The following is a 46,574-nucleotide window of genomic DNA, read 5'->3' on the forward strand; positions in this document are numbered from 1 at the left end:
CTACTCAGCAAAAGCCGCCAGAACCGCCCCCTCAGGGCTACGCCTGCGGCCCAAACCACCAGCCCTCGCCAACTGCGCAACAGTCCCTCAAGGGGAGAAGGTAGGTCGGTGCGCAACTGCAGGCTCTTACTGCCCCCTCCACCGCCTACGGCGGTCCCCCTCCCCCGCCACGCGGGGGAGGATCACTGAGAGGCCGGTGCCCGCGCGCGAAGGCACCCTGCCCACATTCCCATTCCCCCTCACAAAAGGAGATCGGCCATGGCTGATCGTAACGCCTATAGCCAGCCGCAGGTTGGCAACCAGGGCTTTGCCCGGACCATGAAGTGCCTTGGCGCCGATGTGGCGCTCGTCGCCGGCGACCTTGCCCTCAACAAGACCGTCGGCCTGTTCGTGGTGCCGCGCGGCTTCGTGCTCACCGGCATTTCGGTGGTGGTGCCCGACCTCGACAGCAACGGCTCACCGCTCCTCACCTTCGCCATTGGCGATGGCGGCGACGATGACCGGTTCATCGCCACCGGCGCCACCACCGGCCAGGCCGGCGGCACCAACACTACGCTGGCGGCGACGGGCCTGAACTACGAGTTCACCGCCGATACCGAGATCGTCTGGAAGACCGTCGCCGCGGCGGCCACGGCGGTCGCCGGCACCATCCAGCCGCGCTTTTTCGGCTACATGAAGTAGGCCCTGATATGGCGAAGGTCACCTACCACGCGCCCGAGGGCGACAGCGAAGTGGTGAGCCTTGCGGGGCTGCGCTTCTTCGATGGCGAGCCGCGCGAGCTCGACGATGCCGAGCACGTCGCCCTGCTCGGAAAGCTCATCCACAACCCACATTTCGGGGTCGAGGGCACGCTCACCGTGCTCGACGAAACCGACCCGCCGGCAATCGGGCTCAGGGCCATCCACAATGGCGGCGGGCGGTTCATCATCGTCCGTGGCGACAAGGACCAGAAGGTCAAGGACGGCCTCAACAAGGCCGAAGCCCACGCCTTCAACGCGCTGTCGGAGGCCGAGAAGCGGGCGTTTGTGGGTTAGGGCGCGGCCGGCGGCGAAAACTGGTTGGCCTCGCCCCTGCCCCACCCACCGGCTGTCATCCCTGCGAAAGCAGGGACCCAACTCGCCGCCCGCGCCAGCTGATGCTTGGGTCCCAGCTTTCGCTGGGATGACACCGAGTGTGGGGTGATTGCAGTGCGTCAGTTCGACTGCAGCGCAATCCCCCATCTCGCCGGCTGACTCGCACTTATCCCCTCCCACCCAGGAGCCCCCATGCCCAAAACCCGTCACGACCTCGTCAACCGTGCGCTGGCCGAACTCGGCGTCGTCGGCGCCGGACAGACCGCTGCCGCCGAGGATTTCGATGAGATTGACAACGCGGTTGCCCCTGTCATGAGCGACCTCGCTACCCGGGATATCTGGGTGTGGGGCGACCCCGATGCCTATGACGACGATGCCTTCGACCACCTCGCGGTGCTGCTCGCCAATGCCCGGGCCCGCGCCTTCGGCGTGGCGCCCGACGAGCAGAAGCGCTTCCTCGCCGAACAGCGGCTGCGTGGCCTGAAGCCCACGATCCTCTCCGGCCGCACCCAGGAAATCGAGTATTTCTGATGCCCCGATCCCCTGGCCTGCCGGCCAGGGGCCATGCCCGATGCGCTAGGCGCCTTTGGCGGCGCGCGTCTCCGTTAGTGAACGCATCCGGCCCGCGGAGTCCCCCTAGCAGCGCCACCACTCCATCGTCGCGTGGGCCAAGGCCGGCGCTACCGCCGGTTTCTCCTCCATAACCAACAGCTACGAGGTGCAATGATGGCTTGGGTACCGTTCGATCCAAAGCAGCCCCCAACGTATTCGGAAGATCCGCTGCTCGCGATCTATCTGGCCAGGGCGCAGGACGCCAACGCCAACCGTCCCGAGACTTACGGCGAAAGCTACCTTGCGCAGGGCATGTCCGGGGTGAACGGGGGCATCGGAAAGCTCCTCGGAGGGCCGGTCGATCTCGGTGCAGGCCTGATCAACCTAGGCATCGGTGGGCTGAACCTGATGCTTACGCCCGAGCAGACCCTGGCGGACCAGATCGCCGGCATACGACGGGAGCCGCCCCTCAAACCGATCGTGGACCCGGTAGGCGGCTCGCAGATGTTCAACCGCTTCATGGCCGATGTCGGCGCGATCACGCCGGAAACCGATGACCCCAGCAAGCAGTTTGTGCGCCGCGCTGGCGAGGAAATTGGCGCTTCGATCGTCCCGACGATGGCCACGATGAGCCGTGCGGCACGCCCCCTTGCCGCTGCGGCCAAGGAACTCACCCTCGCAGCCGGCGCGGGCATCGGCGCCGCTACTGCGGATCAGCTGGCCCCGAACAACCCTTGGGCCGAGCTTGTAGGACAGATATTGGGGACTGTTTCTGCAGCGGGCGCCACCAGGCTCGGCAAGAAACTCGTCACCCCATTTCCAGTTCGGGACCCCACTCAGCTCGGCGCGATGGAGATGTTGCGACGTGAGGGCATCGACCTTTCCGCGGGTCAGCAAACCGGACACAAGGGCCTGCAGAACATTGAAAGTGAATTGGCCGGTGCCCAGGTGGCGCAGCTCAGCGAGCAGCAGGCAGAGCAGTTCACCCAGGCCGTGCTCAAGCGGGCCGGCATTAACGCCAGTCGCGCAACCAAAGAGGTGCTGAAGGCTGGTTATGAGCGCCTGGGCACCGCATTTGGCGACATCGGCTCGCGCAATGACATCCTGCTGGCAGACGGAAAACTTGGCAAGAAGCTGGGCGAAGCATACCAGACGTATGCCAAGAGTACCGCTGAGGCCGATCGTCTGCCGGCGATCGATGACTTCATCATCGAAGCCGTCACGGCGATGAAATCGAAAGGTGGAGGTCACGTGATTGATGGAAGTGCCTACGCTAGCCTCAGGACCCGGGTTGGCCTGCTGGCGCATGAGACGGCCGACCGCGCACAGAAATCCGCGCTCCTGGACATCCAGCGGGCCCTGGACGACGCTATGGAGAGCAACCTTTCCAAGGGAGATATCGACGCGTTTCGGTGGGCTCGCGCTGCGGATCGCGACTTCAGCATTATTGAGAAGGCGGCATTGCAGGACCCGTCCGGCGGGCTGATCTCACCAGAGGCGTTGCAGAAAGCCGCCGTGGCCGGACAGGGAGATCTCGCAAAGCTCGCCGACAGCGGCAAGGCCTTGATGACACCCCTGCCGTCCGGCTCAGCACCTAACGTGCGAAATCTGCTCGCAACGGTGCCGGCTGTCGCTGGCGGCACTCTTGGCTACTACATGGGCGATGCGAATGGAGCGGTGAACGGAGCGGCGATCGGAGCGTTGGGCGGAGTTGCCGCGCCCTATGCCGCCGGTCGGGCAATCCTGTCGAAACCGGGACGACGGTACCTCGCTAACCAAGTGCTCAATGGATCACCTTCCGGGTCCAACGGTTTCGGACCGCTCGGTGCCATGCTAGCCGCGCAGACCAGCCAGATCAGTCCGTCGCGCGACCCACTGGGCGAGTTGAGTGTGTTAATGCATCAAGCCGGGGTCAATTGAGGTTGCCGTCCGCGGCGAGAATACGGGCGTTCCATGACCGGTCGCCGCTACATCGATCGCTCAAAGATGAGTTTCACCAGCGACTGCAATGGACGGACGACGAAGTGGTAAAAGAGTCCGCTGGCAACTATGCCGAAGAACACCCCGACCGCCACGTTCAGCGCGATCGGGTTGGTGATTCCAAACACGCCGAGTATGGAATAGAAAAACTCCTGAAGTTGCACTGTATCGCTCCCGTCGTTGCATCGCCAACGATACGGGTGCGTCTTCGGGGCAGCAATGCCTCGCGCTCGTCGTCCCACTGGATGGTGGAGCGCTCTGGTTCGGTAAGTCCTTCAACAACGCGCTGGGGAACAGCGAAACCGCTTCCCATCTTCCCGGTCAACCCGACGTTTCCCCGCGCAATCTAGCGACCTCTATCGAGCCTGTTCACCGCGATCCCGCGAACAGCGGCGAAAACTGCAGCCAGCATGCGGCCCGAAGCTGTGAGTACTCGTATCGCTGCGACGCAGATGAACCGGCCAACACCGGCCTATATCGACCAGTTGATCGCGGCGCGGGCTCTCGCCAACCGCAAGAGCCTTCTCCCGCCGGGCGGCGTCGCGGCAGCGCGGACAGCTACCCCCTCACGTTACGAAGCCACATTGCGAGGGACACGCCCAAGCCGCCGCCAACCAGCGCACCCGCAATCACCCGACCCTCAGCCGAGAACCCATCTCTGAACAGGTAGAGGGTCATCGCAAACCGCAAGCCTCGCGGCCACGATCCGCGACGTGGCGCAATCCAATGGGCTGATCTCACGTAAAGGCCGGCTGGACGCCTCGCGTACGCCCATCGTGCAGATCATCAAGTCCTTCGACGACCTCGCGGGCCGAAAGATGAGCGTCATGCAGATAAAGGCACTGCGGACCAGGCTCACCGACATTGCGAAAAGCAGCGACCCCGCCGAACGCCACATCGCCACCCAGATGCTCGAAGAGTTCGACACGTTCACGGACGCGCTGGCCGAGACTCTGAAGACGGGCAACGCACATAGTCACAGTGCCGCGAAGGGCGAGCGCATCGAAACCGCGATTGAAACTGCGGCCGAAAAGGCCAACGAGCCTGGTGGCACCGCCTTCGCGGACGCCTTGCGCATCCAATTCAGGGCCCTGCAGCACCAGATCAAAAGAGGCGAGCTTAGGGGGCTAACCGAGGCCGAGATCGATGCCATCAATAAGGTTGCCGACGGCACGCCCATCGCAAATGTACTGCGCGGCATTGGGCGGATTGCTCCTCCCGGTGCAGTCCCTGCCATGGCCCTTGGCATGGTTGCAGACGAACCCACGCTTGCCGGGTCGACTGCCATCGCGCTGGGCGCGGCGGGGATCGGCAGTCGCGTCACCGCAAATACCTTGACCAAGAACGCCGCTGAATCGGCAGCGTTGATCGCAAGGAACGGCGGCGTGGCCGTACCGCGCAAGCAACTCACTGCAGAGGAGTTGGCTCTGATCGCATGGCTGCGGCGCGGAGCAAGTCTCGAAGCAGGGCAATCGCCATTGGAGGCACCAGCGTCGTAGGCCTCGATGCGATCCGTCAGAGGCTCGCGTCCCGGGGCCCTGGACCGATTTACCCACGCCACCCCGTCCGGCGGAATAGCATGCTCCAGCCGGAGGGTCGTGTCTTTGGACTTGATCGAGTTACTAGGGCCACCATGGCAAGTGCCACCAATCAGGCCACGCCTTGCCAAGGGCGAAAAATGCGGCCCAGGCGATGACGATCAGAACCCATCGAATGTACCGCAACTCAAAGAGCACCTCCCGATTGTTCTGCCTCATGACCAAGCGCGTCTTGTCGCCCTCGGACATGCGATCAAAGATCTCTTGTTGGCGCATAAGCTTGTCTGTGCGGGACATCGTGAGAACATATCCATGTCGAAGCGATCGGCAATATGGCCACAGGTCCTCAGCGCCGCAAGATGCTTGCGGTCCCCCTACTGCCAGGCCGAGCAGCTTCGACCATCGGCACGGCGGCCAACGACTTCAAGGTCCTGACGACGCGTTCAAGGGCCGGTCCGCCGAAGTCGGTCTCGATCCGTCGACAACGGAGAGCATGCTGTGGTCGCTAATGAAGTCAGATTACGGCGAAGCGGCCTTGCAGGCATCAGATCACCGCGAAGAAGCGGACGACACACCAAATGAACACGACCATCGATACGGCGACGAACACTGCGGCCCGCATGCGGCCAGAAGCCGTCAATGCTCGTATTGCCGCGGCGCTGATGAATCGGCCATCACCGGCCTACGTCGACCAGTTGATCGCGGCGCGGGCGCTTGCCAGTCGCCAGGGCCTACCGGCGCCGGGCGTCGCGGCGGCATTGTCGCAGCCTCAATGGCCTGAAATCAGCGGGCAGTGATCACCAGTCGAGGTGCTTCAGACTCATAGTGAACGTTCCGCCGGCCATGAACCCGAACGCGACAATCACCAAGTAGACCTGCCACTCCAAGATGTCGGTCAGAAACCCGAAATAGAACAGCGCCAAGGCCGCAAGCGCCACAATCGACATGATGCGGTTCAGCCCGCGATCAGGTCGCATGCGGTACTTCCCGTCCTCACCGCGGACCCTGTAGTCGGTCGTGTCAAGGTTGATGTCGGTAGGTCGCTTGCTTGCCATGGGCACGATTCCTATCCCTGCCTGGCTCGCGCGTGGCGTCGGCATCGGCGACAGGTCGTTCTCCATGGCACCGCCACCTCGACGCGGTGGGCCACCGATGCCGACGGCACGCTGAGCGCTGAACGAAACCACTGGCCCTTGCCGAAGCGCGCAGCATGCCGCCCCTGACTCACCCAACCCGCCCCCAATCGAGTATTTCCGATGCCCCCGATCACCTGGCCTACCGGCACCGCGCCGGGCGTGAACCCCACCGAAACCGGCGGCCGGCTGATCAATGCCATCGCCGAGCGGGCCCCAGCGGGCTCGCGCAGCGAGATCGTCTGGCGCCGCGTCGCCGGGCTGATCGCCCGCTTCACCACCACGCAGACCGCCGTTCGCGGCGCGCTGCTGGTGGGCTCGGTGCTCTATGTGGTTTCCGGCAACCGGGTCTATTCGATCACCTCGAGCTATGGGGTGACCGAGCTCACCGGCACAGTGGGCGGCGCCGGCCCCGTCACCATGGCGCGCAACATGAAGGCGCCGGTGCCCGATGTGCTGATTGCTCACTCCGGCGGTATGTCCTCCATCAACATCTCCGGCGCCTCGGTGGCGGTGTTCAGCGATGGCGACCTGCCCTCGGTCAACTCGATCTGCTGGGTCGACGGCTATTTCATCGTCACCGCCGAGAACGGGCTCGCCTACCAGTCGGGGCTCAACGACACGGGTTTCGCCTCGGTCGACCGGACCACCGCCGAGGCCGACCCCGACGGGCTCTATCGCGCCATCGCCTCGGGCAGTGACCTGATCCTGATGGGCACCGCGTCACTGGAATTCTACGCCAATGCCGGCAACCCCACCGGCTTCGCCTTCAACCGCTCCGTGGTGGTGCCGATCGGGCTGAAGGCTCCCTATGCGGTGGCCGGGTTCGAGCCGGGCTTTGCCGATACGGTGATCTTCGTTGCCAACGACAACACGGTGCGCCGGCTGCAGGGCTATGACCCCGCGCCGATTTCGGGGCCCGACCTCAACCGGCTGATCGAGGCGGTGGCCAACCCCGCCGAGCTGATCGCCTGGGTCTACCAGGCGGCCGGGCACGCCTATTGGGTGCTGAGCGGGCCGGGTTGGACCTGGGTCTACGACGTCTCGACCGGCAGCTGGCACGAGCGGCAGAGCTATGGCTTTGGCGATTGGCGCTGCCGCTTTGGCGTTGCCGCCTGGAGCAAGTGGTTCACCTTCGACCTCGAGAGCGGCAAGGCGTTCGAGCTGAACTCGGCGGCGCGGCGCGATGGCGCGAACCCGCTGGTCTGGACGCTGCGCTCTAACCAGGCGCATCGCTTCCCTGGCCGCGCCGTGATCCATAAAGCGAGCTTCGATTTCGAAACCGGCATCGGCATCGACGCCGGCATTTCGCCGATCGAAACCGACCCGGTAGTGCGGATCCGCTGGTCCGACGATGGCGGCCGCAACTGGGGCAACCCCTTGACCCGGAAGCTCGGCACCCAGGGCGAAGACCTGTCCATCGACATCAACAATGCCGGGCTGACCGGCCGCAAGGGCCGGATCTGGGAGATGACCATCTCCGACCCCATCGAGATCGCGTTCTTCGGCGGCGCCATGGATATCGAGGAGCGCGCCGCATGAGCACGCCGGACAGTCTCAGGCCGATCCCGCATCCGAGCGCTCGGCTGGTCGACGCCGACGGGGCGATCGCCAAGCCCTGGTATGACTGGCTGAACCAGCTGGCGACAAAACTTGCCGAGCTGACCCCGCTCGAAGCCAGCGCGACTTACGATCCGCCGCTGCTCGCCGATGGCGCCGGCACCACCACCGACGTGACAGTGCCCGGTGCGGCGCTGGGCGATTTCGCCACCGCGGCGTTCTCGCTGACCACCGCAGGCATCGTCATCACCGCCTGGGTGAGCGCCCCGAACACCGTTTCCGTCCGCTTCCAGAACGAAACCGGCACGCCGCTCGACTATGGCAGCGGCAAGCTCACCGCCCGCGTTTACAAATAGGAGCCTCACATGGCTGACATTTTCGAAACCATCGGCGACTGGCTGGGGCTCAACAAGGGCAAGGCCACGCAGAAGGCCGCCGAACAGAACCGCGGCGTCATCGACCAGCTGGGCAATACCGGCCGGCCGATCATCGAGGGGATCCAGGGGGTTACCGGGGACTACCTCGATCTCGGCAAGCTCGGCGCCGGCCGTTACGCCGATGCCATGGGCCTCAACGGCGCCGACGGCTACGCGCGGGCCGAGGAGGCGTTCCGCGCCGGGCCGGGCTACCAGTTCGCGCTCGACCAGGGGCTCGATGCGGTGGCGCGCAAAGGCTCGGCCATGGGCCGGCTCGACAGTGGCAATACCGATCTCGACCTGATGCGCTACGCCACCGGCTATGCCGACCAGGCCTGGGGCAACTGGATGAACGGGCTCTCGGGCTACAACAACATGTACGGCCAGGGCGTCGCCAACGACGTCACCGCCCGCGGCCTCGGCCTCGATTTCGAGAGCGGCCTCGCCACCAATTACATGGGCGCCAACAACCAGGTCGCCGCCGGCAAGGAAGCCGGCCAGGGCGCCATGCTCGATGCGCTGGGCGCCGTCGCCGGCATCGCCGGCCGCGCCTTCGGCGGCGGATCGTTCGGCGGCTATGGCGGCTTCGGCGGCAACTCCGTCAACCCCACCACGAAAATGCCCGCAAGCTTCTGAGGAGCCCGAAGATGGCGCTGAACTACCCCAGCTATGTCATTCCGCAGCCCTCGCAGACCAAGCCCACCGACCTGCTCGACCTGTGGGACCAGGGCGTCGCCCAGGGCAAAGCCGATCGCTACGAGCGCGAGGCGCCGCAGCAGTTCGCGAATGCCGCGGCCCCACTGTCGGAGTTCGGCCTCACCATACCGCCTGATCAGTTGCGCGCCCTGTTCGCCAATCCGCAGACGCGGCCGTTCGCGTTGCAGCAGGTGCAGGAGGCGACACAGCGTCGGGCCGATGCCTATGCGTCGCCGGGTCAGCTCGGAGGGACGCCCATGACGCCGCGGCCCACCGCATCGACCTCTCCCTACGCACCCCACCCCCTGCCGCGCGAAGCCCGGCCCGGCATTGGCACGATCGAAGGTGGCTACCGCTATACCGGCGGCGATCCATCCAATTCTGACAACTGGGAGAAACTCTGATGGCTGGTCCTTGGGAGAACTACGGGCCCCATGTCGCAGAGCCAGCGGTGCCACCGGCGGGATTGAAGACTGGCACGCAGGGCTACCTTGATTGGGCGATCGAACAGTCGAAGGCGGGCAGGACCCTGCCGAAGCTGTCACTAGAGGAGATGTTGCCTGCAGGCGCAACGCTCGTGCCAGGGTGGGAGACCCCGGGTGCGGGGGAGCTGCTCAGCGTTGGTCCGTTGGCTATTCCGCCGGGCATCACGGACATGATCCGCTCGCTCTATCCTTTCGAACGGAACACGAAGACAGGCGAGTACAGGCCGGCCATACCCAAGATAGTCCCCGGAATGATCGAGGGGATCGTCGACGCAGTTACGCTACCCCGCGACGTAGCGGACGGAATGTATGGCGATCTCGGCACGCCTTACTCCTATTCGCCCGAGTTGGCGGGGCGCGTCTTCAACCTCGCAACGTTGGGCGTCACAGGCCCAATGCCGAAGCTCGGTCCCGGCCGGCTGCCGCGTCTACGGCAGGAAGCCGCGACCCTGGAAGCCGACGGCTTCGGCATTCCTTTGACGTCGGGGCAAGCATCAGGCGACCTGCACCAGTTGCGGTCCGAGCAGCTGCTACGACAAGCCGATGCTTCACAGCCTCTAATGCGGACGTTCGACGATCGTCAGACTGAGGCGATCGGCGCCGCGACAGGCACAATAGGCAAGGAGTTTGGCGGTGCCGCCGATGATCTGTCTGGCACGGTTACCATTGGGTTGCAGAACAAGACCAAGTTGGCGAAAGAAGATGCCGACGCCTTCTTCGAGGTCGCGCAGGATGGCAAGCTTAAGGTCCGACTCGCCGCAGTGAAGGCGCTACCTGGCTTCGTCAAGCAACGCCTCTCGGGCGTGGTGGTTGACGATACCCTTACGCCCGCAGCGGCCACTGCGCTCCGGGAGATCGAGGGCGCGACGCTTGTCCCCTCTGGCCGTCGTTCCCCCCTGTCGTGGTCAGAACTCGAGAAGGTTCGGCGGAAGCTGGCTGGGCTTTCGGGAACCGGCCCTGATGATATCACCGCCACTCGTGGCGTGAAGCAGGCCTTTGACGACTGGCTGAGCGACGCGCTCGACCAACAACTGTTCAGTGGCGACGAGGCGGCGCTGGAGGCGCTCAACGCCGCCAGGGCGGAGTCGGTTCGGTATCTCAGCATCACCAATCCCAAGGGTGGTGATGCTGCCGGGGCAACAATCGCCAAGATGCAGCAAGGCAACGCATCAGCCGAGCAGGTCGCGAACTGGCTCTACGGCGCCGACATGGTATCACCGAACCTCGCCGCCACGGACGTGGCCAGACGCCTGAAGGCGGTGCTCGGACCCGCCAGCGAGGAATGGAAATCCGTTCGCGCCTCTGCTTGGAACAAGCTGGTTCATGACCCTGCGACCGGCGAAGCGAGAGTCCCAGCGGTGCTAACGAAGCGCCTCGACGACTTCCTCGCGAACAAGGACTCTTCTTTGGCGAGCACCCTCTTCAGCGAGGAAGAGCGCAACCGGATGAAGGCACTTTCGGCGGTCTTGAAACGAACAGTTCTACCACTCGAGGCGCGGAACCCCTCTCGCTCGTTTTTTGGGCTTGGCGACACGGTCAGAGATGTGACGGCGGCCGTCATCAGCGGCCTCGTGGGAGCCAAGTTCGGGGGTGAGATAGCAGGTATTGCGCCAGAGGTGCCGGGTATATTGGCCGCAGCAGCGGTGCCGATCTTTAGCAGGGTGACTCGCGAGGCCGAGGCGCGAGCAGCGATCGCCAACAAACTGCCCCCCAAGCCGATGTCGGACGCCCTGCTTCATGCCCCTAGCCTTGCAGCCAGAGTCGCTGCAATTACAGCCGAGCGCGAAAATGACATGGATCTTCGCAGACTCGCGCAACAGATGGTGCAGGGCGTGGCGCAACCCCAGGTCGACAACGATCTCGCCAGAGCGCTAGGCTCTATCGGGGTAAGGTACGATCCTCATGCGTCTTCGGAAGTTGATCGCGCGACACATCCTCAGCCGTTCCTGCCACCTTGGATGCGCCTAACTCAGCCGGAACCTGACCCCCTGTTTCAGTTGCACGCTTGATGCGGGTTCCGTCCAGGGCTTCGTGCAGGACGATCAGGACGATGCAAGGGGCCAGCACCACCCCCCAGGCAACCCACTGCGGGACGGGTGGGAAGAATGACAGCACCCCTGCCGCCAGGAACGGGGCCAGGATGCCGAGCGGAACAGCGAGCTTCACCAGCCAACTCATGTCACGCAAGCGATAGGTGGCCTTGCGGCGATATTGGTGTGGTTCAAGGTCGAGATCAGGCATCAGGTCACCGTGAAAGCAGCCTACAGTAGGGTCGAGCTTGGCGACATCAAGCATAGACACGTATGGCCAATATCGCGACCGCAACGATGAGAACCACCAACAGGGCAACGATCCAGCGGAGCGTCCGCTTCACCTCGAGTATGCCCAGGCTGTTCAGGACACTCATGCGCATCGCCGTCACGTGGATCCGTTCATCGTCGGGCGGCGTGGCATTGAACGTCTCCCAGTCCTGCTCCTTTGGCCCGAGGTCAGACATCAGCTGATTTCCCGTATCTTGAGACGATCACCATGGCCTGCGCCCCTTGCCGCCGCCCAACGACCGCTCGAACAAGCGGTCGCCAAGCCAGTTCTTCACGCTCCCCGCAGCCCAGCCCCAGAAGAAGGCCACGAAGGCAGCCGATACTGGGGACTGAAGCAGCGTATTGTCGGATCTGGGCATGTTGAGCGCCGGGCCGAGAAACACCAGCAGGCCCACCACGCCGCCGGCGACGGCTCCCCATAGCAGCGGGTTTGTTCGCTTCGTCCCTGGCTTTGGTTGCTGATCTGGATCTGTCATCTTCCCCCTCGCCTGAGCCCCTGGCTCGTTACAATCGTAAAGGCCGTCGGCCAGCCGCGCGAGGCTCGCTGTGAGTGACGCGGCTATCGCTACAGGCGAAACACAACGGCCAGCAGGAACAGGACCAGGCGCATGGCGATGCCAAGCGCCGTCGCGATGAGGGCACCGACGACCACCCCAACGCCGACACTTATGGCGAGCGGGTCACTGATGCCAAGCCATGCGAATACGGCGTGCAGCCAGTCCTGGAGATTCAGGTCCGCGGGCCCAACAGCCCATTTGAACAAGCCGTAGCCACATCCCACGAGGATTGCGAGCAACAGCACAATCGCCGGTCCACGCGACCACCAAGAAGCCGCGCTGTCGTGGCTCAAATCAGACATCGTGCCCTCCCCCTGAGCTAACTCCCCGCACATTCAATGCACGGGGGCCTGAGACGCGTCCATCCCCCTCCCCGGAGACTTCCCCATGGCAGCCATCTGGCCTGGCTCGCGCGTGCCCAATTTCGGCATTGGCGACCGACTCTCTTTCTACGACACCGCCACCTCGACGCCGCAGGTGGTCTATGCCGATGGCGCGCTGAGCGTGGCGCATGATCAGCCGATCCTCGCTGATGCGCGCGGCATGTTCCCGGTGATCTACCTTAGCCCGGCGCCGGGCAGCTATCGCCAGAAGCTCACCGACGCCAATGGCGTCCTGATCTTCGACGACGACGACATCGACGTGCCGCAATCGGCCGATTACGAGCCGCCCGACCCCGGCGTCACCGACCCGACGCTGCTGGTCACCACCGGCATGCGCATCGGCTATTATGGCACCGCGGCGCCCACCGGCTGGGTACGCTGCAACGGCCGCAGCCTCGGCTCTGCCAGCTCGGGCGCCACCGAGCGCGCTAATGCCGATGCCCAGGCGCTGTTCCTCCACCTGTGGACCGCCGACGCCACGCTCGCCGTCAGCGGCGGACGTGGGGCATCCGCCGCCGGCGACTGGGCTGCCAACAAGACCATCGCGCTGCCCGACTATCGCGACCGCATCGCCATCGGGCTTGGCGCCATGGGCAATGCCGATATCAACCTGATCCCCGATGCGACGGTGGATGGTGGGGAAACCAACACCACTCTGGGCGCCACGGTTGGCACCGCGGCGCAGACGCTGACGGCAGCGCAGATCCCGGCCCATCAGCACAACGCCGGCACGCTGCTGATGCCCAACCACGGCCACCCCGCCAAGATATCTGCCAGAAACGACAGCGGACCGGTTCAGACCACATACGGTGGCATGGGGCTCATCGGGCTTGGTACCGCCAGCTACCCGGCCTACACCGGCGCGATCGGCGACACGGCGGGCCAGCAGATCGGCGGTTCCGGCACCGCGGGGATCACCGGCGCTACTGCCGACAGCACGGGCGGCGGCGCCTCGCACCCCAACGTCCAGCCCTCGCTGTTCGAACTCGTCATCATCAAACTCTGAGGCCCGGCATGTACGAGTTGCAGTTCTTTGCCACCGACGATGCCGATTGGGCGCAGCGGGTGGATTTGATCGACGACGCCACCAACCTGCCACTCGCCACGGCGGGCGTGCTGTTCGAGCTCGAGGTGAGCGAGAGCGGCGCCCGCCGGCTGTTCGCCACCACCGCCGACAACAGCATCGAGATCCCCGAGCCGGGCACCATCCAGTGGCGCTTCAGCGTGCCGCAACTGGCGGCGCTCGATATCCGCAACACGTATCGGGTGGGCTGCCGGATGACCAATGGCACCGGCACGACACAGCTCTTCACCGGCACGCTGGCCTTCGTCGGGGGCGGGTTCGGCAGATGAGCGACACCATCACCCCACGGCTCAGGATCAAGGCGCAGCCCGAATTCGCGGTGCGCGCCAAGGCCGTCCCGCCGCCAAAAGTGCGGCTGCGCGTCACCCCGGCGCTGCTACCGATGGAGATCGAGCTCAGAAACACCGGCATGATGGTGCAGTGGCGCTATCTGGGGCAGGACTGGCAGGACCTGATCGCCATCGACGACCTCGACACCACTGTCACGGTCGGCAGCGTCACCACCCTGCCACCAGGCTCGCCCGCCACGGTCGCCAATGTCGGCACCGTCAAGGATATGGTGCTCAACTTCGGCATCCCCCAGGGTATTCAGGGAATCCAGGGCGAGGCCGCCACCATCGCCGTTGGCACCGTAACGACGGTGAACGCGGGGGTTCCGGCCGCTGTCGAGAACATCGGCACGCCCAACGACGCCGTCTTCGATTTCGACATTCCGCAGGGCTCGGCCGCCACGGTAGCGGTCGGGACGGTCACGACCTTAGCGCCTGGCGCGCCGGCCACGGTGGTGAACGTAGGGACCTCCGGCGCCGCGGTGCTGAATTTCGGGATCCCACAGGGCATGCCGGGCAACGTGACCGGACCCGCTGGCGCTGTTGACAACCGTGTCGCCGTGTTCGACGGCACCACCGGCCATCTGATCAAGGACAGCGGTGCTTTGCTCGGCACGGTCGCATCGAGGAATACCGGCACGGCGGCCGGCAACGTTCCCCTGCTCGACGGGTCGGGGCTGCTCGATACCGCCGTACTCCCGGCAATCGCGGTCACTGATGTGTTCATCGTCGCCTCTCAGGCGGCGATGCTCGCGCTCACCGCCCAAAAGGGCGACATCGCGATCCGAAGCGACTTGAACAAGTCGTTTGCGCTCGCGACGAACAGTCCATCAACCCTGGCGGATTGGAAAGAGCTGCTAACCCCCACCGACGCCGTGCTTTCGGTGGCGGGGCTGACTGGCGCCATTTCGGCAGCAGCGCTGAAGACGGCTTTGGCCCTGTCAAACGTCGACAACACCAGCGACGCGACGAAGTTCGCCGCTACTGCTGGGCGCGTTGCAGGTATTCGCGGCGTAGCAGGCACAAGCGATACCTTTGTTGCTGGCGATGCCGGGGGGTTTGTTTACTCGAACAGTACGTCGCCAACGACGTTCACCATCCCGCCCAATTCGTCGGTCGCGTTCCCCGTCGGGACGACGGTGATCAACGTCGGACAGGGCAACACCGGGGAACTATCAATCGCGCCAGGTGCAGGCGTTACGCTCATCTCGGTGAGTAGCAAGCGGAAGCTCAGCAACCTCTATTCAGCTGCTTCAATCATCAAAACCGGCACGGACGTTTGGTGGCTGTTCGGAGATCTGAAGGCATGACCTCGCTCGATCTCCCTCCCAAGCTTTGGCTGCCGGAACGCCCGGCGATCATCCGGCCTGTCGCTGAAATCGACAAGTATTTTCCGGTTGCGATTGGTCACACTGAGCGCCGCGCCGTCGCTTCAGAGTTGGTCAAGTCTGGCCGACTTGAACTTGGTGCAATTCCATTCGGTATGTTTTCGGTCGGGGCGCTGCCGTTCGCCTTGAGTTACGGCAGCTTTGGGTCTGTCAACCCGGGCGGCGGTACTAGCTTCACCGTTTCCTCGCTCGCCATCGGCGCCGCGCCCGTAGCTCCCAATAGACGCTATGTCTATGCGGCGATCGGGTTGGCCTCCTCGGGCACCTTTACGGTATCGACGGTAACGATCGGCGGAAATGCCGCGTCGCTGTTCGCCGGCCTGAATGCAAGTTCATTTGTTCAGGCTCAAATATGGGTCGCAGAAGTCCCTATCGCCACAACTGCCAGTGTGCAGGTCACCACCAGCGCAAACACATTGTGCTGCGGCGTAGCTACTTATCCCGCACTCAATCCGGCAACGCCGAATGTACCTGACGCAATCACGACAAGCACATCGACCGGTTCGCCGCTCGGCCTGGATGTGAATATCGTTGCTGGTGGCGCCGCCATCGGGGCAGTTCAAGTTCGCGATACGTCCGCAACATCCGGCGGCGCATGGTCGGGATTGACCGAAACCGTCGATTCGGACATTCGAAGCACGGAATATTTTACTGTCGCGGGCGGAGGTTCGGCGGGGTCGCCGGCACCTATAACTGTCACACGAACCGGAGCTGGAACTGACAGCCGGGCCGTTTCTGCCTCAGTTCACTGAATGAACCCGTCAACGCCAAAGGTCGCCCTGCGGCTCTTCATACTCATTATCGATCACCTCACCCGCAAACCAGCCGAGGCCGACTAGGTAGACGACCGCGAAGACCAGGCTACAGTACGTGCCGGCAACACCAAAAGAGGACGGTCGCCGCCCCGACTACAGCGATCGGGAGTCAGTATGAAGACAGCAAACTTGGTTGTTGTGACGAAGTAGGCGCTGAGTGGAAGGTCAAAACCGATCTTTCGCATATGGCATCTCCGCAATGCCGAAACTGTCGCACATAGTTCTCTGCTTGTCGCCACCGTAGCCGGCAGCAACCTGCTGTCTGAGCGCGTCAATTTCCCGCTGCCATCCCCCGAGAAGACCGGAGATTTCCATCTCGTCTGATAATCGCCAAGACAAATCTGCTAACTATCGGAGCTAGTGGCTTGAGCGAACACCACTAAGTACGCTAGCCGCCACGGTCAGGAGGGTTCCAGCGTGTCAAATTCCAGAAGCTTACGCGTCGTCACGGGGGCCAGTGCAAATCACGGCAAGTCGCTTCTACAACTGCTGAGGTCGCTAAAGCGCTGGGAGAGAAACACTGCCGTTGCGGTTTACGACCTCGGGCTCGAAGATCATCACGTCGAAGCCGTGAGGCAGCTAGGTTTCGAACCGATCGTGTTTCCCTTCTCAGACTACCCGCCGCATTTCGACATCAGCGTCAATGCCGGCGCGTATGCTTGGAAGGTGGCAATCATAAAGCTGGAGATGGACAAGGGGGGTGCGCCGCTACTTTGGCTGGACGCCGGGAACCTCGTGCGATTTCCGCTGCTGTGGGTTCGTTACGGCCTTCGCCGGGACGGTTTCTTTTGCCCTAAGACATGGTTCACCGTGACGAGGTACACCCATCCCGGTATGTATGAAGCGCTGGGCATCCCAGTCGGGTGGGCCGGTGAGCGGAAGCAACTGAACGCTGCGATTGTCGGCGTAAACCACACATTCCCATCGACACGGGCGCTCGTGGACGAGTGGCTCGCTAGAGCGATGGAAGAGTCGATCATTGCGCCCCCAGGGTCTAGCCGCGACAATCATCGGTGGGACCAGTCGCTGCTTACCCTTCTCGCCTATCGTGCAGACATCCTTGAGAAGCCCAGCCGCACTGAACCCGGCATTCTGACCCACCAGGATATCCCCGAAGGTTCAGCCTAGAACCTCTGGCGGTCGTTTGACCGCCTGTACGCCCGTCCGCCTGCCCCTCGCCGGAGATTTCCCATCAACCCAACCTTCCCGTGCGAGGCGGCGACGCTGCACGACGCTGTCGCCAGCCTCGAGGCCTACCGGTAGGGCCAGGCGGCCAGCGAAACCGTCATCGGCTATCGCAACAAAAGCCCAGTGCACTGCCCAAGCCCATCACCGGCACAACGCTCAAAGAACTGCTGGTCGAGCAGAAGCGCTGAGTCCGCTACGCCAGTGATTACCAGATCAGCTCGAGCGCCTCGACCAGATCACGCAGGGTGCTTGCCCTGCTGGAATCGCGCGAGGGCGCTCTGGCGCCCTGCCTGGCAGAGCTGATTGGCGAGCCATCTGTCTCGCGGCCGCGGCAGTTCGGCAGCTGGCGGCCGGCGAAACTCTCCCGGACGTCGATCACGCCGGCTGACCGCCGATCGATGCTCGCTCGCATGATCTTCACCGCTGCCGCGCCCCCCTGAACGCCCCGCAAGCTCGTGCGGTGCGAACTACCTCGTCAACATCGGAGAACCCCATGAACCCCAACGTCCCCCGCGGGGCGGCGATGCTGCTCGACTTCGTCGCCGGCCTCGAGATCAACCGGCCGGGCCGGGCCGGCTATGAGACCATCATCGGCTACCGGAACGAGAAGCCCGGCGCGCTGCCCAAGCCCATCACCGGGATGACGCTCGACGAGCTGCTGGTCGAGCAGAAGCGCTGGGTCCGCAATCTCAAGGCGCCGAGCGGCGCGGCCGGGCGCTACCAGATCATCCGGCCGACCCTCCTCAGCCTCATCGCCGAGCTGGGCGTGCCGCTCTCGGCGACGTTCACGCCCGAGCTGCAGGACCGCTTCGGCCTCGCCCTGCTGCAGCGGCGCGGCTGGAGCCAGTTCGCCGCCGCCACCTTGTCGCTGCGCGATTTCGGCAACCGCCTAGCGCGCGAATGGGCGAGCTTTCCCGTGCTCAGCCGGCAGCAGGGCGCCCATCGCACGGTGGAGCGCGGCGAAAGCTATTATGCCGGCGACGGCATCAACGCCTCGCTGACCAAAGCCACCAACGCCGAAGCCGTGCTGGCCGAAGTGCTGAACGAGCTTTCCCGCGCGCCGGCGCCGGCTAAGCCCACGCCGGTCCCGCTCCCAACCGACCCCGCGCCCACCCCAGAACCAACCCCGCCCCGCAAGGGCTGGGGCCCGCTGGGGTGGTCCATCCTCGGGCTCGCCATCGCCGTGAGCCTGGTGGTCGCTGCCTTCACCCTCCCGCTCCCCTTCTGAGGACACTTGAAATGACCGCGTTTCTCTCTTCCGCCGCCCTCGGCTGGTTCCTGCGCCGCATCCTCGATTGGGGCGGCTGGCTCGGCGCCGCCTTGCTCGCCGTGATCAACTTCTACAACGCGCTGCCGCCCGAGCTGCAGGTGGTGATCACCAAGATCGTCGCCGGCAACTGGCAGGAGATCACCCTTGGGGCCGTGCCCGGGCTCGTGGCGCTGCTCTGGAGCCAGATCCAGTCCTATCGCGCTACGGTCAGGCCGCAGGTGGTGATCGATGGCCAGCAGCTGCCGATCAACAGAATGCCGCACCGCGAAGCCACCGGCGTCGAGGAGCTGAGCCGCACTGCGCTGGAGAAGCGCGGCGAGACCCTGGTCGAGAGGCTGCTGAAGCTCAAGCTGGGGAGGCCGTGATGCCCACTCCCCGCTTCGATCTCACCATCAACCTCGGCCACGTCATCACCTTCGGCGGCCTGCTGGTCACCATGGCCGTCGGCTGGGCCACCTTCGATGGCCGGCTGCGGGCGGTGGAGCGGACGCTGGAGACAGCGACGGCAACGCTGGTCGAGCAGGTTCGCCAGGGTGCGCAGCTGGCGGCGGTGTCCGATCGGGTCACCAAGCTCGAGCGGGTGGCGGAAGCCGACCGATGAACCCGGCGCGCCAGGCCCTCAGGTCAGCCCCGATGCCGTCTCCCGGGTCACCCACTGGTCGCTGCTCCAGTCGCGCACCGTCACCGAAATGCGGCCATTGTCGACGTCGATCAGGTTGTAGCCATTGGGCTCGCCCCGCAGCCGGGTCGAGATCGTCGACGACGCCTGCGCCACGAGGATCGGGGCGCTGGCGGCCTGGCGCAGGCCCTGCGGCGCCCCTTCGGCCACGCTGCCCGGCCGCTCGTGCTTGCGCACATAGGACAGGTGAAAGTGCCCCGAGAGGACCAGCCGCACCCCCAGCTCCGAGAAGGTCTCGAGCGCCTGGTCCGCTCGCTTCACCAGCCGCATCGGTTTTTCGCCCGCCGTTTCGGGCTGCATCAGCGGGTGGTGCGCCACCACCACCCTGAGGGCGTCGGGCGAGGCCTTGTCGAAGCGCGCCGCGAGGCGGCGAAGCTGCCCGCGGTTGATCGCGCCATGCGCCCAGTTCAGCCCGGCGCGCAATCGCCGTGAGGTTTTGAGCCCGGCAATGGCGACACCGCCGAGTTCCACAAACGGTTCGAGCTCGGTGTCGATATAGCGCCGGTAGAGGCCATAGGGGTCGAGGAAGCGGCGCATGAGGTTGACGGCCGGCACGTCATGATTGCCGGGCACGGCAAACACCGGCGCCGTGAGCGTATCGAGAAACGCCCGGGCAGCGCGAAACTCGCTCTCGGAGCCAAGCTGGGTGAAATCCCCACTGACCACGACGATGTCGGGGCGCTGCGCCGCGAGATCATCGGCCAGCCCTTCGGCCACGCGCGCATCGTGATGGCCGAAATGCAGATCAGAGAGGTGGCAGATGCGCATGGTTCAACCGGCCTCCGGCTCGGGCTCGACCAGCCCTGGTTCGGTCTCGGCCACCGGCGGCGCCAGCACCGACAGCGCCAGCGGCAGCGAACGGAAGCGCAGTGGACCCTGCAGCGTTACCACCTCCCCATCCAGCATCGCCCGGACCAGCGGGCGGCGGGTCCGCACTACCACGGCGCGGACGCTCTCCATCTCGAGCACTTCGTCGTTCCGCCATGAGCCAAGCACCATCTCCGTCGCCAGGCGCAGCGCATCGCGCAGGCGCAGCTGCCGCAACAGGTAGAGGCTCAGCATTCCCTCATCGAGGCGCGGCCGGTGAAATACCTGGCCCAGCCCCTCGCCATAGTCGTTATTGGCAACGGCGATCGATTGCACCCGCTCGATCCGTGGCTCGCCGGAGCGCGGCGTGATCTCAGCGGCAAAGCGGCGAAGCCGAGACAGCCGGCGCACGAAGTGTCCGAGAAAGGCGATCCGGGCGGCAAACCCATCGCGACCGCGCAGCTTTTCCCGCGCCGCAGCGATGCCGGGCACGGCGCCGATCACCACCTTGTGGAGAAATATCTGCCCGTTCACTTCCCCCACGTCGATCTTGCGCGGCACCATGTCGCCGAGCGCCTCGAACCAGGCTTCGAGCGCCGTCGGGATGGCAAGGTCGCGGGCGAGGAGGTTTGCGGTCCCCAGCGGCAGCACGGCGAGGCTGCGTCCGGTGGCAATCGCCACCTCCGCCAGGGCGGTCACCGTGCCATCGCCTCCGGCCGAAAGCAGAACTTCTGCCGGGCTGTTGCGGGCGGTTTGCAACCGCTCGGCGAATAGCCGGCTGGCATCGGCATCGACACTGACCGCAATGCCGCGCTCGGCGAACAGCCCGTGCAGGCGCTCGGCGGTGATACCCAGCCGTGTCGCGCCGCCCGAATTGGCATTGAGCACGATATGAAACTTCGTCTGTAGCACTGCGCGCCTTCTGGAGGAGCACTGGCTCCGTCGTCCTCAACGAAGCCGAGGAGCCATCGGTTCCGGTCAAGCCGGCTTGCGCCTGGCCTCCGGGCCAACTGCCCATTCCCAATCACCGCCATGGAACTTAATCGCCGGTTCCGGCATTTATGGCGCTGCACGAGGGGGCATTTCAGATATGGCAGACCGTCCGGCTTCGATGAAGCTGCGTCCACATGTTGTGGCCGTCGGGGCGATACTGGCTTTGCTGCTGATGCTGATCGGGGGCACCGCTTACCTGCTGACCTCGAGCTATTTCGATACAAGGCGGGCCGTGCATGATGATGCGGGCTCGTCCTCGCAGGTGGTGGCGGCCAACGTCAAATGGGCCTTCGAAACGGCGCGACAGACGCTGCTCAGGGTCGACGATACGCTCGGCCCCGACATTTCATCGCCCCCACCTGGTGCCGCCGCGCAGCTCAAGGAAGCGATCTCCACACTGCCCGGCCAGCCCAGGATTTACGTGGTCGATGCCGCCGGCGCCACGAGCCTCACCACCGACGAGCCGTTCAAGCCGATCGACGTGCGCGATCGTGAATATTTCGCGGCCGTCGCCGCCGGCGAGCCGTTCCACGTCTCGGCGCTGCTGGTCAGCCGGCTCAACAACGAGCAGATCTTCACCATCAGCAAGCGCATCGAGCGCAATGGCCAGTTTGCCGGCGCCGCCATCATCTCCTTCAATTCCGAACTGCTCGAGGAAATCTGGCAGTCGCTGCACCTCGACGAGCAGTCGACCGTAGGCCTGTTGCGCGAAGACGGGCAGCTGGTATCGCGCTACCCGCTGCCGCCCGGACCGCAGGATCTCAGCAAGTACATCCTCTTTACCACCTACCTGCCTGAGGCGCCCAACGGCAGCTATGACGCAGTCTCCCCAACGGATGGCGTGCACCGCGTTGTCGGCTATCGCCGCGTCCCCGGCACCAACCTGATCGCACTGGCCTCGGTCAGCAGCGACATTGCCTTCGCCTCCTACTGGGCGGCGACCTGGGGCGTGCTGGCGCTGGTCATCCCGGCGCTCCTCGCTTTGGTGCTGATCGCCTGGGGCACCTTCCGGCTGCTGCGCGCCGATGCCCGGCAGCGCGAAGCCGAAGCACAGTTCCGGGTGTTCGCCGAGGCCATGCCCAACCATGTCTGGAGCGCCCGGCCCGACGGCAAGCTCGACTGGTTCAATTCCGGCGTCTACCGCTATAGCGGCCGCAACGAAGGCGAGCTCGACGGCGACAACTGGACCAGCATCATCCACCCCGACGACCTGCCCGAGGCCGGCAAGCGCTGGGCCGCAGCGCTCAGGGACGGCACCCCGTACGAGGTGCAGTTCCGGGTGCGCGGCGCCGATGGCAGCTATCGCTGGTTCTTGGCGCGGGCCGTGCCGCTGCGCAACGCCAGGGGCGAGATCAGCAAGTGGATCGGCACCAATACCGATATCGATGACGAGAAGGCGACGCTCACCCGGCTGGCCGAGAGCGAGGCGCGGTTGCGGCTCGCCATCGAGGCCGGCCAGCTGGCGATCTGGGAGCTCGATATCGACGCCCTGCAGATCACCGCGTCGCCGGCCCTCAACCGGCTTTATGGCTTTCCCGAGGAGGCCACCCCGACGCTGGCCGAATATCAGTCGCGCTATGCACCCGGCGAGGCCGAGCGGGTGGCGGCGATCAGCGCCGCCGCCGTGGCGCGCGGCGATCTCGATCTTGAGGTCGAGTTGAAGCATGTCTGGCCCGATGGCACCGAGAAGTGGCTGCTGATCCGCTCGCAGCTGAAGCCGGGTTCGACCGTGAGTTCGGGGCGTGCCATCGGCGTGGTGATCGACGTCACCGAGCGCCGCCGCATCGAGGAGCAGTTGCGCCGCAGCGAACAGCGCTTCCGGCTGAGCCAGCACGCCGCCGGCATCGCCTCGCTCGAGGTCGATATTGCCAGCGGCACCATCCAGGGCTCGGAAAAGTTCTGGGAGCTGTGGGGCCTCGAACAGCGCGACAAGGCGCATGTCAGCCTGTTCGAAAGCATCGTCGTGCCCGAAGACAAGGATGTCCGCTCCAACGACGAGACGCGCCGCTCGGGAACCGCGACGCCCAATGTCGAATACCGCATCCGCCGGCCCGATACCGGCGAGCTGCGTTGGCTCAGCCGCCACATGGAGTTCATCCATGACGAGGCGGGAAAGCCGGTGACCATGTTTGGCGTGGTGCAGGATATCACCGAGCAGAAGGAAGCCCGCTCGCGCCAGGAAATGCTGACGCACGAGCTGTCGCACCGGATCAAGAACATGCTCGCCATGGTGTCGGCGCTGGCCACCCAGACGCTGCGCGACACCACGCTCGAAGCCGGCAAGGAAGCGCTGATCCAGCGCCTCGGCGCCTTGGGCACTGCCCATGATGCGCTGCTCGGGCGGAACTGGACGGATGCACCGATGCAGGCCGTCATCGCGGCGGCAACCGCCCACCTGCCGTCGGAGCGCATCACGCTCGGCGGCCCCAGCTTCGCCCTGTCGCCCAAGATGGCCCTGTCGATGGCGCTGGCCGTCAATGAGCTCGGCACCAACGCGCTGAAATACGGCGCGCTCTCCAACGAAACCGGCCGCGTATCGATCGACTGGTCAGTGGAAACGCACGATGGAGAGAAAACCCTCACCTGGACATGGCGCGAGACGGGCGGCCCGCCCGTTACTCCGCCGACCCGGCGCGGCTTCGGCTCCTTGCTGATCAAGCGCGTGCTGGCTTCAGATTTTGGTGGCGAAGTCGACGTAGTCTACGCCCCCGAGGGCCTGACCGTGACATTGAGCGCACCGCTCGAACACCCCGATGCAGGAGCCGCCAGATGACGACGCGCAACACCACCGTGCTGGTGGTCGAGGACGAAGCGTTGCTGCTCTATTCCATTGCCGACGAGCTCCGCGATCAAGGCTTTGACGTGGTGGAAGCCCGCAACGCCGCCGAGGCCATCCGCGCGCTGGAAGCCCACCCCGAGATTCGTCTGCTGTTCACCGATGTCGACATGCCCGGCGCGATGGACGGCCTGGCGCTCGCCGCGGCAGTGCGCAACCGCTGGCCGCCGGTCAAAATCATCGTCACCTCCGGCAAGGGCCGCCCGGCGCCTTCGGCACTGCCGGACGGGGCATTCATCCCAAAACCGTATACGTCGCATGCGATATCGGAGGTGTTTCGCCGCCTCGGGGGGTAGCAGGAGAACTGTCGGCCCTCATCCCCGCCCCACCAGCTTCGCCAACCTGACATAATCCACCTTCGAGCGATGCCGGCGATCGAGTGGCATTGCCACCTTCACCGCTCGTGCCCCGAACGCCCGCTGCGCCAGCTCGGTCCACTGCTGCGGGCCGAGTTCCTCGCCTTCGAGCGCGATCACCATCGGCTCGGTCCCAGGCACCAACGCGGCTCGCTGCACGCCGGGCCATTGCCTCGCGACCGTCTCGACTTCGAACGGGTAATGCCCCGCGGCAGCGGCCGAGAGGCGGCCGCGGAGCCAGAGGTTGCCCTCGGCGTCGAGGCGGCCGGCGTCGCCGGTGCGGTGCCAGATTTCGCCATCGCGCCGGAGCTTGTTCTCGGCGTCGCCGACGCCGTCCATATAGCCCTTGTTCACATGGGCGCCGCTGACCACGATCTCGTCGTCGACGATCTCCAGCGCCACGGCGGCCACCGGTTTGCCGGCGAGGATGCCGCCGCCCGCCTGCATCTGCTGCCATTGTTCGGCGGTGATGTCGCGCACATGGAGGTGGGCGATCGGCTCGGCTTCGGTCGAGCCGTAGACCGCGACGATATCGGTACGCGGCAGCACTTGCGACAGACGCCTGAGCAGATCGGGGAATACCGGCCCGCCGCCGGTGAACAGCACGTCGAGCGCCGCCGCTTCGCCGCTATCGGCCAGCCGTTCGGCGATCACCGGCGGCACCATGGCGCGGGTGACGCGGTGCGCCGCGAAGTGCTGCAGCAGCGCGGCGGCGTCGGCCCCGTCGTGGCGGCTGAGCCGCCAATTCGGCAGCACCGAGGTGGTGCCGAGCGACAGGTTGGCGATGACGAACACCGGAAAGGCGACGAGATCGGTCTCGTCGTCGCGCCGCGGCGCGATCAGATCATGGAGCGCCGCGTTCTGCGCCGCGAGAAAGCCGTGGCTGCGGACGATCCCCTTGGGCCGGCCGGTCGAGCCGGAGGTGAAGGAGATCAGCGCCGGGTGTTCCGGCGCGAGGTCTTCGAGCGGATCGCCCTCGGCGGCACCGAACTGCAGCCGCCTGGTGCCCCAGAGCTGCGGCACCAAGTAGGGCAGCAGCCGATAGACCCCGCCGACCAGCACCGCCGAAGGCGCGGCAATCTCCACGGCGCGCTGCACCCCGGCAAACCCCATTGCCGGCTCGGGAAAGACGATCGTCGCGCCCAGCCGCCACAGTGCCGCGATGGCGAGATAGAGCTCGATGCCGATCGGCAGCACCACCAGCACCCGATCGCCGCGCTCTACCCCCTGCCCCCGCAGCGCAGCGGCAAGCCGCCCGCTCCGCAGCGCCAGTTGCTCATAGCTGATCGCCTCGCCGGCGCCGGTGATGATCGCGGGCCGCGGGCCGAGCCGGGTGGCCCTATCGAGAAAGCCGGCGATCAGGTTCATGGGCCGAGGTCGCGCCCCATCAGCGCATAGCGCCGGAACACGCTGGCGCTGTGCCGCTCGCTGCGCTGGCGCGAGACGTTATCCTCGTGCATCAGCGCATGGATCACCTCGGTAAAGCCGAGCTCGAGGGCGCGCCGATGATAGCTGTCGGCCAGCAGGTGCCCGACGCCGCGCAGGCCGCTGGCATAGGTCTTGAGGATGGCGGTGGGGGTGGCCGACCCACGGTCGGGCATGCCGAACAGGAAGCCGACCAGTTGCCGCGCCGGACCATAGGCGAACAAGATATGGCGCGGGTCGAGCAGCGGCAGCAGCGGCCGGTAGAGCTCGAGAAAGGCCTCGCGGCTGATCGGCTTGAAGAAGCGGTTGCCGGCAAAGGCCGAGCCGGACATATCGAACAGCTTGCCGATCAGCAACTCGGCACCCTGGCCGTCCCAGGCGGTGACGGTTACCCCGGCCATGCTGACCGGGGCCTCGCCGATGGTGTCGACGAGCCGCGCCCGCGACGACACGTAGCTGGAGATCGGCGTGAAGCCGGCGGCGATGAAGGCAGCGTGATCGTGCGGGCCACTCTGCGGCTCGAGCGCGAAGGGCGGCGTGCCGTCGCTCTCCGACACCAGCCGGTACTTGTGCCAGGTATCGCCATCCATCGGGCCGATGAGCGCTTGGAGGCCCTCGGAGCGGAGCTCGGCCGCGGCGCGCGACAGCAGCTCGACGCCGGCCTCGGGCGAGCCGAACGCCACCGCGCCGATGGCGGCGGTGCGCTTGCCATCCCAGCTCGGCGCATCGCGATAGAGCATCGCCGTAGCATCCTGATGCGTCATCGGCGTCGGCGTGGTCATAGGAACATTCCCCTGAAATAGAACACCAGCGGCACCAGCATCGCCACGGCGAACAGTTTGGCGCTGCGACGCGTGGTGAACCACTCGGGCCGGAGCATGGCGAGCCCCGCCGGCACCGCCAGCGCGGCGACCAGCCAGGGCCAATCGGCATCGAACCAGGGCGGATGCCATGGGGTGTTGAGGGCCGAGATCCAAGTGAAGAGGCCGGCAATCGCTGCGCCCAGCGGCAGCAGCACCAGCCGCCACCAGCCGCGCGTCGCCAGCGCCGCGAAGCCGAGCGCCACGGCGGCGAAGGTGAGGTTGAAAAGGGCGAGCACCGAACGCCCGGCCAGCTCGCCGGCAATGAGCCAGAACAGCGCCACCACCGCCGCGACCGCCAGGAGGTCGAGCTCGGGACGCTGGCTGGTGCCCGGCCGCCTGGCACGCGCCCACACCTGGCCGACAATCACCAGCGCGGTCAGCGCCGCGTTGTGCGGCGCCATCAGCGAAATCATCAGGAAGAGCAGGATCGCATAGCCCCGCGCGGCGCGCTGCGGCAGGTGCAGCGCCTCGGCGACCAGCAGCATCAGCCCGAGGAACAACAGGAACCCGACCGCCACCACCACCAGTTCGGCCGAGCTGCTGGCCAGATATTGCTGCAGTAAGAGATGCGCGCCGATGGGAACGAACAGGTTATCGAGCCCGCGCCAGGAATCGGCTTCGACCAGCGCGCAGAAGGCGGCGACGAGGAAGGACAGCACCACCACGTTGAGCCGTGGCGCATCGGTGAGCAGCAGCAGCGTCACCAGCGCCACCAGCCAGGTGACGACGAAGAACGCCGCCACGCCCTCGAAGCTTTTGGAGCCATCCTCGACGGCGAAGCGACGCTTACCATACTCGGTGCCGACCAGCGCCGACGCGGTATCGGAGAGGGTGATCACCAGCAGCGGCAGCACGTAGAGGATCGGCTCGCCCAGCCCACGGAAGAAGGTGAAGGCGATGGCCAGCGCCAGGTAGATTTCGCCCCACGACTCGCGCTTCACCTCATGCAACACGCCGCCGACCGAGGCGAGCATCGGGCTGCGCAGCGCCAGCATCAGGATCACCGCCGCGCCGATCAGGAGGAACACCGGCAGCGCATTCGAAAACAGCAGCGGGAAGAACAGAGCCGCGGTGCCGGTCGCGACATGCACGAGCTTCCGCTGGGTTTCCGGCCCGATGTTGTAGCGCCCGGCGAAATAGCGCACGCCACCCATCAGCGACAGCATGCCGACAATCACCGCGGCGATGAAGATGCCGTCGCGCCAGGTGAGGCTCACTTCACTGCCTCGACCACGAAATCGGAGTAAAAGAACGCCTTGTCCGCCGCCTTGCCGGCAGCGATCTCCGGCTCGAGCCGGCTGACGCGACCGGCATGCACGGGCGGCACGCGGCGCGGCACCATCATGTTCCAGTAGACCAGCCGCGCCCCGGGATTGGCGGCAGCGAGGATCGCGCCATAGACGGTCTCGAACACCTCGGGGCTCATATATTCGAAGATATCGGAGAGGTTGAAGCCATCAGCCCTCTCGCCGCTCTCGACCAGCGTTTCGAGCGCCCCCTCGCGGATATCGAGCCGGTCGAGTCGGGTGCGGATGGTGTCGTAATGCTCGGCCCGCCAGGCCAGCGGCAGCGCTGCGCCGTGTCCCGGCTTGAGGATCCAGTGCAGATACGGGTTCTGCGAGGGGTCGAGATCGACCGCCGCGTGCCGGAGCCGGCCTGCGACATGTTCGGCAAGGCTGCCCTCGACATGCTGGAAGAACGCCGGATCGCGCCCCAGCCGCCCCATGACGAAATTCGAAAAGAACAGCTTCAGCAACAGGTTCCAGCGCCAGTTGTTCCAGCGCCGGTCGAGGAACTCGGCCCGTGCCGCGAGCGGCTTCGACACGAACACCTCGTCGATCGTTGCTCGGCTATGCACGAGCGGCAGCAGGTATTGCCTGAGGATGCGGAAATAGCGTTCGAACTTGCCGACGCCGCCCAGCCCATACGCCACCACGGCCTCGCGCCGCGCACCCCAGAAGGCTGCAAGCTCCGCGGGAAGACCCGCGGCAGCCGTGTCGAACAGTTCGCCACGCCGCTCGGAGGGCCGTGAGCCCAGCAGTTCGACAAAGCCCTGGTGATCGAGCGCCCGATACGCCGCGACCCGCAGCTTCAGGCACGCCACCTGCGCCCGCGAGAGGTCGATGGTGATCACCTTCTCCGGGTCGAGCAGCAGCATGCCGAGCGCGTTGTCGCCGGCCGAGCAGATCGAGACCAGCACCTTGCCACGCTGCTGCCCCAGCGCCGCGTTCAGCACATCGGCATCTTCCCACAGCTGGGCATAGCGAATGTCGTCGAAGCGCGCGTGGCTCGAAATCTCGGCGCCGTTCATTTGACCCTCCGGACCTGGCCCGTCGCGCCATCCACTTCGATCAATTCACCATCGGCGATCCACTCCATGGCGCCTTTCAGCGCTACGACGCAGGGAATGCCCAGCTCGCGCGCCACGATGGCCGAATGCGACAGCGGGCTGCCCCGCTCGACGACGATCGCCGCGGCATTGGTGAACAGCGCGATCCAGCCCGGATCGGTGTGCCGCGCCACGAGGATCTCGCCGCGCTTCAGCGTGCCGGTGCGCGGATCGGCGATCACCCGCGCCACCGCGCGGACGACGCCCGCACTGCAGCCGACGCCGTTGCGTTCACGCGCCTCGTCCCGCGCGCGCGGCGCCACCGGTGCGATGGCACCGCCGACGGTGGCGACGGCGCCCTTGAGGCTCAACCGCTCCGGCGTGTCGCGCCGCGTCGCGGCCGCCGCCATCTCGGCGCGCCGCAGCCGGGCCAGCGCCGCAAGATCATGGCTCACCGCAAAGCCCTCGATCGCCCCCAGCACTTCGGCGACGGTGAGCATGAACACGTCATCGGGTATATCGAGCAGGCCGAGCGCATGGAACTGCACGCCGACGGCCCGGAACAGCCGCCGCCCGCGCCCGAAGATGCGGGTCCGCTCGAACCTGAGGTTCTCGCGATCGCGCACCCGGCGCTTGGCGATCCCCAGCACCACCCCGGCAATGGCGCGGCGCAGCGGATGTCCCTTGAACAGCCTGTTGAGCGCTGCCGCCGGGTCGACCCGCTCGACGGCATGCCCCGGGCCGGCCGCTGCGGCCGCGGCGATTGCCTTGTAGAGCGGCGACGGATCGCGATCGAGCGTCACGCTCTCGAGCTTCAGCTCCTCCGGGCAGCGATCGGCGAAACGATCGAGATAGTCGGTCACCGCCTGGCTCAGCGCCGGGTGGCGCGCCAGCCCCTCGCCCTGCCCGGCCTCGAGCTCGGCCACCAGTTCCGGATCATCGGCCAGCAGCTTGCCCATCGCGCGGATGCGCTGCGCCGGCTCGGCCGAGACGATATCGCCCTGCCCGATCATGATGTCGGAATGCACGGCGAGCCCGGCTTCGCCGGCCCAGCCCTGCATCAGTTTCCGCGAGCCGCCAAAGGCGATCATGCAGAGGAAATCGTTGACCAGCGGCGCGTCCCAGCGATCGAGCAGGTCAGCCTCGATCCGCCGATACTCGGCGGCGAGCGCGGTCAGCGGCTTTTGCTCCAGCGTCGCCGCCGGCTCGGCCAGAGCTGCCCCGAGCCGCGCGTAAAACCCCCGCTTGGTACGCTCCAGCCTGAGGCTCGCGCCGGCCAGCGCCAGGCCGATGCGGGCCATGCCCAGCGCGCGGCGGAACCGCGATTGCGGCGGCGCCGCCACGGCGGCAACCAGCTCCGCCGGCAGCGGCTCGCTCACCCCCATCATCAGTTCCATGCTGGCGCTGTTGCTTGAAAACCCCGGCAGCAGCGCCAGCGCCCGGTACCAGTTGCCGAGGTTGTAGTAGACTCGGGCGTCGACCCGGCTCAGCAGGTTGTCGAACAAAGCCGCATGGCTGCCGATGGTCGCGGCGTCGATCCCCACCAGCCGCATGAAGGCCCGATAGACCCGCGCATAAGCGTATTGGGCAAAACTGAAGGTGAGCGGCGAAACGAGCCCGGGATAGCTCTCGACGATGTTGGAATTGTCGAGCACCACCAGCACCTCGTCGGCGATCGGCACCGGCCTGAGGCTGGTGGTGATCGGCCGCGCCTGCAACAAATGCAATCGCTCGCCGGCAAAGGCCCATTCCATATCCTGCGGCCCGCCGAACGCCGTCTCGGCGGCCAAGGCCAGGGCGCGCAGTGCTGCGAGATCGGCCTCGGTCAGGGTCGCCTCGAACGGCCGCTCCAGCACTTCACCATTGGCTTTCCCCAGCACATAGCGCTCGCCATCCTCCTCGCCGCCGACCAGCCGATCGGCGAGCCCGGCTATGGCCGAGACGACAATGCGGTCGCGGCGGCCGCTGACCGGATCGGCGGTGAACAGCACGCCGGCGCAGCGCGCCGCGACCATCTGCTGCACCACCACGGCCGGGGCGCCGCCATCGGCGCCGAGCTGGCGCGAATTGCGATACTCGGCAACGCTTTCGGCCGCCCCGCTCTCGAACACTTTTCGCGCTGCCGCCGGCACATCCCTTGCCGCAACGTTGAGCAGCGACAGGAACTGCCCGGCATGCGAGGCGGCGCTGCCATCCTCTTCGCGCGCCGACGAGCGCACCGCATAGGGCCCGGGGCCAATCCCCGTGAGTTGCGCCAGCAGCGCCACGCCGGTTGCCGCCTCGGCAGCGGCCGACATGAAAGCCGCCGCCTCGACCACGACAAAGGCCGGCACGTCGAAGCCCAGCGCCGCGAGCCGCATCAGCGTCGCGCCCTTGCCGCCGACGACATCAGCACCGGCGGCGCTCCGCATGTCATGGATGAAGCTGGTCACGACAGCGGCCCCGCCAATCCCACCATGACGTAACAGGCAAATACCCAGAGCCCCGCCACCAGATCGATCCGCTTCTGCCCGGCGAGGTCCGGCTGCCGCATGAACCGGCCGGCCAGCCACAGCACCGGCAGCAGCGCCACGAGGCCCAGCACCCAGATGGCGATACCGGCGCCGGCCAGCGTGCCGATGCAACCGACGAGGATATAGGAGAGGACGCAGCAGCCGGCCCAGATGGCCGCCGAGCGCCCGGGGCCATAGAGCGCCGAGTAGGTCTCGACGCCCTCGCGTTCGCTTTCGGGCGCCCAGGTCTTCCGGCCGAACTCCAGGACGCACCCATTGACGCAGCTCAGGATGACGAAAATCCAGATCCCCGGCGGCGGCAGCGCCGAGTGCGGCAGCCATTCGGCGGCGGTGACGTAAAAATCGATGAAGGCCATGATGGCCATGTGCGAGACGAGGTAGAGCAGCGGCCGCGCCTTCAGCCAGGCCGGCACGAAGAACTCCGCCGTCATCAGCCCCAGCCACAGCCAGACCAGCCCCAAGGGCAGCAGCAACAGCGGCGAGATGCTCAGGCTGAGGACGATGGCGAGCGCGGCCGTCGCGAGCCCCAGCCGCCGCAGCAGTTTCAGGCTCACCAGCCCGCGCGGCACCGGCCGCTCCGGACGGTAGCGGCTGTCGTCGTCGAAATCCTTGAACTCGTCGGCGACCCGCAACTGGAACAGAAAGCCGATCGCCACCAGCCACACCGCGACGAACACCCAGATCGACGGCAGCGGCCGCCCGCCAAGATGCGCCGAGAGGCTGAGGCCGGCGGCGGTGAACACGGCGAGCAGCACGGCGGTCTTGCCGAGCGGGAAGCGCTCGGCCTGGTAGATCCACAGTCGCTGCGTGAGGCTCAGCCCGGCCTCGGCGGTGGTGCTCATCTGAGCCGCGCCAGCTTGTGATGTGCCCGGGTGAACTGCCCGCCGGCAATCGCCGCGATGATCGAGATCTCGCCGCAGAGGCATAGCGCCGCCACCACTTCGGCCAGAGCCGCGGCCTTGCCTGGTCCGGCCAGCCCCAGCAAATCGAGCGCCGCCGACTGGCTGGGCAGCCCGGTGCCGCCGCCGACCGAGCCGACCAGCACATTGGGCAGCGTCACCGAAAAGAACATGCCCTTGTCGCGTGGCTCCATGCGGGTGAAGCCGACCGCCGATTCCGACACGCAGGCCGCATCCTGCCCGGTGGCGATGTAGAAGGCGGCGAGCCCATTGGCGTAATGCGCCTGCGAGCCGAGCTGGCCGCTTAGCACCGCGCCCAAAGCCGCCACCCGCCCATAGGCGACCAGCGCCTCGGGCGTCACGCGGAGGGTGCGTGCCATCAGCTCGTAGGGCAGCTCGACGCTGGCCGAAACTTTTCGCCCGCGCCCCGCAAACATCCCCAGATACGAGGCTTTCTTGTCGCCCGAGAAATTGCCCTCGATGAACGAGAAGCGCGGGCGGATCGGCGAATGCGCGGCGATATAGGCGCAGATCGCCTCGGTCGCGACGGTCACCATATTCTGCCCGGCAGCATCGCCAGTCGAATAGCGGCAGATCACGAACACCGTGTCGCTGTCCATGAACGGCTCGAGCGATTGCAGCTTGCCATGCCGCGTCGTCGCCTCGGCCACGCTCCGCAACTGCTCGGCATTCTCAGCGATCCAGCTGATGAACGCGCCGCATTCGTAAAGCCCGCTGAACACGAACGCCGGGGTGCGCAGCACGCCCTCGCCCAGCATGCCTGCGCTCACCCCGCCGGCCAGCGACACGATATCGGCGCCGCGACCGTAGGAGGCGACCAGCGCCGCCTCGGTGGTCGCCAGCGGCACGTAATAGTCGCCGCTGGCATGGACGCCGTTGACCCTGAGCGGCCCGATCACCCCCACCGGCACTTTTACCGTGCCGACAAAATTCTCGATATTGCGGCCATAAGTTTCGGCCGCCGCGAGGCTTCCCGCGTCGGCCAGCCGGTCTTTCGATGAGGCGGGCACCCCCGCCTCGATGAGGTGCGACCACACTGCCTCGGCCGATGCGCGATCGCTGCTCTGATGCATGCGCAGCCGCTTCGGCCGCCCGGCCCCAGGCGACGGGCGCAGCCGGGCCGCGAGGTCGGCAGTTGCCGACTTGGCCCGCAACAGCTCAAGCATGTTCAGCACTCGTGCCGGCAACAGCGACGCCAAGATTGCCCCCAGTTTGGTCAGCCAGACAATGCGGAGCCAATACTGAAAGGCTCGCTAACGCAACGCGGACGCAACTTTCGAGCTGCAGCAAGCAGTTAACGGCGAGACTATTTGCAGCCGCTATTGCCGGTGATGCTGGCCAATCAGAGCACCGTCACCTGGAACAACCGGACCAGGATACGCTGCTGCTTCAGCTCAGCCTCCAGCGTTTCGCGATAGTGGCGCCACCAGGCGGTATCGACGTCGGTGACCATCACCTCGAAGATGGCGATCCGATCGTGGATGGCCTCACCGCTCAGCGGCTTCCAGGCGCCTTCGGCCGGCGATTGCAGGAACGCCGTCACTCCGCCAAAACTCTCGGTCAGTTCGGCCTTGGTGCGCTCGAACACATCAGGCGGAATCGGTGCGCCGTCGGGCAGCTCGAGCGGTAGATAGATCTGGACGACAAACATCTCGCAGCCTGAATAACACCCGGGACCAGCAACCTGCCAGTGTGCATGGCGGATCGTCCAGCCCCGTCTCCGGCGGGTGCGCGCTTATCCCGGGCAGAACTGGACTGCCCGCTCATGGCGCTATTCTAGCAACCAATATCGGCGGGGCAGCTCCCTCTAGCATGGGCAGCCACCGGCCTCGGCCCGAGTAAAAAGCCCTTCCAACCCATTGCGGCGTCTGGGCGCGAGGGGCACGTTTCAGCCCAAAGCCGGGGGCAGATGACCCACCGGCCAATGGAGAAGAAACATGAACATCCTCAAGTCCGTGCTGGCGATCGGCCTTGTCGGCCTTGGCCTTTCGACCCCGGCGCTCGCCCAGACGGCGCTCGACCAGGTCAAGACTGCGGGCGCGCTGCGGGTCGGCACTGAGGGCACCTATGCCCCCTTCACCTTCCACGATGCCTCGGGCGCGCTGGTCGGCTTCGACGTCGAGATTGCCGAGCAGATTGCCAAGCGCATCGGGGTGAAGGCCGAGTTCGTCGAAGGCCCCTGGGATGGGCTGATCGCCGGCATCGATGCCAATCGCTATGACGTGGTGATCAACCAGGTCGGCATCACCGACGCGCGCAAGGAGAAGTACGATTTCTCCGAGCCCTATATCGCCTCGAAGGCCGCGCTGATCGTCAAGGCCGACAATACCGACATCACCTCGTTCGAGAGCCTCAAGGGCAAGAAGGCGGCGCAGACCACCACCTCCAATTTCGGCAAGCTCGCCGAAGCCAGCGGCGCCGAGATCGTGCCCACCGACGGGTTCGACCAGTCGATCGCGCTGGTGATCCAGGGCCGTGCCGACGCCACCATCAATGACAGCCTGTCGTTCTTCGATTTCAAGAAGCAGCAGCCCGACGCGCCGGTGAAGATCGCCGCTACCCAGGCCAATGCCGACTATTCCGGTGTGCTGCTGGCCAAGGGCAAGCCCGAGCTGCTGGCGGCCATCAACGAGGCGCTCGCGGCGATCAAGGCCGATGGCACCTATGCGACGATCTCTCAGAAGTACTTTGGCGAGGACGTCTCGCAGTAGTCGAGCAACTGCCAGCTATTGTATGGATCGGCCTTGAACGAGGCCGATCCATTCTCTTTTGGGGGACGTGCGATGATCTTTTGGGAAGTGCCGCCCTGGCTGAACCTGATGCTCGAGTCGCTGCCCTCGCTGCTCTGGGCCTGCCTGCTGTTCACCGTGCCGCTGACGCTCTTGAGCTTCGCCTTCGGCCTCGCCGTCGGCTTCGGCGCGGCATTGGTCCGGCTGTTCGCACCGTGGCCGTTTGCGGCGCTGATCCGCTTTTATGTCTGGATCATCCGCGGCACGCCGCTGCTGGTGCAGCTGTTCCTGATCTTTTACGGGCTGCCCAGCGTCGGCATTACGCTCGATGCGTTCCCCGCGGCGCTGATCGGCTTCACCCTGAATGTCGGCGCTTACACTTCCGAGATCATCCGCGCCACGCTGATCTCGGTGCCCAAGGGGCAGTGGGAAGCCTCGTTCTCCATCGGCATGACCTGGACGCAGGCGATGCGCCGGATCATCGTGCCGCAGGCCGGCCGCGTCGCGGTGCCGCCGCTTTCCAACACCTTCATTTCGCTGATCAAGGATACTTCGCTCGCCGCCGCCATCACCGTGCCCGAGCTGTTCCGCGCCGGCCAGCGCATCGTCGCCACCACCTATGAACCGCTGATCCTCTATGTCGAAGTGGCGCTGATCTACCTGGCGGTCAGCTCGCTCCTGTCGATGCTGCAGGGCCGGCTCGAAAAGCGCCTGGCGCGTTACGGCGGCTTCATTGGAGCCGCGTCATGATCGCGCTCGAGGCCATCCACAAGCAGTTCGCCGATGTCGAAGTGCTGCGCGGCGTCTCGGTGCGGGTGCCGGAGCGCAGCGTCACCGCGCTGATCGGCCCCTCCGGCAGCGGCAAGAGCACGCTGCTGCGTTGCGTCAACCTGCTCGAGCTGCCGCAATCGGGCAGCGTAACGGTCGGCGCCAACCGCCTCGAATTCGGCGCCGGCTCGCACCACTCGCGGGCCGAGATCCTCACCATGCGACGCTCGACCGGCATGGTGTTCCAGAACTTCCAGCTGTTCCCCCACCTGACGGTCGAGGAGAACGTCATGGAAGGGCTGGTCACGGTGCTGCGCTGGCCGCGCGACCAGGCGCGCGCCCATGCCCGGGCGCTGCTCGACAAGGTCGGGATGGCGGCGAAAGCCGAGGCCTGGCCGGCCAACCTCTCGGGCGGCCAGCAGCAGCGCACCGCCATCGCCCGGGCGCTGGCCCCATCGCCCGAAGTGCTGCTCTGCGACGAGCCGACCTCGGCGCTCGATCCCGAACTCGCCGGCGAGGTGGTCGAAGTGCTGGCCCAACTGGCGCGCGAGGGCACCACCATGCTGATGGCCACCCACGACCTGCGCCTCGCCTCGACCATAGCCTCGGACGTGGTGTTCCTCGACCGCGGCGAAGTGGTGGAAGCCGGCCCGGCGCAAAGCCTGTTCCGCGCTCCGCAGAAGGAGCGCACCAAGCAGTTCGTCGCCAGTCTCTCGGCCTAGGGCGTTTCGCCGCTTCGTTGAATCGGTGAAACGCTCTAAGTCTTTGATCTGGTCACGCTTTCGAACCGGAAAAGTCTGCAACTTTTCCCGAAAGCGCTCTGGCCGACAGGCGCCTCCGAAATAATTCCGGCTCGCCTGTCGATCTCGCCTGACCTCCGTTCGACCGATCGCCGGTAGCAACTGCCAGCATATGGAGATGACAATGCAGTACCTGCTGATGATCTACGGCGACGAAGCGGCGATGGGCGCGGCGACGGCGGAACAGGGCAAGGCCATGGGCGAGGCCTATGCGCGCTTTACCCAGGATATCGTCAAGAGCGGACACCTGAAGGGTGGCGACAAGCTGAAGCCGTCGAGCACCGCGACCACCATCCGCCGCGGCGACGGCAAGTCGCTCACCACCGACGGACCATTCGCCGAAACCCGCGAGCAGCTGAGCGGCTATTACATCGTCGAGGCCAGCGATCTCGACGAAGCGCTGGCGATTGCGGAGAAGATCCCGTTCAGCGCCGGCGCGGTCGAAGTCCGGCCAATCGACAGCCTGTCGCGCATGTACTGAGTACGTGCATGCTCGACCGGGCGGCCATCGAAACGGTCTATCGCCACGAGGCGGGGAGAGTGCTCGCCACTCTCATCCGCCTTGTCGGCGATTTCGAGCTCGCCGAAGAAGGGGCGCAGGATGCGTTCGAGGCGGCGCTGACCCGCTGGCCGCAGACCGGCCTGCCCGACAACCCGCGCGCCTGGCTGGTCAATACCGGCCGGCACAAGGCCATCGACCGTCTCAGGCGACGCATTTCGTTGCGCGGCAAGCTGAAGGTGCTGGCCGCCGAAACCGCTGTCGCACCGCAACCGGATGCCGAGGATATCGAGGATGACCGGCTGCGGCTGATCTTCACCTGCTGCCACCCGGCGCTGGCGCTCGAAACCCGGGTGGCGCTGACCCTGCGCATCGTCTGCGGGCTCGCGACTTCGGCGGTAGCCAGCATCTTCCTCGTCAGCGAGGAAACCATGGCGCAGCGCCTGGTGCGCGCCAAATCGAAAATCCGCGACGCCGCCATTCCCTATCAGGTGCCGGGTCGCGAGCACCTCGCCGAGCGGCTCGCCGGGGTGCTGGCGGTGGTCTACCTGGTGTTCACCGAGGGCTACGCGCCGAGCGCCGGCACGGCGACCACCCGGCCCGAACTCTGCGCCGAGGCGATACGGCTCTGCCGGCTGCTCGACCAGTTGCTGCCGGGCGAGCCGGAAATCGCCGGCCTCCTGGCGCTGATGCTGCTGCACGCGGCGCGGCTTGGCGGCCGCAGCGACGGCGCCGGCGAGTTGCTGCTGCTCGAGGAACAGGATCGCACCAGCTGGGATCGCACGGCGATCGCCGAAGGCAAGGCGCTGGTCGAACGCGCCCTGTCGCAGCCCGGCCGCATCGGCCCCTATGGCGTGCAGGCGGCGATTGCGGCGCTCCATGCCCAGGCCCCCAGCTTTACCGAGACCGACTGGCCGCAGATCGCCGGGCTTTACCAGGTGCTGCTGCGGCTGCAGCCCTCTCCGGTGGTCGAGCTCAACGCCGCCGCGGCTTTATCGATGGTCGATGGCCCGGAGCGGGCGCTGCAGCTGGTCGAGGCCCTGGCCGCCGCCGGCACGCTCGACGGCTACTGGCCGCTGCACGCGGCGCGCGCCGACCTGCTCACCCGGCTCGGCCGACCGGCCGAAGCACAGGCCGCCTATGCCCGGGCGCTGCCGTTGGTGCGGCTCATGGCGGAGCGGCGGCTGCTCGAGCGGAAGATGCGCGGGTGAGGCACTCTTGCCGCAGTTTCGCACTGGCGGTGGTCTCGCGTCCCCTCGCCCCTTTGGGGAGAGGGCCAGGGTGAGGGGCAGCCAAGCACACCGGCAGGCCGGCTGCTTGCTGATCTCTGACGCCGGTGCGCTTGGCGCCCCTCACCCCGCGAATGAGGCCGTCGGCCTCATTCGCCGCCCTCTCCCCAAAGGGGCGAGGGGGCGGGGCGGGCACCGTCAGCACAAGCCCCAACCTACTTCGCAAACCGCCGCGCCCCCGCGACGCAGCCGATCACCGCTACCGTCACCAGCAGCATCGCCGGCGTCACCGTCTCGCCCAAGAGGCTTGCCGCCAGCGCCAGCCCGAAGAACGGCTGCAGCAATTGCAGTTGCCCCACGGCCGCGATGCCGCCCTGCGCCAGGCCGCGATACCAGAACACGAACCCGATCAGCATGCTGAACAGCGACACGTAGCCGAGGCTGAGCCAGGCCGGCAGACTGACCGCGGCGAACGACTGGGGCCAGTAAACCACCGTCAGCACCGCCATCAGTGGCAGCGACAGCACCAGCGCCCACGAGATCACCTGCCAGCCGCCCAGCGTGCGCGACAGCTTCGCCCCCTCGGCGTAACCGAGCCCGCAGACGATGATCGCCGCCAGCATCAGCCCATCGCCGAGCGGCGAGGCCTCGCCGCCCTGCGCCAGCGCGAAGCCGGCGACCAGCGCACTGCCGGCGAGCGAGAAGGCCCAGAAGGCCGGTTTCGGCCGCTCGCCGCCGCGGATTACCCCGAAGATTGCGGTCGAGAGCGGCAACAACCCGATAAAGACGATGGAATGCGCCGAGGTGACATGCTGCAGCGCCAGCGCCGTCAGCAGCGGAAAGCCGACCACCACCCCGAAGGAAACGATCACCAGCGACAGCAGGTCGCTCGCCTTTGGCCGCGGTTGCCGGAACACCAGCAGCAGGCCGAGCCCGAGCAGCCCGGCAATGCCGGCGCGAACGACGGTCAAAAAAACCGGATCGAAAGCCGCGACGGCGAGCCGGGTCGCCGGCAGCGAGCCCGAAAAGATGATCACCCCGATCAATCCGTTGATCCAACCGCTCGTCGACCGGTTCATGGCGCACTCCCGCGGAGCGCTTTCAGGAAAAGTTGCAGACTTTTCCGGTTCGAAAGCGCGACAAAACCAACAACCTTCCCTGCCGCCTTATCGGTTGCCGATGCGAACCGCGCCAGTTACAGTCCAGTACAGTTCGAGCAAACTGTTATGGTCACGGATACAGCACAATCTGCGCCGCCAAGCCGGATCGAGCACCTCATGGCGACCATGCGCGCCCGCATTGCCGCGCGCAGCCTCGTCGCCGGCGCCCGGTTGCCCTCGGTGCGGGCCCTGGCGAAATCCTCCGAGGTCTCGGTCTCGACGGTGGTCGAGGCCTATAGCCGGCTGGTGGCCGAGGGGGTGCTTGTCTCACGCCCCGGCTCGGGTTTTTACGTCGCCCCGCAACTGGCGCCGATGCAGCTCTCGGCGGTGGAGCCCAGGCTCGATCGGGCCATCGATCCGCTCTGGGTCTCCCGCCAATCGCTCGAGGCCGACGATGCGGTGCCAAAACCCGGCTGCGGCTGGCTGCCCGCCGCCTGGATGGCCGAACAGAGCCTCCGGAAAGCCCTGCGCACCGCCTCCCGCGCCAGCGTCGATACTCTTACCAACTACGGCGCGCCGCTCGGGCTTCCGCTGCTGCGCCAGCTGATCAGCCGAAGGCTGGGCGAGCGTGGCGTCGAGGCGGCGCCCGACCAGATCGCCCTCACCGAAAGCGGCACTCAGGCTATCGACCTGATCTGCCGCTTCCTGCTCGAGCCGGGCGATACCGTGCTGGTCGACGATCCCTGCTACTTCAACTTCCAGGCGCTGCTGCGCGCCCATCGGGTGCGCGTCGTCAGCGTGCCCTATACGCCCAACGGACCCGATATCGAGGCCTTCGCCGCGACGCTCGCGGAGGAGAAGCCGCGGCTCTACATCACCAATTCGGCCATCCATAACCCCACGGGTGCGACGCTCTCGCCGGTCACTGCGCATCGGGTGCTGAAGCTCGCCGACCAGCACGGGCTCACTATCATCGAAGACGATATCTTCGCCGATTTCGAGCACAGCCCGGCGCCGCGGCTCGCCGGCTTTGACGGGCTCGACCGGGTGATCCAGATCGGCAGCTTCTCCAAGACCCTCTCCGCCTCGGTGCGGTGCGGGTTCATCGCCGTGAAGCGCGACTGGCTCGAGCCGCTGATCGAGCTGAAGATCGCCACCATGTTCGGCGGCGCCCGGCTCAACGAGGAGCTGGTGCTGAGCGTCCTCAGCGACGGGCGCTTTCACCGCCATGCCGAGGCCCTGCGCACCCGGCTGGAGCGGGCTCGTCGCAGCGTCGGCGGGCGGCTCGGCGAACTCGGCATCACCCCCTGGCTCGAACCGCGCGCCGGCATGTTCCTCTGGTGCCAACTGCCCGATGGCCGCGACAGCGCCGAGCTCGCCCGCGCCGCCCTGGCCGAGGGCATGGTGCTGGCCCCCGGCAACGCCTTCAGCGCCGCCCAGACCGCCGGCAACTTCATGCGCTTCAACATCGCGCAGATGGATGAGGGGAGTTTTGCGGCGTTGCGGCGGCTGCTGTGACGCGCCCTAAACCTGGTCACGCTAGGCACCCTCTAGCCACACCCACCGGCTGTCATCCGAGCGAAAGCTGGGACCCCACGGCGAGGGCCCCGCCCTCGTCCGACATCCACTTGCGCTGAGGCGAGTTGGGTCCCAGCTTTCGCTGGGATGACACCGAGTTTGAGGCACTATCGGGGGCAAACGGGGCATCGAGCTGTTACGTCTTTCACGCCCGCCCTACTCCGCCGCCGACTGCACCGCCACGGCCACCGGCCCCTCATCCTCCGCCTCGTCGAGCACCGGCGGTTCGGCTTCGGCTTCCTGCTTGGGCTCGACCAGCAGCAGGCCGAGGAAGACCAGCGCCAGCGCGCCCCAGGTCAACAGCGGCACGGCCTCGCCCAGCAGCAGCATGCTCCAGCCGATACCGGCAGCGGTGCCGGCATAGGCGGTCTGGCTGCCGAACACCGCGCCGGTGGTCTTGATCAGCCACATGAACAGCAGCATCGCCGCGTTCGAGGCCACCGCCATCAGCAGCACGATGATACCGGTCTGGCCGCTCAGCTGTTCGAACGGCACGAAATCGTTGGTCACGAAGGCAATCGGGATCAGCGTTGCGACCGAAACGACCTGCACCAGGCCGAACAGGGCGATGGTGTCGATCCTGGCCGGCCGCCGCTCGGCAATGAACAGGTCCTCGGCGGCATAGGTCACCGGAATGAGCAGGGCGAGGCCGACCCAGAGCCAGTTGGCGGCGATGTTCACCGGCATGCCGAACAACAGGATCACGATGATCCCGACGAGGCCAAGGCCGAGACCGGCAAAGCGCTTGAGGCTCGCGACCTCGGTGCGCATGAGCGCGGCGAACAGAAAGACGATGAAGCCTTCGAGCACGATGACGATCGAGACGATGAAGGCCGGCAACTGGCTCGCCATCCAGTAGACCAGCACCTGATTCAGCACTGCGCTGAGCAGCGCGAACACCACGATGAAGCTGATATCGCCGCGCCCGAGGCTCGACAGTTTCGGCAGCGTGCCGCGTTTGAGGCTGATGCCGATGCAGAGCACGGCCCCCAGCGTATCGATCAGGATGGCGAGACCCACCGGGTGCGCCTCGACTTCCGACGCGAGCTTCGCCAGCGGCACCACCAGCCCCCACAGCACGCCGCAGGCGATGAGGATCAGCGCGCCGCGAAACGTCCGGATGCTCTGGCGGAGCTTGCGTTCCCGCTCGTAGACGCTCTGCGCCATGGTGGAGAACACCTTGGCGAGCGTGCCGAGCCCGTCGCCCCGCGCCGCGACCTCGTTGATCCCCAGTTTTTCCGGGTTGAACTTGCCCAGTTCCAGCGTCGACGCGGCGCGGGTGAGCTTGGTCACCTCGCGCAGGTATTCCTTCTCGTTGTCGCGCAGCCGCTTCTTTTCGACCGAGGTCGAAAGCCGTGCCCTGAGCAGCGCCACCTCGAAATCCTTGGGCAGAAAATCCTCGGCGCCGAGCTCGATCGCCTTGACCACGCTGCTCATCTCTTCATCGAGCGCCGAGATGACGATCACCGGCAGGTCGCGCGTGCGGGCCGAGGCCTTCAATGCCCTCAGCACCTCGAAGCCATCCATCTCCGGCATCACGATATCGAGCAGCACCACGTCGAAGGCCGCGCCGCCCAACAGCTTCAGTGCTTCGACGCCGCTGCCGACGGTTTCGGCCGCATAGCCCAGCGCCTCGACGGCCTTGCTGAGCTTGGTCCGCACCATGGCGGAGTCGTCGACAATGAGGACCGTGCCGGCGCCGCTCATTGTGCGACCGCGGGGAACGCGGCGCGCAGCTCGCTCGCTGCTTCGGCGAAAGCGCGGCGCACCGCCTCGACTTCGGCCTCGCCGGGCAGCATGCCGGCCACGCATTGCGCCTCGAGCTCAGCTGACAGTTGGGCCAGCTCGCCTGCCCCCATGTCCCGGGCGTTCGATTTGAGCGAGTGCGCCGCCCGGCGTGCGCCCTGAAGATCACCCGAGCCCTGCGCTGCGGCCAATGCTTCGACGAGTTCCGGGGCTTCTTCGAGGAAGGATTCGATCAACTCGACCAGATCGGCCGGATCGCCGCCGACGATTTCCTGCAGCTTGTCGAGTGCCTGCCTGTCGATCGTCACCACGCCCTCACTACAACATTGCGCCATCACATTACTGAACTGGCGTCCCGCACTTTTTGTGGATTGCACCCCGATGGCTTGTCAATGGAACCGGAGGTCTGATGCCCAGCAGATAGGGACCAGCGCACAACTTGCTGGGCTTGGCTGATTGTTGGGGCCGATGCACTTCCCAGAGCCGCCGTCGGTGACCACAGGCCATCCGCCAGACGAGCTCACGGCCTCACCCACGCACCGGATGTCATCTCAGCGAAAGCTGGGACCCATTCCTCAGCCCGCACCAGTGGAAAGTTGGGTCCCTGCTTTCGCAGGGATGACACCGAGTGGGCGGAGCAAACGGGGCCCACTAAGGCCCGCCGCCCTACCCCCGCGCCGCTGCAAAGGCGCGCCGCAGCGATGCCACCAGTTCCTCGATATGCAGGGGCTTGCTGACATAGTCGTCGAGCCCGGCCTCGATATAGCGCTCGCGGTCGCCGGACATGGCGTTGGCGGTCAGCGCCACGACATAGGGCTGGTGCGCCGCGCCGGGGATCGAGGCGCGGATCAGCCGCGTTGCGTCGATGCCATCCATGTCGGGCATCTCGATATCCATCAGCACCACGTCATGCGCACCGCGACCGTAGGCCTCGATGGCCGAATGGCCGTCCGAGGCCATATCGGCCCGGTAGCCCAGCCGCTCCAGCACCTTGGAGGCCAGCTTGCGGTTGGTGGCGTTGTCGTCGACCAGCAGGATGCTGAGCGGATACTGGCGCGCCGTGTCGGCCACCGCCACGTCATGGCCCTGGCCCGCCCGGTCGACGCGCAGGGCGGCGCCGGCGAAGATCGCCATGAACGCATTGAGCAGTGGCGAGGCCTTGATCGGCCGGTTGAGCACCACGGCAAACCCAACCGTCTCCATCTCCCGCTTCTGCCGCTCCGACAACGGCACCATGGCGCTGAGCAGCACCAGCGGCATGCCGCCTTGCGGCCCCAGGGCGCGGATCTGCCGGGCCAGGGTAATGCCGTCAGTGCCACCGAGGTCCATGTCGAGCACCACGACGTCGAACACCTCAACGCCTGATAGCAGCGCCAGGGCCTCGGCCGCCGAAGCGCTGGCGCTCGGCGCCATGCCCCAGGATTGTGCCAGCTGCGTAACGATCCGCTGGTTGGTCAGGTTGTCGTCGACGATCAGCAGCCGCTTGCCGCTCAGTTCGCGCGCCGGCGGCAGTTGCGGCCGGCTGGCTGACGCGGCCGGCGTGGTGAGGGTGAAGCTGAAGGTCGTGCCCTTGCCCTCGGCACTCTCGACCGACACTTCGCCGCCCATCAGTTCAATCAGCCGCTTGCTGATGGCGAGGCCGAGGCCGGTGCCGCCATAACGGCGGGTGGTCGAGGCATCCACCTGGCTGAACGACTTAAACAGCCGATCCATGCGATCGGCCGGAATGCCGATGCCGGTATCGCGGATGGCAAAGCGCAGCGCCAGCTGGTCGCTGCCGGCACTCTCCGCCTCGGGCAACGGCATCACTGACAGGACGATCTCGCCCCGCTCGGTGAACTTGACCGCATTGTTGAGGAAGTTGAGCAGCACCTGGCGCAGCCGGTCATTGTCGGCGACCACCAGCTCGGGCGTCCCCGGCTCGATCACATAGCCGAGGTCGAGCCGCTTTTCCGCCGCCCGCGGCGCGACGAGGTCGATGGCGCTCTCGAGGCAATCGCGCAACACGAACGGACGCTGCTCGAGATCGAGCTTGCCCGCCTCGACCTTGGAGAAATCGAGGATGTCGTTGATGATGGTGAGCAGCGCCTCGGCGCTGTCATTAACGGTCTGCCCGAGATCGCGCTGCTCGGCATTGAGCTTGGTGGCGAGCAGCAGGTTCATCATGCCGATAATGCCGTTCATCGGCGTGCGGATTTCGTGGCTCATGGTGGCGAGGAACGTGCTCTTCGCCTCGTTGGCCGCCTCCGCCGCTTCCTTGGCCTGCTGCTGCGACAGCGAAAGCTGCAGCGTCTCGGTATAGAGCTGGGCATTGTGCAAAGCCGCGCCGGCATTGGCCGCCATGGTCGAGAGCAGCCGCACCGAATTGTCGTCGAACATCCCCTCGCGTGTCGTGCTCTGCACGCTGATGACGCCCATGGTGCCCTGCACAGTCTTGATCGGCACGCCGAGATAGGACGCGGCGTTCTTTCCCACGCGGGTCGCGCCGATCTGGGCGCTGCGCTCGTCGAGATCCTGGTTGATCAGCAGCGGCTCTCCGGTTTCGATGATCTTGCTGGTCAGCCCTTCGCCCAGCTTCAGCGTCGGGAACTCATCGCCAAACTGATACGGGAAGTCGATCAGTCCGGTCTCGGGGTCGAGCAGCGCCACATAGACGATGTCGGCCTCGAAAATGTCGCGCATCTGGTTGCCGATCAGCTGGATGGTGCTGTCGAAATCGGCCTCGGCAATCAGCGCCTCGCTGACCTTGCTGATGGCGCCAAGCTCGGCGGCGCGCTGTTCGGCCTGCTTGAGCAGGCGCTGCGTCTCGTCGAACAGGCGGGCATTGGCGATGGCGACGCCCATGCTGGCCGAGAGCCCCTGCAGCAGCCGCACATGGGTCTCGTTGAAGGCATTCTGCTCATAGGCCTGGACGCTCACCACGCCCAGCACCTCGTCGCCGGCAATGATCGGCACGCCCAGATAGGCTTCGGTCCGGTCGTCCTCGGTGGGGATCAGCGCCCCCAGCGCCACCTGTTCCTCGCTCGAGCGGAGCAGCAGCGGCTGGCCGGAAAGGATCACCTTTGAGGTCAGCCCCTCGCCCATCGCGAAGGGCTCGGGCTCATGATAGACGCCATAGAAGGCGTAGGGGACGGTGATCAGCCCCGCGGCGCTATCCTTAAGCAGGATCTCCACCACCTCGACCGAGACGATTTCCCGCACCTTGTCACCGACGATGCGGGTCACCGTCTTGACGTTCAGCGCCTTGCCCATCGCCTCGCCGACGCTGTTGAAGATGGCGAGTTCCTTGCTGCGCTGGTCGATCTCCTGCGTGGCGTGGATGAAGCTCCGCGCCAGGGCGGCGACATCGTCTTCACCCTCCGCCAGTCGCCTGAGACCATCGAGGTCGAGCGGCTCGGCCGTCGCTGCCCGCAAGGCGCTGAGACGTGCGGCGGGTGACATGGGGCTGGTGCGCGGAGGCAAGTCGTCGGCGACGGTCATCCTGAACTCCACTGCCCCCTGGAGCACGTCCGGCAGGCGCGCCACTCTGCTGCGCCCGTGAAAGTCCGTCAATTGCGGGTGAAGCCGACCGCCGGCGGTGCGGCTGGTCCTCCCCCGCGGGGCGGGGGAGGGGGACCATCCGAAGGATGGTGGAGG

47 protein-coding genes are annotated in these 46,574 nt (G+C 66.1%); 27 read left to right on the forward strand and 20 right to left on the reverse strand.

What is annotated here, in order from left to right; genetic code table 11:
* Positions 1-258 precede the first annotated feature (258 nt).
* The 4 genes from ASC68_RS07525 (at position 259) to ASC68_RS07540 (ending at position 3,545) form a co-directional block, all read left to right on the forward strand.
* Positions 259-681, forward strand: a complete 423-nt coding sequence (locus tag ASC68_RS07525) for a hypothetical protein (protein ID WP_055877244.1) — start codon at positions 259-261, stop codon at positions 679-681.
* Positions 682-689: 8 nt separating this feature from the next.
* Positions 690-1,034, forward strand: coding sequence for a hypothetical protein (locus ASC68_RS07530; RefSeq protein WP_055877247.1), 345 nt, complete (start codon positions 690-692; stop codon positions 1,032-1,034).
* A 231-nt stretch (positions 1,035-1,265) separates the two neighbouring features.
* Positions 1,266-1,604: a hypothetical protein gene (locus tag ASC68_RS07535; RefSeq protein WP_055877250.1), complete on the forward strand. Its 339-nt coding sequence runs from the start codon at positions 1,266-1,268 to the stop codon at positions 1,602-1,604.
* 195 nt (positions 1,605-1,799) lie between these two features.
* Positions 1,800-3,545, forward strand: a complete 1,746-nt coding sequence (locus tag ASC68_RS07540) for a hypothetical protein (protein ID WP_156384808.1) — start codon at positions 1,800-1,802, stop codon at positions 3,543-3,545.
* 47 nt (positions 3,546-3,592) lie between these two features.
* Here the strand turns inward: ASC68_RS07540 and ASC68_RS28610 are convergent, their stop codons facing one another.
* A complete protein-coding gene (locus tag ASC68_RS28610) occupies positions 3,593-3,769 on the reverse strand; it encodes a hypothetical protein (RefSeq protein ID WP_156384807.1) in 177 nt (58 codons plus the stop codon).
* A gap of 549 nt (positions 3,770-4,318) precedes the next feature.
* On the opposite strand from ASC68_RS28610, the gene ASC68_RS07545 reads away from it, so the two are divergent.
* The gene (locus ASC68_RS07545; protein ID WP_055877256.1) at positions 4,319-5,104 is read left to right on the forward strand and encodes a hypothetical protein; all 786 of its coding nucleotides are present in this window, start codon (positions 4,319-4,321) and stop codon (positions 5,102-5,104) included.
* A 617-nt stretch (positions 5,105-5,721) separates the two neighbouring features.
* Positions 5,722-5,940, forward strand: a complete 219-nt coding sequence (locus ASC68_RS07555; protein ID WP_055877263.1) for a hypothetical protein — start codon at positions 5,722-5,724, stop codon at positions 5,938-5,940.
* Here the strand turns inward: ASC68_RS07555 and ASC68_RS07560 are convergent, their stop codons facing one another.
* Positions 5,941-6,264: a hypothetical protein gene (locus ASC68_RS07560; RefSeq protein WP_055877266.1), complete on the reverse strand. Its 324-nt coding sequence runs from the start codon at positions 6,262-6,264 to the stop codon at positions 5,941-5,943.
* A gap of 135 nt (positions 6,265-6,399) precedes the next feature.
* Between ASC68_RS07560 and ASC68_RS07565 the strand changes: the two genes are divergently transcribed.
* The 5 genes from ASC68_RS07565 (at position 6,400) to ASC68_RS07585 (ending at position 11,442) form a co-directional block, all read left to right on the forward strand.
* Positions 6,400-7,818: a hypothetical protein gene (locus ASC68_RS07565; protein WP_055877269.1), complete on the forward strand. Its 1,419-nt coding sequence runs from the start codon at positions 6,400-6,402 to the stop codon at positions 7,816-7,818.
* Positions 7,815-8,192 carry a hypothetical protein gene (locus ASC68_RS07570; RefSeq protein WP_055877272.1) on the forward strand — a complete coding sequence of 126 codons (378 nt, stop codon included), beginning with the start codon at positions 7,815-7,817 and terminating at the stop codon, positions 8,190-8,192. The genes ASC68_RS07565 and ASC68_RS07570 overlap by 4 nt, the downstream gene beginning before the upstream one ends.
* Positions 8,193-8,201: 9 nt before the next feature.
* Complete coding sequence (locus ASC68_RS07575) at positions 8,202-8,888, forward strand: hypothetical protein (RefSeq protein WP_055877275.1); 687 nt, start codon at positions 8,202-8,204, stop codon at positions 8,886-8,888.
* Positions 8,889-8,899: 11 nt separating this feature from the next.
* Entirely contained in the window at positions 8,900-9,352 is a 453-nt protein-coding gene (locus ASC68_RS07580) for a hypothetical protein (RefSeq protein ID WP_055877278.1), read from the forward strand.
* Between the two features lie 62 nt (positions 9,353-9,414).
* Entirely contained in the window at positions 9,415-11,442 is a 2,028-nt protein-coding gene (locus ASC68_RS07585) for a hypothetical protein (RefSeq protein WP_156387277.1), read from the forward strand.
* A 278-nt stretch (positions 11,443-11,720) separates the two neighbouring features.
* On the opposite strand, the gene ASC68_RS07590 is transcribed toward ASC68_RS07585, so the two are convergent.
* The 3 genes from ASC68_RS07590 to ASC68_RS07600 all read right to left on the reverse strand — a co-directional run bounded on the left by ASC68_RS07590 (position 11,721) and on the right by ASC68_RS07600 (position 12,613).
* Positions 11,721-11,930: a hypothetical protein gene (locus ASC68_RS07590; protein ID WP_055877283.1), complete on the reverse strand. Its 210-nt coding sequence runs from the start codon at positions 11,928-11,930 to the stop codon at positions 11,721-11,723.
* Between the two features lie 27 nt (positions 11,931-11,957).
* Positions 11,958-12,230 (reverse strand): hypothetical protein, encoded by a 273-nt coding sequence (locus ASC68_RS07595; protein WP_055877286.1) that lies wholly within the window; start codon positions 12,228-12,230, stop codon positions 11,958-11,960.
* A gap of 89 nt (positions 12,231-12,319) precedes the next feature.
* Entirely contained in the window at positions 12,320-12,613 is a 294-nt protein-coding gene (locus ASC68_RS07600) for a hypothetical protein (RefSeq protein ID WP_156387278.1), read from the reverse strand.
* An 85-nt stretch (positions 12,614-12,698) separates the two neighbouring features.
* Between ASC68_RS07600 and ASC68_RS07605 the strand changes: the two genes are divergently transcribed.
* The 5 genes from ASC68_RS07605 (at position 12,699) to ASC68_RS07620 (ending at position 17,438) form a co-directional block, all read left to right on the forward strand.
* Positions 12,699-13,700, forward strand: a complete 1,002-nt coding sequence (locus tag ASC68_RS07605) for a hypothetical protein (protein ID WP_055877291.1) — start codon at positions 12,699-12,701, stop codon at positions 13,698-13,700.
* Between the two features lie 8 nt (positions 13,701-13,708).
* Complete coding sequence (locus ASC68_RS07610) at positions 13,709-14,047, forward strand: hypothetical protein (protein WP_055877294.1); 339 nt, start codon at positions 13,709-13,711, stop codon at positions 14,045-14,047.
* Positions 14,044-15,417: a hypothetical protein gene (locus ASC68_RS07615; RefSeq protein WP_055877297.1), complete on the forward strand. Its 1,374-nt coding sequence runs from the start codon at positions 14,044-14,046 to the stop codon at positions 15,415-15,417. Before ASC68_RS07610 ends, ASC68_RS07615 begins: the two co-directional genes overlap by 4 nt.
* Complete coding sequence (locus ASC68_RS28615; protein WP_156387279.1) at positions 15,414-16,247, forward strand: hypothetical protein; 834 nt, start codon at positions 15,414-15,416, stop codon at positions 16,245-16,247. Before ASC68_RS07615 ends, ASC68_RS28615 begins: the two co-directional genes overlap by 4 nt.
* A gap of 480 nt (positions 16,248-16,727) precedes the next feature.
* Positions 16,728-17,438: a DUF1647 domain-containing protein gene (locus ASC68_RS07620; RefSeq protein ID WP_055877300.1), complete on the forward strand. Its 711-nt coding sequence runs from the start codon at positions 16,728-16,730 to the stop codon at positions 17,436-17,438.
* Between the two features lie 265 nt (positions 17,439-17,703).
* Here the strand turns inward: ASC68_RS07620 and ASC68_RS07625 are convergent, their stop codons facing one another.
* Entirely contained in the window at positions 17,704-17,910 is a 207-nt protein-coding gene (locus ASC68_RS07625) for a hypothetical protein (RefSeq protein WP_055877302.1), read from the reverse strand.
* A gap of 81 nt (positions 17,911-17,991) precedes the next feature.
* Between ASC68_RS07625 and ASC68_RS07630 the strand changes: the two genes are divergently transcribed.
* From ASC68_RS07630 to ASC68_RS07640, 3 genes are read left to right on the forward strand one after another with little or no spacing between them, the layout of a single operon-like run.
* Positions 17,992-18,726: a hypothetical protein gene (locus ASC68_RS07630; RefSeq protein ID WP_055877304.1), complete on the forward strand. Its 735-nt coding sequence runs from the start codon at positions 17,992-17,994 to the stop codon at positions 18,724-18,726.
* Positions 18,727-18,737: 11 nt separating this feature from the next.
* Positions 18,738-19,133, forward strand: coding sequence for a hypothetical protein (locus ASC68_RS07635; protein WP_055877307.1), 396 nt, complete (start codon positions 18,738-18,740; stop codon positions 19,131-19,133).
* Positions 19,133-19,369 carry a hypothetical protein gene (locus ASC68_RS07640; protein ID WP_055877310.1) on the forward strand — a complete coding sequence of 79 codons (237 nt, stop codon included), beginning with the start codon at positions 19,133-19,135 and terminating at the stop codon, positions 19,367-19,369. Before ASC68_RS07635 ends, ASC68_RS07640 begins: the two co-directional genes overlap by 1 nt.
* An 18-nt stretch (positions 19,370-19,387) precedes the next feature.
* Here ASC68_RS07640 and ASC68_RS07645 read toward each other — a convergent pair whose 3' ends face one another.
* On the reverse strand, positions 19,388-20,215 hold the full coding sequence (locus tag ASC68_RS07645) for a metallophosphoesterase (RefSeq protein WP_055877313.1): 828 nt from the start codon (positions 20,213-20,215) through the stop codon (positions 19,388-19,390).
* 3 nt (positions 20,216-20,218) lie between these two features.
* Entirely contained in the window at positions 20,219-21,166 is a 948-nt protein-coding gene (locus ASC68_RS07650; RefSeq protein ID WP_055877314.1) for a diacylglycerol kinase family protein, read from the reverse strand.
* A 178-nt stretch (positions 21,167-21,344) separates the two neighbouring features.
* On the opposite strand from ASC68_RS07650, the gene ASC68_RS07655 reads away from it, so the two are divergent.
* Together ASC68_RS07655 and ASC68_RS07660 are read left to right on the forward strand one after the other, a co-directional pair.
* Positions 21,345-24,020 (forward strand): PAS domain-containing protein, encoded by a 2,676-nt coding sequence (locus tag ASC68_RS07655; protein ID WP_082527993.1) that lies wholly within the window; start codon positions 21,345-21,347, stop codon positions 24,018-24,020.
* Positions 24,017-24,379, forward strand: a complete 363-nt coding sequence (locus ASC68_RS07660; RefSeq protein WP_055877320.1) for a response regulator — start codon at positions 24,017-24,019, stop codon at positions 24,377-24,379. The genes ASC68_RS07655 and ASC68_RS07660 overlap by 4 nt, the downstream gene beginning before the upstream one ends.
* A gap of 18 nt (positions 24,380-24,397) precedes the next feature.
* Here ASC68_RS07660 and ASC68_RS07665 read toward each other — a convergent pair whose 3' ends face one another.
* From ASC68_RS07665 to ASC68_RS07700, 8 genes are all read right to left on the reverse strand, one after another.
* Positions 24,398-25,807, reverse strand: a complete 1,410-nt coding sequence (locus ASC68_RS07665; protein ID WP_055877322.1) for an AMP-binding protein — start codon at positions 25,805-25,807, stop codon at positions 24,398-24,400.
* Positions 25,804-26,646 carry a hypothetical protein gene (locus ASC68_RS07670; protein WP_055877325.1) on the reverse strand — a complete coding sequence of 281 codons (843 nt, stop codon included), beginning with the start codon at positions 26,644-26,646 and terminating at the stop codon, positions 25,804-25,806. Before ASC68_RS07670 ends, ASC68_RS07665 begins: the two co-directional genes overlap by 4 nt.
* Complete coding sequence (locus ASC68_RS07675; protein WP_055877328.1) at positions 26,643-27,944, reverse strand: hypothetical protein; 1,302 nt, start codon at positions 27,942-27,944, stop codon at positions 26,643-26,645. Before ASC68_RS07675 ends, ASC68_RS07670 begins: the two co-directional genes overlap by 4 nt.
* Positions 27,941-29,038: a DUF3419 family protein gene (locus tag ASC68_RS07680; RefSeq protein ID WP_055877331.1), complete on the reverse strand. Its 1,098-nt coding sequence runs from the start codon at positions 29,036-29,038 to the stop codon at positions 27,941-27,943. The genes ASC68_RS07675 and ASC68_RS07680 overlap by 4 nt, the downstream gene beginning before the upstream one ends.
* A complete protein-coding gene (locus ASC68_RS07685; protein WP_055877334.1) occupies positions 29,035-31,488 on the reverse strand; it encodes a PEP/pyruvate-binding domain-containing protein in 2,454 nt (817 codons plus the stop codon). The genes ASC68_RS07680 and ASC68_RS07685 overlap by 4 nt, the downstream gene beginning before the upstream one ends.
* A complete protein-coding gene (locus tag ASC68_RS07690) occupies positions 31,485-32,411 on the reverse strand; it encodes a UbiA family prenyltransferase (RefSeq protein ID WP_055877337.1) in 927 nt (308 codons plus the stop codon). The genes ASC68_RS07685 and ASC68_RS07690 overlap by 4 nt, the downstream gene beginning before the upstream one ends.
* The gene (locus ASC68_RS07695) at positions 32,408-33,655 is read right to left on the reverse strand and encodes a hydroxymethylglutaryl-CoA reductase (protein WP_055877341.1); all 1,248 of its coding nucleotides are present in this window, start codon (positions 33,653-33,655) and stop codon (positions 32,408-32,410) included. The genes ASC68_RS07690 and ASC68_RS07695 overlap by 4 nt, the downstream gene beginning before the upstream one ends.
* Before the next feature lie 176 nt (positions 33,656-33,831).
* Entirely contained in the window at positions 33,832-34,140 is a 309-nt protein-coding gene (locus tag ASC68_RS07700) for a hypothetical protein (protein ID WP_055877344.1), read from the reverse strand.
* Positions 34,141-34,426: 286 nt separating this feature from the next.
* Between ASC68_RS07700 and ASC68_RS07705 the strand changes: the two genes are divergently transcribed.
* The 5 genes from ASC68_RS07705 (at position 34,427) to ASC68_RS07725 (ending at position 38,496) form a co-directional block, all read left to right on the forward strand.
* A complete protein-coding gene (locus tag ASC68_RS07705) occupies positions 34,427-35,200 on the forward strand; it encodes an amino acid ABC transporter substrate-binding protein (RefSeq protein ID WP_055877347.1) in 774 nt (257 codons plus the stop codon).
* Positions 35,201-35,287: 87 nt separating this feature from the next.
* On the forward strand, positions 35,288-35,968 hold the full coding sequence (locus ASC68_RS07710; protein ID WP_055877370.1) for an ABC transporter permease subunit: 681 nt from the start codon (positions 35,288-35,290) through the stop codon (positions 35,966-35,968).
* A complete protein-coding gene (locus tag ASC68_RS07715; RefSeq protein WP_055877350.1) occupies positions 35,965-36,708 on the forward strand; it encodes an amino acid ABC transporter ATP-binding protein in 744 nt (247 codons plus the stop codon). Before ASC68_RS07710 ends, ASC68_RS07715 begins: the two co-directional genes overlap by 4 nt.
* A gap of 202 nt (positions 36,709-36,910) precedes the next feature.
* The gene (locus ASC68_RS07720) at positions 36,911-37,267 is read left to right on the forward strand and encodes a YciI family protein (protein WP_055877353.1); all 357 of its coding nucleotides are present in this window, start codon (positions 36,911-36,913) and stop codon (positions 37,265-37,267) included.
* Between the two features lie 8 nt (positions 37,268-37,275).
* Positions 37,276-38,496 (forward strand): RNA polymerase sigma factor, encoded by a 1,221-nt coding sequence (locus ASC68_RS07725; RefSeq protein WP_055877356.1) that lies wholly within the window; start codon positions 37,276-37,278, stop codon positions 38,494-38,496.
* Positions 38,497-38,729: 233 nt separating this feature from the next.
* On the opposite strand, the gene ASC68_RS07730 is transcribed toward ASC68_RS07725, so the two are convergent.
* Positions 38,730-39,593 carry a DMT family transporter gene (locus tag ASC68_RS07730; protein WP_055877358.1) on the reverse strand — a complete coding sequence of 288 codons (864 nt, stop codon included), beginning with the start codon at positions 39,591-39,593 and terminating at the stop codon, positions 38,730-38,732.
* A gap of 147 nt (positions 39,594-39,740) precedes the next feature.
* On the opposite strand from ASC68_RS07730, the gene ASC68_RS07735 reads away from it, so the two are divergent.
* Positions 39,741-41,132 carry a PLP-dependent aminotransferase family protein gene (locus ASC68_RS07735; protein ID WP_055877359.1) on the forward strand — a complete coding sequence of 464 codons (1,392 nt, stop codon included), beginning with the start codon at positions 39,741-39,743 and terminating at the stop codon, positions 41,130-41,132.
* A gap of 216 nt (positions 41,133-41,348) precedes the next feature.
* Here ASC68_RS07735 and ASC68_RS07740 read toward each other — a convergent pair whose 3' ends face one another.
* The 3 genes from ASC68_RS07740 to ASC68_RS07750 form a co-directional block, all read right to left on the reverse strand.
* Positions 41,349-42,899, reverse strand: coding sequence for a response regulator (locus tag ASC68_RS07740; RefSeq protein ID WP_055877362.1), 1,551 nt, complete (start codon positions 42,897-42,899; stop codon positions 41,349-41,351).
* A complete protein-coding gene (locus ASC68_RS07745; RefSeq protein ID WP_197421125.1) occupies positions 42,896-43,249 on the reverse strand; it encodes an Hpt domain-containing protein in 354 nt (117 codons plus the stop codon). Before ASC68_RS07745 ends, ASC68_RS07740 begins: the two co-directional genes overlap by 4 nt.
* Positions 43,250-43,604: 355 nt before the next feature.
* A complete protein-coding gene (locus tag ASC68_RS07750) occupies positions 43,605-46,418 on the reverse strand; it encodes a response regulator (protein ID WP_055877368.1) in 2,814 nt (937 codons plus the stop codon).
* Between the last annotated feature and the right edge of the window lie 156 nt (positions 46,419-46,574).

The sequence above is a fragment of the Devosia sp. Root105 genome, assembly GCF_001424865.1.
Taxonomy (GTDB): Bacteria; Pseudomonadota; Alphaproteobacteria; order Rhizobiales; family Devosiaceae; genus Devosia_A.

Coding starts and splice junctions, on each gene's coding strand:
- ASC68_RS07525 (WP_055877244.1), top strand. CDS start 259: ATGGCTGATCGTAACGCCTATAGCCAGCCGCAGGTTGGCAACCAGGGC.
- ASC68_RS07530 (WP_055877247.1), top strand. CDS start 690: ATGGCGAAGGTCACCTACCACGCGCCCGAGGGCGACAGCGAAGTGGTG.
- ASC68_RS07535 (WP_055877250.1), top strand. CDS start 1,266: ATGCCCAAAACCCGTCACGACCTCGTCAACCGTGCGCTGGCCGAACTC.
- ASC68_RS07540 (WP_156384808.1), top strand. CDS start 1,800: ATGGCTTGGGTACCGTTCGATCCAAAGCAGCCCCCAACGTATTCGGAA.
- ASC68_RS07555 (WP_055877263.1), top strand. CDS start 5,722: ATGAACACGACCATCGATACGGCGACGAACACTGCGGCCCGCATGCGG.
- ASC68_RS07560 (WP_055877266.1), bottom strand. CDS start 6,264: ATGGAGAACGACCTGTCGCCGATGCCGACGCCACGCGCGAGCCAGGCA.
- ASC68_RS07565 (WP_055877269.1), top strand. CDS start 6,400: ATGCCCCCGATCACCTGGCCTACCGGCACCGCGCCGGGCGTGAACCCC.
- ASC68_RS07570 (WP_055877272.1), top strand. CDS start 7,815: ATGAGCACGCCGGACAGTCTCAGGCCGATCCCGCATCCGAGCGCTCGG.
- ASC68_RS07575 (WP_055877275.1), top strand. CDS start 8,202: ATGGCTGACATTTTCGAAACCATCGGCGACTGGCTGGGGCTCAACAAG.
- ASC68_RS07580 (WP_055877278.1), top strand. CDS start 8,900: ATGGCGCTGAACTACCCCAGCTATGTCATTCCGCAGCCCTCGCAGACC.
- ASC68_RS07590 (WP_055877283.1), bottom strand. CDS start 11,930: ATGTCTGACCTCGGGCCAAAGGAGCAGGACTGGGAGACGTTCAATGCC.
- ASC68_RS07595 (WP_055877286.1), bottom strand. CDS start 12,230: ATGACAGATCCAGATCAGCAACCAAAGCCAGGGACGAAGCGAACAAAC.
- ASC68_RS07600 (WP_156387278.1), bottom strand. CDS start 12,613: ATGTCTGATTTGAGCCACGACAGCGCGGCTTCTTGGTGGTCGCGTGGA.
- ASC68_RS07605 (WP_055877291.1), top strand. CDS start 12,699: ATGGCAGCCATCTGGCCTGGCTCGCGCGTGCCCAATTTCGGCATTGGC.
- ASC68_RS07610 (WP_055877294.1), top strand. CDS start 13,709: ATGTACGAGTTGCAGTTCTTTGCCACCGACGATGCCGATTGGGCGCAG.
- ASC68_RS07615 (WP_055877297.1), top strand. CDS start 14,044: ATGAGCGACACCATCACCCCACGGCTCAGGATCAAGGCGCAGCCCGAA.
- ASC68_RS28615 (WP_156387279.1), top strand. CDS start 15,414: ATGACCTCGCTCGATCTCCCTCCCAAGCTTTGGCTGCCGGAACGCCCG.
- ASC68_RS07625 (WP_055877302.1), bottom strand. CDS start 17,910: ATGCGAGCGAGCATCGATCGGCGGTCAGCCGGCGTGATCGACGTCCGG.
- ASC68_RS07630 (WP_055877304.1), top strand. CDS start 17,992: ATGAACCCCAACGTCCCCCGCGGGGCGGCGATGCTGCTCGACTTCGTC.
- ASC68_RS07635 (WP_055877307.1), top strand. CDS start 18,738: ATGACCGCGTTTCTCTCTTCCGCCGCCCTCGGCTGGTTCCTGCGCCGC.
- ASC68_RS07640 (WP_055877310.1), top strand. CDS start 19,133: ATGCCCACTCCCCGCTTCGATCTCACCATCAACCTCGGCCACGTCATC.
- ASC68_RS07645 (WP_055877313.1), bottom strand. CDS start 20,215: ATGCGCATCTGCCACCTCTCTGATCTGCATTTCGGCCATCACGATGCG.
- ASC68_RS07655 (WP_082527993.1), top strand. CDS start 21,345: ATGGCAGACCGTCCGGCTTCGATGAAGCTGCGTCCACATGTTGTGGCC.
- ASC68_RS07660 (WP_055877320.1), top strand. CDS start 24,017: ATGACGACGCGCAACACCACCGTGCTGGTGGTCGAGGACGAAGCGTTG.
- ASC68_RS07665 (WP_055877322.1), bottom strand. CDS start 25,807: ATGAACCTGATCGCCGGCTTTCTCGATAGGGCCACCCGGCTCGGCCCG.
- ASC68_RS07670 (WP_055877325.1), bottom strand. CDS start 26,646: ATGACCACGCCGACGCCGATGACGCATCAGGATGCTACGGCGATGCTC.
- ASC68_RS07680 (WP_055877331.1), bottom strand. CDS start 29,038: ATGAACGGCGCCGAGATTTCGAGCCACGCGCGCTTCGACGACATTCGC.
- ASC68_RS07690 (WP_055877337.1), bottom strand. CDS start 32,411: ATGAGCACCACCGCCGAGGCCGGGCTGAGCCTCACGCAGCGACTGTGG.
- ASC68_RS07695 (WP_055877341.1), bottom strand. CDS start 33,655: ATGCTTGAGCTGTTGCGGGCCAAGTCGGCAACTGCCGACCTCGCGGCC.
- ASC68_RS07700 (WP_055877344.1), bottom strand. CDS start 34,140: ATGTTTGTCGTCCAGATCTATCTACCGCTCGAGCTGCCCGACGGCGCA.
- ASC68_RS07705 (WP_055877347.1), top strand. CDS start 34,427: ATGAACATCCTCAAGTCCGTGCTGGCGATCGGCCTTGTCGGCCTTGGC.
- ASC68_RS07715 (WP_055877350.1), top strand. CDS start 35,965: ATGATCGCGCTCGAGGCCATCCACAAGCAGTTCGCCGATGTCGAAGTG.
- ASC68_RS07720 (WP_055877353.1), top strand. CDS start 36,911: ATGCAGTACCTGCTGATGATCTACGGCGACGAAGCGGCGATGGGCGCG.
- ASC68_RS07725 (WP_055877356.1), top strand. CDS start 37,276: ATGCTCGACCGGGCGGCCATCGAAACGGTCTATCGCCACGAGGCGGGG.
- ASC68_RS07730 (WP_055877358.1), bottom strand. CDS start 39,593: ATGAACCGGTCGACGAGCGGTTGGATCAACGGATTGATCGGGGTGATC.
- ASC68_RS07735 (WP_055877359.1), top strand. CDS start 39,741: ATGGTCACGGATACAGCACAATCTGCGCCGCCAAGCCGGATCGAGCAC.
- ASC68_RS07740 (WP_055877362.1), bottom strand. CDS start 42,899: ATGAGCGGCGCCGGCACGGTCCTCATTGTCGACGACTCCGCCATGGTG.
- ASC68_RS07750 (WP_055877368.1), bottom strand. CDS start 46,418: ATGACCGTCGCCGACGACTTGCCTCCGCGCACCAGCCCCATGTCACCC.